Here is a 57671-nt window from a genome sequence, read left to right as displayed (position 1 = left end):
CTCCAGCCCCTCCGCGGTGCGCTCCAGCGCCCGCAGGTCGTCGACGACGAGGTCCATGCCGGTGAAGCCGGCGGCACGCAGCGCGTCCACGCGCTCGGCGAGCGGCACCGGGCTCGTCTGGTCCTCGCGGTCGGGCGCGGTGTCGCCGGCGCTGGTCCAGCAGGTCGCCAGCAGCTGCACGGCGGCGCCGGACGCGGCGGTCAGCGGCGCGGGGTCGGCGTGCGTCGTCAGGGACAGGTCGAGGGTCTCCTCAGCACTCATGTCGATGCGTCTACCCATCCGCGCGCGGGCTGCAGCCCACCCTCCGGGGCGGTCCCGGGCCGTCGTCCTGCCCGGGACGTGCCCTCACCCATGCCGCACCCCCGCCTGTCCAACCCGCCACCGGAGGGGTGAGGCGTGTGCGTGCTGGTCCGTACCAGGGCACAGTGGGGGTCACGCACGCAACCGTGGGACCCACCCGGGAGACCGGCCTCAGCCCCCTGGCACGCGCCACCCCCGGCCCGAGCAACACTCCCCAACTCCCTCGTGGAGGCGAGCACCATGATCCACACGACCGATCCGCACCTGGGCCCCCCAGCCCACGACGACCACGACCGTCCCGTCCGCCCGTCCGACCAGAGAACCGCCACTCTGCTCGCGGACTGGCACGGGCTGACCATGGTCCCCGACGAGCACACCCGTCGGGTCCGTGAGGAAGTGGTCCGGCTGAACATGCCGATGGCCCGATCCCTGGCCTCGCGCTACCGCCACAAGGGCGTCGCGACGGACGACCTCGAGCAGGTCGCCTATCTCGCGCTGGTCCACGCCGTGGACCGCTACGACGTGCGCGGCGGGCACCCGTTCCCGGCCTTCGCCGTCCCCACCATCCGCGGCGAGCTACGGCGCTACTTCCGCGACAACGGCTGGACGATCCGTCCGCCCCGCTCCGTCCAGCAGGCCCACGGCAGACTGGTGCGCTCGGGCCGCAGCTGGGACAGGGTGACCAGCAACCAGGTCGACACGGCCGCCCACGACCTCGACACCACCTCCGCCACCGTCACCGACGCGATGACGGCGGGCAGCGCCTACCACGCCGACTCCCTCGACCGGCGCTTCGAGGGCGAGGACGGCGAGGGCGGGCAGCGTGACCTGGGAACCGGCGTCGACGAGACCGCCGACCTGGTGGACCGGCTCACGCTCGAGGACGAGATCGCCCGTCTGAGCCACAGCGACCAGGACCTGCTGGTGATGCGATTCGTCGAGGACCGCACCCAGAGCCAGATCGGGGACGCCCTGGGGGTCTCCCAGGTCCAGGTCTCGCGCCGCCTCGCCCACGTGCTCGGCGTGCTGCGTTCCCGTCTGGGCGAGTTCCACGAGCCGGCGACGGTCGCCTCGAGGACCCCCGGCGCCGCCTGAGCCGCTCCACCCGACCCACGGCGTCGCCCGGCCCACCGTCCACGGACGGCCGGCCTGACGACTCATCCCCCCACCCCCGTGGAGAGGCCGGGTCGCCCGCCCCCTCCCTCAGGGCGGGCGGCCCGACTGCGCCCGCCGGCCGTCCCTCGGGGTCGCTCAGGCCCGCCAGGACTCCAGCAGGGCGTCCACGTGCTCGGCCATGTCGAGCGAGCGGTCGTAGAGCCACATCTGCTGGAGGCCGTCGAGCGCGCCGACGAGCAGCGCACCGGCGACGTCGGTGTCCAGGTCGGCGCGCAGGTCACCGGCCGCCTGGGCGCTGCGCAGCATGGCCGCCATCTCCCGGCGCACCAGCACGTAGCGTCCGGTGGCGTACTCGTGCGCCGCGTGGTCGGGCCGGATGGCCTCGCCCAGCACGGTCACGTACAGCTCGATCAGCCCCGCCACGTCCACGTTGTGGGCGAGCATCGAGCGCAGCGCGTCCTGCACCCGGTCGAGCGGGACGGCCTCGCCGGCCGCCGCCTCGGCGACCAGCACGCTGCCGTCTCCGCGGTCGCGGGCCTCCAGGACGGCGGCGAAGAGCTCGTCCTTGGAACCGAAGTGGTGCATGAGGCCGGTGGGGCTGATCCCGGCGGCCGCCGCGATCTCGCGCACCGTGGCGCCACCCGTCCCGACGCGGCCGACGACCTCGAGGGCCACCTGGAGGATCTCCTCCCGCTTGGCCGCGCCCTTGGCGTACTGGCCGCGCGGGGCACCGGTGCTCGTCATGCCCCGCACCCTAGGACCTTCCGCGCAGAAACAGAACGCTGTACTGTTTTCGGCGTGGCGGCGGTCACCCCGACGGCCATGCCGCCCATCCCCACATCGAAGGAGACGTCATGGGTCCGACCGACAGCCCGTACACCGACCTCGAGGCCATCGCCGGCCTCACGCTCGAGGAGAAGGCCTCGCTCGGCTCGGGCCAGTCCTTCTGGCGTACCAAGGCCGTCGGCGAGATCCCCGGCGTCCTCGTCACCGACGGCCCGCACGGCCTGCGCAAGCAGGAGGAGAAGGGCGACCACCTCGGCATGGGCGGCTCCGTGCCTGCCACCTGCTTCCCGCCCGCCGCGGGCCTGGGCCAGACGTGGGACCTCGACCTCGTCCACCGCGTCGGCGAGGCCCTGGGCACCGAGTGCCAGGCCGAGGGCGTGGCCGTGCTGCTGGGCCCCGGCGTCAACATCAAGCGCTCGCCGCTGGGTGGCCGCAACTTCGAGTACTACTCCGAGGACCCGCTGGTCGCCGGCGCCATGGGCGCGGCATGGATCAACGGCGTGCAGAGCCAGGGCGTCGGCACCTCGCTCAAGCACTACGCGTTGAACAACCAGGAGGACGACCGGATGCGGTCCTCCTCCGACGTCGACGCCCGCCCCCTGCGCGAGGTCTACCTCCGCGCATTCGAGCGCGCGGTGCGCGACAGCCGGCCGTGGACCGTCATGTGCTCCTACAACCGGGTCAACGGCGTGCTGGTCTCCCAGAACGCGTTCCTCCTGGCCGAGGTCCTCGTGGGTGAGTGGGACTACGAGGGCCTGGTCGTCTCCGACTGGGGCGCCGTGGCCGACCGCGTCGAGGCCGTCCGCGCGGGCCTCGACCTGCAGATGCCCGCCGACGGCGGTCTCTCGGATGCCGAGGTCGTGGACGCGGTCAAGAACGGCGTCCTCGACGAGGCGTCCGTCGACCGCGCGGCCGCCCGCGTCGCCGGCCTGGCCGCACGCGCCACCGCCGCCGCCAGGCCCGGGACCACCTTCGACGCCGACGCCCACCACGCGCTGGCCCGCGAGGCCGCGGCCCGTTCGATCGTCCTGCTGCGCAACGAGCCGGTCGGTGACGCCCCCCTGCTCCCGCTCACCGGCACCGGGTCGGTCGCCGTCATCGGTGAGCAGGCCCGCACCCCGCGCTACCAGGGCGGCGGCAGCTCGCACGTGAACCCGACGAGGCTCGACGTCCCGCTCGAGGAGCTCACTGGTGCGCTGGACGGCCAAGGGGTGGGCAGCGTCACCTTCGCGCCCGGCTACACCGCCTCGATGGTGCCCGACCAGGCGCTGGTGGACGAGGCCGTCGCAGCGGCCGCCGCGGCGCAGACGTGCGTGCTGTTCATCGGCCTGACCGACGGCATCGAGTCCGAGGGCTACGACCGCACGGACCTCCAGCTGCCCGCGGACCAGCTCGCGCTGCTGGAGGCCGTCGCGGCCGCGCAGCCGCGCACCGTCGTCGTGCTCACGCACGGCTCGGTGGTCGACGTGGCTCCGCTGTTCGCCGCGGTGCCCGCGGTCGTCGACGGCGCCCTGCTCGGCCAGGGCGGCGGCAAGGCCGTCGCCGACGTCCTGACCGGCGTGCTCAACCCCTCGGGCCGTCTCACCGAGACCGTCCCGCTGCGCCTCGCGGACACCCCGGCCTTCCTCAACTTCCCCGGCGAGCACTCCCACGTGCGCTACGGCGAGGGTCTGTTCGTCGGCTACAAGTGGTACGACGCCCGCGACATGGAGGTCGCCCTGCCATTCGGCTTCGGTCTCTCCTACACGACCTTCGCCCACTCCGGCCTCGCGCTGGCCGCGGGCGAGGGTGGCGTCACTGCGACCGTCACGGTGACCAACACCGGTCAGCGCGCCGGCCGCGAGGTCGTCCAGGCCTACGTCGGCCTGCCCGGCTCCGCCTACCAGCGCGCCGTGCGCGTCCTCGGCGGCTTCGCCTCCGTCGACCTCGAGCCCGGCGAGAGCCGCGAGGTCACCGTGAGCATCGAGCACCGCGACCTCGAGGTGTGGGACGAGCGGGTCTCCCGCTTCGTCCTCGAGCCCGGCACCTACGCCGTGTGGACCGGTTCCTCCAGCCGCGACCTGCACACCTTCGCCGAGGTCGAGGTGGCCGGCGAGACCGTCCGCCTCCCGCTGGACCTGGAGTCCACGCTCAAGGAGGTGCTCGCCGACCCCTACGCCGGCCCCCGCGTCGCCGACGCCCTGCCGTTCGCGAGGTCGATGGAGGAGTCGGGCAACGACGACGACAGCCTCGGGGGCGACATGGCCGAGATGATGGGAGCCATCCCCGTCGGCCGCCTGCTCGGCTTCCAGCCCAGTGACGACCCGGCCGCCACCAAGGCCGCCCTCGTCGACCTCCTCGAGGCGGCCAACGCCCAGCACTGATCCCTCTCCCCGCCCCCAGCCCCGCCCTCAGCCCCACCCTCACCCCGCCGAGTCGGCAGCAAGTTGCTGCCGACTCGGCGGTGAGTCGGCAGCAACGTTCACCGCACCGGTGGACGAGGGATGTCGGGGGCGTCCGCCATGATGGGCGCGATGTCAGCCGCGATCTCCGAGTGGACGCTCGACCGCGTCCAGCGCGCGGCCCCGGACGCCTCGTCCTGGGCGGCCGCGCGGAAGCTGGCGCTGCCGCCGGGGCAGGGCCCGTGGTCGGGGTGCGGGGCGACGGAGACGCTGCTGTGGGGCCAGTGCCAGGGGTCGGGGCGGACGCCGTACCAGGTGAGCGTCGACCTGACCGGCCCCGCCTACCGGTGCTCGTGCCCCAGCCGCAAGCACCCGTGCAAGCACTCCCTCGCGCTGCTGTCGCTGTGGGTGCGCGGCTCCCTGGACGCCGGCAGCGCCGGCGAGCCCGAGGACACCGCGCGGGCGTGGGCCGAGAAGCGTGCGCAGGCGGCGGCCACGGCGGCGGCCACCGAGCCCGCGAAGCCCGTGGACACCGATGCCCAGGCCAAGCGCCGCGCCGAGCGGCTCGCACTGATGGACGACGGCATGGAGGACCTGGCCCGCTGGCTCACCGACCTGGCCCGCGCCGGCACCGCCGACGCCCGCGCCCGCTCCACGTCCTGGTGGGAGGAGACCGCGGCCCGGCTCGTCGACGCCCAGGTGCCCGGCCTGGCCGAGCGCGTGCGCGACCTCAGCGCCGAGGTGCTCGCCCGCCCGGACTGGCCCGATCACCTGCTGGCGGAGGTGGGGCTGTGGTGGACCACCGTCCACGCCTGGCGCCGGCGCGACGACCTGCCGCTGCCGCAACGGGCCGACCTGCGCGCCTACCTCGGGTGGGCGGTCCCCTCGGCCGAGGTCCGCGCCGCCGACTCCCTCGAGGACGAGTGGCTCGTCCTCGGCGCCCACCGCACCGACCGCGGTCGTGTGCAGGAGCAGCGCACCTGGCTCCAGGGCCTGCGCACCGGCGAGGTCGTGCGGCTGCTCGACTTCGCCGCCGGGGGCACCGCCCTCCCCACCGCCCGGCTCACCGGCTCGGTGCTCGGTGCCGCCGTCGCCCGCTACGACGGCACCCATCCGCGCCGGGCGCTGCTGGCCACCGAGCCGGTGCTGCTGCGTGCGACGGACCCCCTCCCTCCCGGCGGGACGCTGGCTGCGGGCCAGGCGAGCCTCGCCGACGCGTGGCGACGCAGCCCGTGGGTCTCCCGCGTGCCCGTGGTGCTGGAGGACGCGCGCATCGGTGAGCACGCCGTCACCGACGCGGTCGGCGCGTCGGTGCCGCTGCTCGACGGCGAGGACCCGTGGGTGCTCGCCGCGCTCACCGGCGGCCGCCCCACCCGGGTCTTCGGCGAGCTGGAGGCCGGCGGCTTCCGCGCCCTCGCGGTCTCCCCGCTGGGTGGTCGAGCAGCGACGAGCACCGGCGAGGAGCGGACCGCACCCGGTGGTCGAGCAGCGACGAGCGCCGGCGAGGAGCGCACGTCGAGACCACCCACCGCACCCGACGGCCAGCACCTCCGCGCGTGGTGGGAGGCCGTGACCTCGACGGCGCTGGTGGGCACGGCTCGCCGACCGCTGCCCGCGGGGCTCACCTCGCCGGTGGCGACGAGGTCGGAGGCGGACCCCGCGACGGCGCTCCTCGACGCCGCCGCCACGGGCACGGCCCTGCTGCGGGCGAGCGCGGTGGCCCCGCAGGCGACCGAGGAGCAGGCGGCGGCCCCCGACGACACGCTCGCCCCGGCGCCCGCGCGGGCCGCCCAGCTGCTGACCCTGCTGCTGACCCAGCCCCCGGTGGGCGGTCGGCTCTCGGGCCACGCGCTCCGGCGGTGGCTGGAGGCCGCGGCGAGCGCCGGCGTGCGCGCTCCGCACGACGCGCTCGTGCCACTGCTGACGACGGCGACGAAGCGGCGCGAGCTGCGGGCCGGCGTCCGAGGTGTGCTGGACGCCCGCGGCACGTGGCTGGCGTCGCGTCGGCAGGAGTGGACGTGGGCGCTGGCACCCACCGAGGACGGTCCGGTCAGCGTCGACCCGGCGGCCTGGGCGCTGCTCGGCTCGAGCCACCGCGCAGTGCTCGTCCGCAGGCTCCGCGCCGACGACCCGGACGCCGCGCGTGCCCTGGTGGAGTCCACGTGGCGCACCGACTCGGCGGCGGTCCGGGCCGAGCTGCTCACCGCCCTGGAGGTCGGCCTCGGCGAGGCCGACGCCGCGTTCCTCGAGGCCGCGCTCGACGACCGCGCCGCCGGGGTGCGCGAGCAGGCGCTGGCACTGCTCGACGCGCTGCCGGGCTCGCCGCGGGCGCAGCGGCTGGCCGACGTCCTGGCCCCGCTCGTGCGCCCGCAGGGCATGCTGCGTCGCTCGCTCGAGGTCGGGCTCCCGGACGACGACGCGGCAGCGCCCCGCGACGGGCTCGGTCCTGCGCCTCGCGGACGGTCCCGGCGCGGCTGGTGGCTGGAGCGGCTGGCCGCCGGCGCACCGCTGGCCACCTGGACCGACACCGGCGTCTCCGCGGAGGTCGCGGCCCGCAGCCTCGTCGGCACCGACGCGTGGCCGGGCGTGCGCCGGGCGGTCGCGCTGCGCCGCGACGTCGTGTGGGCGCGAGCGGTGCTGGCCGCCCAGGCGAGCGGCCCCGACTGGGACCCCCGGGTGGCGGCCGTCCTGCCCGACGCCGAGCGCGGGCCCGCGGTGCTCTCCCGCGTGGGGCAGGCGACGTCGGTGCCGGAGCTGACCGCCGCCGTCCGCCTGCTCCCCGTGGCCGACGGCCACCCCACCTGGGACGAGGCCACCTCGCTCACGGTCCTCGCGCGCCTGGAGCGCCTGAAGCGGCCGCCCCACGTGCTCGACGACCTGGTCGACGAGCTGGCCGCGCACCTGCACCCCACCACCGCCGACCACGTGCGCCGCCTGGCAGCCTCGGACGGCCAGACCCACCCGCTGCACCGCCTCGCCACCCTGCTCGACCTCGTCCCCGCCCTCACGGAGGCCTTCGCATGACGCCCACCCCATCGCCCGCCTCCCCCACGACGAGCGAGGCCGACGAGCAGGTGCTCCGCCCGCACGCCGAGCAGCAGTTCGCCGACGAGCTGGCGGCACTGGCCGCGGCCGACGACCGGCCGCGGCCGCCGCGGTGGAACCTCTCGCCGTGGGCGGTCACGACCTACCTCCTCGGCGGCACCCTGGACGACGGCACGGTGATCACCCCGAAGTACGTGGGGCGGCGTCGGCTGATGGAGGTGGCGGTCGCGTCCCTGGCCACCGACCGCGCCCTGCTGCTCCTGGGCGTGCCCGGCACGGCCAAGACCTGGGTCAGCGAGCACCTGGCGGCCGCGATCAGCGGCGACTCGACCCTGCTCGTGCAGGGCACGGCGGGCACGCCCGAGGAGTCGCTGCGCTACGGCTGGAACTACGCGCGGCTGCTGGCCGAGGGCCCGAGCCGTGCGGCGCTGGTGCCGAGCCCGGTGATGCGGGCGATGGAGTCCGGCTCGGTGGCGCGCATCGAGGAGCTGACCCGCATCCCCGCCGACGTGCAGGACGCCCTCATCTCGCTGCTCTCGGAGAAGACCATGCCCGTCCCCGAGCTCGACACCGAGACGCAGGCGCGGCCCGGCTTCAACGTCATCGCCACGGCGAACAACCGCGACAAGGGCGTCAACGACCTCTCCTCCGCGCTCCAGCGCCGCTTCACCACGGTGGTGCTGCCCCTGCCGGACAGCCTCGAGGAGGAGGTCGAGATCGTCCGCAGCCGCGTGGCTTCCCTGTCGTCCTCGCTCGCGCTGCCCGAGGACGTCGCGCCGCTGGCCGAGGTCGCGCGGGTGGTCCAGGTGTTCCGCGAGCTGCGCTCGGGGTCGACCGACGACCAGCGCACCGCGCTGAAGTCGCCCTCGGCCACGCTCTCGACGGCCGAGGCGATCAGTGTCGTCGTCAACGGCGCGACGCTCTCGGCGCACTTCGGCGACGGGCGGGTCAACGCCGAGGACGTCGCCGCCTCGCTGGTCGGCGCGGTGGTGAAGGACCCGGTGGCCGACCGCGTGGTCTGGCAGGAGTACCTGGAGACCGTCGTCCGCGACCGGCACGAGTGGGCGGACCTCTACCGGGCGTGCCGTGACCTCGGCTGACGCCGCCACGGGCACCGAGCCCCCGCTGTTCCGGCACGCCGGCGTGCACGTGCTCGGGGTGCGCCACCACGGGCCGGGCTCGGCCCGGTCGGTGCTGCGCGCGCTGACCGAGCTGGAGCCCGACGCCGTCGTGATCGAGGGCGCGCCCGAGCTGGACGCGCTGGTGCCGCACGCCGCCGACGCCGGCCTCGTGCCGCCGGTGGCCGGGCTGGTCTACGTGGCGGACGAGCCGCGTCGGGCGTCCTTCTACCCGCTGGCCGAGTTCTCGCCGGAGTGGGTCGCGCTGCGCTGGGCTGCCGAGCGGGGCGTGCCCGTGCGGTTCGCGGACCTGCCCGCCGCGCACGCGTTCGCGCTGGCGTCGGCTGCTGCTGCCCAACCCGACGAGCCCGACACCGAGGAGGAGGGGCCGGACACCGGGGAGCAACCGCCCCGCGCGTCCCGGCTCGACCCGCTCGCGACCCTGGCCCGCGCGGCCGGCTACGAGGACGCCGAGCGCTGGTGGGAGGACGCGGTGGAGCACCGTCGCGGCGGCCAGGACTCGGTGCTGCCGGCGTTCGTCGCGGTCTCGCAGGCGATGGCCGAGGTCCGGGCGATCGAGGAGTCCCGAGAGGGCTTCACCGACGTGGAGAACGACCGCCGTGAGGCGTCCATGCGCCGCGTGCTGCGGGCGGTCGCGGCCGAGCACGAGGTGGTCGCGGTGGTCTGCGGCGCCTACCACGCGCCGCGGCTGGAGGAGTCGGCGTGGCCGCCGAAGAGCCACGACACGAGGACGCTGACGAAGCTGCCCAAGGTGAAGGTGACGGCGACCTGGGCGCCGTGGTCGGCAGGACGGCTCGCGACCGAGTCCGGCTACGGCGCGGGCGTGACCAGCCCCGGCTGGTACCAGCACCTCTTCGCGGCCTGGCGCGACGGCACCGACGTGGTCTCCGGCTGGCTGGCGCGCGTGGCCCGCGAGCTGCGGACCGAGGGCATCGACGCCCCACCGGCCTCCGTGGTGGAGACCGTGCGCGCGGCCGAGGCCCTGGCCGCCCTGCGCGACCGGCCGTCGGTGGGGCTCTCCGAGCTCACCGACGCCACGACCGCCGTGCTCTGCGGCGGCTCGGAGCTGCCGATGCGGCTGATCCACGACCGGCTCGTCGTCGGCTCGGCGCTGGGCAGCGTCCCCGAGCACCTGCCCCGCACCCCGCTCGCGCAGGACCTCGCCAAGCAGCAGCGCTCGTGCCGGCTGAAGGTGACCCCGGAGCCGCAGACGGTCTCGCTCGACCTGCGTCGCGACGCCGGCCGCGCCCGCTCGCTGCTGCTGCACCGGCTGCGGCTGCTCGGCGTCGGGTGGGGCACCGAGCTGCCGGGTTGGGGCGCGGGCACGTTCCGCGAGGAGTGGGAGCTGGCGTGGGAGCCCGAGCTCGAGGTCGCCGTGGTCGAGGCCGGCCTGCACGGGACGACGGTGCTCGACGCGGCCTCCGGCAAGGTGGCCGAGGAGGCCAGACGGGCCGGTGACCTCGCCACGCTCGGCGGGCTCGTGGAGCAGTGCCTGCTCGCGGAGCTGCCCGACGCGGTCGGGCCGGTGGTCGACGCGCTGGCCGAGCGCACCGCCCAGCACGCCGACGCCCTCGCCCTGCTGCGGGCCGTGGAGCCCCTGGCGCGGACGCGGCGCTACGGCGACGTCCGAGGCTCCGACACCCACCGCGTGGCCGAGGTGCTGCGCACCATTGCGCTGCGCGGCAGCGTCGGCCTGCGCCCGGCCTGCGTGACGCTGGACGACGACGCGGCCGAGGCCATGCGCGCGGCCGTGGACGCCGCCCACCGCGGGCTCGCCCTGCTCGAGAGAGACCCGCTCGCCGGCGACCTCGGCCCCGCCTGGACGCAGGCGCTCGGTGCCGTCGCCGGCGACGACCGGGTGCACGGGTCGGTGGCCGGGCGGGCCTGTCGGCTGCTGCTCGACGGTGGTCACCTGGACGCCGACGAGGCGGCCGCCCGCATGGGTCGCCGACTCTCGCGCGGCGCCGACGCGGCCGCGGGTGCGGCCTGGCTCGACGGGTTCCTGGACGGCGACGCCCTGCTGCTCCTGCACGACGCGACGCTGCTCGGGCTGGTCGATCAGTGGGTGGCCGGCGTGCCCGAGGAGACCTTCGAGGACCTGCTGCCGCTGCTGCGGCGCACGTTCTCGCGCTACACCCCGCCCGAGCGGGCCCAGATCGGCACGCGGCTGCGGCGGGGGCCGAAGCCCGCGCCCTCGTCCTCGGAGGAGCGGCTCGACCTGGCGGTCGGGATGCCCGCCGCGCTCACCGTGGCCGAGATGCTGGGGCTGCCGCTGCGCGCTCCCACCCCCGCTGACGTGGCCGATGACCGGGAGGTCTCGGCATGAGCGACCCCGTGGGCCGTGACCGGCTGACCCGCTGGCGCCTCGTGCTCGGCAAGGGCGCGGGGCTGGACCCGCCGCCCGGCGGCGACGGCACGGGCGAGGGCTCGGGCAGCGGCCAGGGCATCGGCCCGGGCGAGGGTCCGGGTGAGGGCCCCGGGCCGGACGACGGCGACGACGGCGCTCCCCGGCTCTCCGCCGACGACCGGCGGCGGGACGAGGCGCTCTCGCAGCTCTACGACGCACCCCGCTCCGGCGGGCTGGGCGCCTCGGCGCCGCGGGTGGCGCGGTGGCTCGGCGACGTCCGCACGTACTTCCCGACCTCCGTGGTGCAGGTGCTGCAGCACGACGCGATGGACCGTCTCGGCCTGCACCAGCTGCTGCTGGAGCCGGAGATGATGGAGGCGGTCCAGCCGGACGTGCACCTGGTCTCGACCCTGGTCGGGCTGAACGGGGTCATCCCGCCGCACAGCCGCGAGACCGCGCGGGCGGTGGTGCGGACGGTGACGGCCGAGCTGGAGGAGCGGCTGCGGCAGAAGACGGTCCAGGCGGTGACCGGTGCGCTCGACCGCGCGGCCCGCAGCCGCCGTCCCAAGCCCGCCGACATCAACTGGCCCGCCACGGTGACGGCGAACCTCAAGCACTGGCTGCCCGAGCACCGCACCGTGGTGCCGGAGCGGCTGGTCGGCCACGCGCGCCGGGCCCGCAGCCTGGAGCGGCACGTGATCCTCTGCCTCGACCAGTCGGGCTCGATGGCCGAGTCGGTCGTCTACTCCTCGGTCTTCGGCGCGGTGCTCGCCTCGCTGCGCTCGCTGAGCACCAGCATCGTCGCGTTCGACACCGCGGTGGTGGACCTCTCCGACCTCGCCGAGGACCCCGTCGACGTGCTGTTCGGCGTGCAGCTGGGCGGCGGCACCGACATCAACAAGGCGCTGGCCTACTGCCAGTCGCTGGTGCGGGCCCCCGAGGACACGGTGCTCGTGCTGGTCAGCGACCTGCTGGAGGGCGGGATCGCGGACGACATGGTGCGGCGTGCCCGCGACCTCGTCGCCGCCGGCGTCACCGTGGTCGCCCTGCTGGCGCTGTCGGACTCCGGTGCGCCGGCCCACGACGCCGACCACGCGGCCGCGCTGGCCGAGGTCGGCGTCCCCGCCTTCGCCTGCACGCCCGACCTCTTCCCCGACCTGATGGCGGCTGCCATCGAGCGCCGCGACCTCACCGCGTTCGCGGCCACCCACGACCTGCCCACCGCGGCGCCGGGTCGGCAGTAGCTTTCATCTGCTTCGCCCGGATGGAGCCCGCCCCGTGACAGTTGCTGCCGACTCGGCGGGGGGTGCGGGTGGGTGAGGTCGGGCACGTGTGTGGGCAGGATGGCGCCATGACGTACCAGCCCTCTCCCGACCGCTACGCCTCGATGCCCTACCGCCGCACGGGCCGCTCGGGCCTCAAGCTGCCGGCGGTCAGCCTCGGCCTGTGGCACAACTTCGGCGACGACGTCGCCTTCGACCGCCAGGCCGCGACGCTGCAGGCCGCGTTCGACGCCGGCGTCACGCACTTCGACCTCGCGAACAACTACGGCCCGCCCTACGGCAGCGCCGAGACGAACTTCGGCCGGCACCTGAGCACCACGTTCGCCGGGCTGCGCGACGAGCTGGTGATCTCCTCGAAGGCCGGCTGGGACATGTGGCCCGGCCCGTACGGGGACGTCGGCGGCAGCCGGAAGTACCTGGTCAGCAGCCTCGACCAGTCCCTGGAGCGGATGGGCCTGGACTACGTCGACGTCTTCTACCACCACCGCCCCGACCCGGAGACGCCGCTGGAGGAGACGATGGGGGCGCTGGACCACGTCGTCCGCTCGGGCCGTGCGCTCTACGTCGGCATCTCCTCCTACTCGGCGGCCAGCACGGCCGAGGCCGCAGCCATCCTGCAGGACCTCGGGACGCCGCTGCTGATCCACCAGCCCTCGTACTCGATGCTCAACCGCTGGATCGAGGGCCCGGGCCTGCTCGACACCCTCGGCGAGGTCGGCGCCGGCTGCATCGCCTTCTCCCCGCTCGCGCAGGGCATGCTCACCGACAAGTACCTGGACGGCGTCCCGGAGGGCTCGCGCGCCAGCCAGGGCAAGTCGCTCGACCCGGCCCTGCTCACCGACGAGGCGATCACCCACGTCCGCGCGCTCAACGACATGGCCGCCGACCGCGGGCAGACGCTGGCACAGATGGCGCTGGCCTGGGCGCTGCGCGACGACCGGGTCACCTCCGTGCTGGTCGGTGCCTCGAGCCCCGAGCAGGTGCGGGCGAACGTCGCCGCGACCGAGAACCTGGCCTTCACCGAGGAGGAGCTCTCACGGATCGACCACCACGCCGTGGAGTCCGGGATCGACCTGTGGGCGGGAGCGCGGCGGTCCGTGGACTGACCCTCGCGGGCCCTGCTGCCGGCGGGTGGCAGATCACCCTCTGACCTGCGCGGACGTGGTCGCCGACACACGTAGTCGACATCACGTCCGCGACGGTGGGACCGAGGGGCCCGCCGCGTCCTAACCTCGTGGTGACCCCCGTGGGCAGCGGCGGGGGCCGGGCCTGCGGAGGTCTCTCCGCCGGCACCTGGTGCTGCGTCACGGAGGAGTAGCCCATGACCGTCCTGGTCGCCGTCACCGACAGCCCCGAGGGGCAGGCAGCACTCGCGGCCGGCCTCGCCGAGGCCCGCCAGCTGGACGCGGACGTCGTCGTGATGAACCTCGGGCTGGAGCCCCTCGGCGCCGACCTGGTGCCGAGCGAGGGCCGGGCGACCGTGGTGAACCGGGCCGGACGCGGCGACCGCGACCCCGTGCACGCGGTGCTGGACGAGATCGGCGACCGTGGCGTCAGCCGTCTCGTCATCGGCCTCAAGCGCCGCACCGCCGTGGGCAAGGCGCTGCTCGGCAGTGTCAGCCAGCGGCTCCTGCTGGAGTCGCCGGTGCCGGTGCTCGCGGTCAAGATGCGCGAGCAGGACCCGCTGCGCGGCTGACCCCTCCTCACCGCGCACGCACAGGTCGCGCGGCTACCCTTCGCCCGTGGCTCGCGTGCTGCTGGTGGAGGACGACCCGACGATCCGGGAGGCGCTCAGCCGAGGGCTGCGCACTCACGGCCACGTCGTGACCGCGGTGGGCACGGGCGCCGAGGCGGTGCGCCTGCTCGGCGAGGACCGCCCAGACGTCACCGTGCTCGACCTGGGCCTGCCCGACATCGACGGCGCCCACGTGCTCGAGCTCAGCCGGATGCTGCAGGGCGCACCGGTCGTCATCGCCAGCGCCCGCGACGAGGACGCCGAGGTCGTGCGCCTGCTCAACGCCGGCGCCGACGACTACCTGGTCAAGCCCTTCTCCGCCGCCCAGCTGGACGCCCGGGTGCGGGCCGTCCTGCGCCGCTCCGGCGCCGGGCAGGCCGACGACGGCGACCCGGCCCTGGTCGTCGGTGGTCTGCGGCTCGACCCGGTCGGCCGCACCGTCACCCTCGACGGGTCCGAGGTGGACCTGACCCGCAAGGAGTTCGACCTGCTGGCCGACCTCATGGCGCACCCGGGCGAGGTGCGCTCCAAGCCGCAGCTGCTGGCGGAGGTGTGGCAGCAGCCGTGGGGCGGGGCCGACCGCACCGTCGACGTCCACCTCTCCTGGCTGCGCCGCAAGCTCGGCGAGGACGCCGCCCACCCCCGCTACCTGGTGAGCGTGCGCGGCGTCGGGATCAAGCTGGTGGAGCCGGGCCCGGCATGAGCCTCCGCGCCCGCATCATCCTGCTCGTCGTCGGCACCACGCTGGTGGTGCTGACGCTGGCCGGCGTCCCGCTGGCCCTCGTGCTGCAGGGCAGCGCGCAGTCCGCGGCCGAGGCCCGGGCCACGGACGCCGCCGACGGCGTCGCCGGGTACCTCACCTCCGGCAGCGTCGACGTCGACCGACTGGCCGACTACCTCGACCGGGTCAACGCCGGCAGCGACTACCCCGTGACCGTGCGGCTGGCCGACGACACCCTCGTCGGCGCCGACCTGGACGACGACGTGGCGCTCGCCCTCGGCCCGGACTGGGACGGCGACGGGGACGGTGACGACAAGCGGGACTCGTCCTCGTCGACTCCGTCGGCCTCCTCCTCGGCCTCCACCCCGGCCTCCACCCCGGGCTCGGACCGGGACGACGAGCGGGACTCCGCGTCCGCGAGGCCCGACGGCGACGGGGACGCCGACAGCAGCCCCGGCGTCGAGTCGACCAGCATCGTCTCCACCGACGAGGTGACCGCGGTGGAGCTGATCTGCCGCACGGACGGGGCGGGCGAGCTGCGCGTGGTCGCGGTGGTCGACGACGACCACCTGTCGACGGTGCTGCGGTGGCGCTACCTGGTCGGCAGCGCCGTCGCACTGGCCCTGGTGCTGCTGGCGTGGCTGGCCGCCGAGGTCACCTCGCGCCGCCTCGTCCGACCCCTGCAGCGCACGGCGGCCACGGCCGTCGCCCTCTCCGGCGGCGACCTGGCGGCGCGCGCCCCGGTCTCCGGGCCGCCGGAGGTCGCCCACGTGGCCGTCGAGCTGAACGCGCTGGCCGCCCGCATCGACGAGCTGCTCACCGCCGAGCGCGAGCAGGCGGCCGACCTCTCCCACCGCCTCCGCACCCCGGTGATGGCGGTCCGGCTGGGCGTGGAGACCCTGCCGGCCTCGCCGGAGCGCGCCGAGCTGGAGTCGGCGGTCGACGCGCTCGAGCGGTCGCTGACCCGGATCATCCGGGCCGCGCGTCGCGGCAACACCGAGGGCCTGCACCCCAGCGTCGACGCGGTCGCCGTGGCGCGCGAGCGGGTCGAGTTCTGGGCGCCGCTGGCCGAGGACCAGGGCCGAGCCCTCACCCTCGACCTCCCCGACGCCGCCTTCGAGGTCCGCAGCACCCCCGACGACCTCGGCTCGGCCCTCGACGCCCTGCTCGAGAACGTCCTCGCACACACCCCCGAGGGCACCGCGTTCGCCGTCCGGGTCGCGGCGCAGGGTTCGGCCACCACGATCGAGGTGACGGACGACGGCTCCGGCATCGCCCCCGACGCGCTGCGTCGCGGCCTGAGCGACCGCGGCTCCAGCGGCCTCGGCCTCGACATCGCGCGCGGTGCCGCCGAGGCCTCCGGCGGCTGGCTGGAGCTCATCGACCCCGGCCCCGACGGACGCGCCCGCGGCGTGCGACTGACCTTCGGCCCCGCCCGCCCCTGACCCCGCCGGCCGGCGGTGGTCGAGCAGCGAGGAGCCCTGGCGACGAGCGCACGTCGAGACCACTGACCGGAACGTGGCACGTTCGGACGGCTCCAGGGCCCGCTGGAGCGTCCGAACGTGTCACGACCTCCCGGCGACGAGCGCTCGCCTGGTGGTCGAGCACCACCCGCATCGAACCCCGCCCCTGACCTGCACCGACAGCCACCCCACAGGATCGACAGCGGACCCACAGGAATGCTTGACCCGGACTTGACGCGGCGCTGAGGAACCCCTGTCGTGACCCGGCAGAACCTTGCTCCATGAGCAACCACCACCCCCAGCGCACCGCCGGCGTCGGCCGCCGTCTACGCACCCGCAGCCGCGTCTGGCTGGCGGCCGCGGTCGTCGGCGGCATCGGTGCCGTCGGCGGCTACACCCTCGCCGCCGAGGCGGCGACCACGACCACCGCGACCACGGACACGTCCGGCAGCACCTCGGACTCCGGCTCGAGCACCGACAGGGGCACGGACTCCGGCTCGACCTCGACCGACTCCGGCTCGTCCTCCACCGACAGCGGCTCCTCCAGCAGCAGCGGCTCGGGAAGCTCGAGCGACTCGGGCTCCTCCAGCTCCGACAGCTCCGGCTCGAGCTCCTCGTCCGGCTCCGGCATCTCCGGCAGCACCGGCCAGTCCGGGCCCGACGCAGGGACGCACTCGTCATGAGCGCCCACCCCACGACACGGTGGAGCGACTGGTCGTGCAGCGTGGTCGTGACGTGCGCCGACGAGCGCGACCTGCCGGCCGTGACCGCCACGGTCCGCACCCTCATGGCCGACGTCGACCGGGCGGTCAGCCGCTTCCGCGACGACTCCGACCTGGCCCGCGTCAACGCCGCCGCGGGCCGCCTCGTGCCGGTGCGACCGTTGACGCTCGCGCTGGTCGAGGTAGGGGTGGCCGCGGCCCGGGCCACGGACGGCGCGGTCGACCCGACGCTCGCCGCGGACCTGGTCGCGCTCGGCTACGACGCCGACATCGCGGTCGTCCGCGGGAGGCCCACCGGCACCGCCCACCAGGGCCAGGGAGGAGAGCGGGTCATCGGCTGGCACGGGCTGCGCAGCGACCCGGCCCTCCGGCTGCTCGGCGTCCCCGCCGGCACCGGCCTCGACCTCGGTTCCACGGCGAAGGCCTGGACGGTGGATGAGGCGGTCCGCCGCGGAGCCCGCCGGGCGCACGCCCCGTTCCTGGTCAGCATCGGCGGCGACGTGGCCGCCCACGGCTCCCCGGACGGCGGCTGGACGATCTCGGTCGAGGAGACCGAGGACACCGGCGGCGGCTTCGTGACGCTGCACGACGGCGGGCTGGCGACGTCCTCGACCGCGGGACGGCGCTGGGCCGGCGTCCACCACCTGATCGACCCCCGCACGGGCCGGAGCGCCACCGGCGCCTTCCGCACCGCCACCGTGTGGGCCAGCACCTGCCTGGCCGCCAACACCCGCAGCACCTGGCTGCTCGTCGACACCGAGGCCGCGCTCGCCGCCGCCCCGCTGCCCACCCGGCTCGTGGACAGCCGCGGCCACGTCCACACCCGCGACGGTTGGCCCGACGAGCCCCGGCACACGCCGGCCGGCGAGGCGACACAGACCGAGACGGAGGTGGCGGCATGACCGCCTGGTACCTGATCCGCTCCTTCGGGATGCTCGCCTGGGTGGCGTTCAGCCTCACCGTCGCCCTCGGGGCCACGGCAGCAGTGGGCGGACGCTCGGCGGCGGCCGTCGACCGACGCACCGTGCGCCAGCTGCTGCACCGCGGCACGGCCGTCGTCGGACTGGTCGCGCTCGTCGTCCACCTGGTGCTCGTCGTGCTCGACTCCTACGTCGACGTGAACCTGGCCGGCGCGCTGGTCCCGTTCACCGCCGGCTGGGAGGCGCTCGCGGTGGGGCTGGGCACGCTGGGCGCGTACGCGATCCTGCTCGCGGCACTCGTGGGCTGGGCCCGCCGCTGGTTCGTCGACCACGCGGCCGAGCGGACCTGGCGGTGGCTGCACGGGGCCGCCTACGTCGGCTGGGGCCTGAGCCTGGTGCACGCGATCCTCGCCGGCACCGACTCGTCCTCCTCCTGGGCCATCGCCACCTACGTCGCCGGGTCCGCGCTCGTCGCCCTCGCACTCGTCGTCCGCGTGGTCGGACGCGCCCGCCGCACCGTCGTCCGCCGCGCGGACGGCACCTTCGACCCCTACCGTCCGGCCACGCTGCCGGCCGGCTCCCGCCAGCTCGAGGAGGTCTCCCGATGACCGTCACCGCCCCCGCCACCACCGCGGGCCACGCCCCGACCCCGCCGCTGCTCACCCTGGGCACGCCCCGGCTGCTCGCCGCCACCACGCCCGAGGTCCCGCCGCGCGACCGCGCCTGGCTGGTGCATGCCGCCACCGACGTCCGGCTCCTCGGACGAGGCGGGGCAGCGTTCCCGGTGGCCCGCAAGCTCGCCGCGGTGCCGCTCGGCGGCCGGGTGCTGGTCAACGGCGGCGAGGGCGAGCCCGCGTCCTTCAAGGACCGCGCCCTGATGCGGCACCAGCCCGACCTCGTGGTCGCGGGCATCCGGCTCGTGGCCGGGGCGCTGGGCTCCTCCGCGGCGCCGGTCGTCGCCGTCGAGGACGAGCCCTCCGCGCACGCGCTGGCGGCGGCCGCCCACCGTGCGGGCGCCCGGCTGGACGTGCGACTCACCCACCACGGTTTCGTCGGCGGTGAGGTCGGCGCCCTGGTCAACGGGCTCTCGGGCCGCGCGCCCCGCCCGAACGGCCGCCGGGTGCTGCCGCACGACCGCGGACTCGACGACGCGCCCACCTACGCCAGCAACGTGGAGACCTTCGCCCAGCTCGCCCTGCTCTCCGCGATGGGTCCGGCCGGCTACGCGAGCGTCGGCCCCGCCCACGAGCCGGGCACCAGTCTGGTCACGGTGCTCGGGGACGCCCCGGCCGCCGGTGTCGTCGAGGTGCCCCACGGCGTCGCGCTGCGCGACCTGCTCGGTACCGACACCCGCCCCGTCCTGGTCGGCGGGTACCACGGCGCCTGGACCGTGCCCACCGGCGCCGTCGTCGGCCGCGCCGACATGCGGGAGCGCGGACTCGGCTGGGGCGCCGGCGTCCTCGCCGTCCTGCCCGAGGACACCTGCCCGGTCGCCGAGGTCGCTCGCGTCACCGACTGGCTGGCCCGCGCGTCCGCCGGCCAGTGCGGCCCCTGCGTCTTCGGCCTGCGCGCCATCGCCGACGACCTCCTCGCCCTCGCCCGCGGCGAGGCCGTCGACCACGAGCGGCTCCGCACCCGCCTCGGCGTCACCCGTGGCCGGGGCGCGTGCCACCACCCCACCGGCGCGGTCGGGTTCGTCGCCTCGGCCCTGGGGGTCTTCGCGGACGACGTCAGCGCCCACGTGCACGGGAGCGGCTGCGGCCGCCCCGACCGCGGCGCCCTGCCGACGGGCGGTGCCCGATGAGCCGCCTCGCCGTCGACTGGACCCGCTGCGACGGGCACGGCCTCTGCGCCCGGCTGCTGGCCGAGCACGTCAGCCGGGACGAGTTCGGCTTCCCCGTCGTCGCGGACGCCGAGATTTCGGACGCCGACGAGGGCCAGGCCCGGCTCGCGGTCAGCGCCTGCCCGGCGCTCGCGCTGCGCCTGGAGCAGCCTGCTCGCACCTGACCCACCCACCGCTGATCGAGGTGACAGCTAGTGCCGGCTCGGCGGGTCCGGCTCCCACCGCTGGCCGTACCGAACCAGCGGCTGCATCGACGCCAGCAGCTCCCGGCCCTGCGCACTCAGGTGGTAGCCGACCGAGACCGGCGTGGTGGGAGTGACGACCCGCTCGACGAGACCGTGCTCCTCCAGCTCGCGCAGCCGCACCGACAGCAGCCGCGGCGAGATCCCGTCGACCATCCGCTGCACCTCGCCGAAGCGGGTGGCGCCGCGGCCGAGGGCGAGCATGACGCCGCTGGTCCAGCGGCGGCCGACGAACTCCAGCACCTCGCGGGCACGCCGGCACTGGTCGTCGTCGATCCGGTGGTCGAGCAGAGGGCGAGTGGCTGCGGCGTCCGACGTGGTCACTTACCCAGGGTAACCCTGTTACCCCCACCTTGCCGGGCGAGGACGCCGCCAGCACGCTGGGAGCGTGCCTGACTACGGACGAGACCTGCGCTTCGGCTCCTTCATCACCCCGGTCAACCACCCGCCGCACAAGGCGGCCGACCTGGCGGTGCGCAGCGAGGAGGCCGGGCTCGACCTGGTGACCTTCCAGGACCACCCGTACCAGGCCTCGTTCCACGACACCTGGACGCTGCTCACCTGGGTCGCCTCGCGCACCGAGCGGGTCACGGTCGCCGGCAACGTCCTCAACATGCCCCTGCGCCGGCCCGCCGTGCTGGCGCGGGCCGCGGCCAGCCTCGACCTCCTCTCCGGCGGACGGCTCGCGATGGGCCTCGGCGCCGGCGGGTTCTGGGACGCCATCGAGGGTATGGGCGGCGGACGCCTCTCCGCCGGCGAGTCCGTCGAGGCGCTCGAGGAGGCCATGGCGGTGCTGCGCGGCATCTGGGACGACGGCGAGCCCGGCCCGTTCCGCAGCACCGGACGCTTCCACCCCGTGCCGCAGGCCCAGCGCGGGCCGGCCCCGGCGCACCGCATCCCGCTCTGGGTCGGCGCCTACAAGCCGCGGATGCTGCGCCTCGTGGGCCGCACCGCGGACGGGTGGCTGCCGTCGCTGTCGTACCTGAAGCCGGGCGACCTGAGGCGCGGCAACGCGATCATCGACGAGGCGGCCACGAAGGCTGGGCGGGCGCCCGGCGACGTCCAGCGCGTGCTCAACGTCGGCCCCGACCTCGGCGTCGACGACCTCGTCGACCTCGCCACCACCGAGGGCATCGACACGTTCGTCTTCATGGGCGACGAGGGCCACGTCCTCGACCACGTCGCGAAGGTCCTCGCACCCGCCGTGCGCGAGCGCGTCGCGGAGGCGAGGGAGCGGGCGGGGACGTCGGCACGGCCGGCGCGGCGTCGTCCTGCCCTGGCCCCGGACCTGCCCGACCACCTCGCCGAGCGTGCCCTGGAGAAGGGCGACCCGGGCTGGTCGCGCTACACCGCGGGCTACCTGCGCGGCGGGGCGCCGGCGCTGGTGCTGCGGCCCCGCGACGTGGCGGAGGTGTCCGACGCCGTGCGGGTGGCCGCCGAGGTGGCGCCGGCCGGCGGCGATGTCCCGCTGGGGGTGCTCTCGGCCGGCCACGGCCTGTCCGGGCGCTCTCTCAACCGCGGTGGCCTGGTGCTCGACGTCAGCGCGCTGGACGAGGTGACCCCGCTGGGCGACGACCTCGTCCGCGTCGGGCCGGGCGCCACGTGGGTGCAGGTCTCGCAGGTGCTGAGCCCGCTCGGCCTGGCGATCTCCTCGGGCGACTACGGCGGCGTGGGGGTCGGCGGGCTCGCGACTGCCGGCGGCGTCGGCTGGTTCGCGCGCTCCCACGGGCTCACGATCGACCACCTCGTCGAGGCGACCGTGGTGCTGGCCGACGGCCGGGTCGTCACGTGCAGCGAGGAGGTCGAGCCCGACCTGTTCTGGGCCGTCCGCGGCGCCGGAGCCAACATGGGCGTGGCGGTGTCGTTCACGTTCCGCGCGGCCCGCGTGGGCCGGGTCGGGTTCGCCCAGCTGATGTTCGCCCACGACTCGCTGGCCGACCTGCTCACCGCGTGGGGCACCACGATGGAGGCCGCCGACCGGCGGATCACCGGCGAGCTGGTCCTGGGCCCGCGGCAGGGTCCGGCGTGGACCGCCAGCGCGATGCTCGTCGTCGACGCCGAGGACCCCGAGGAGATCGTCGACCTGCTCCAGCCCTTCGCGGGCGTCGGCCGGCTCACCGACCAGAACATCGCGCTCGCCACCTACGACCAGGTGATGGGACTGTTCTCCAGCGACGCCAAGCAGGCCGGACGCGGGGAGCCGGTCTCCCACTCAGGGTTGGCCACGCACCTCTCGCCCGACCTCACCGCACGGATCGAGAGCCTGCTCGCCGCCGGCGTCTCGCACTGGTTCCAGATCCGCGCGGTCGGTGGGGCCGTCGCGGACGTGGCCCCCGACGCGACCGCCTGGGCCCACCGCGACGCCGCCTTCCAGCTCAACGCCTTCGGCAGCGGCGACGGGTTCGAGCAGCACTGGGACGCGCTGCGTCCGCACCTGGCCGGCCTCTACCTCTCCTTCGAGACCGACACCGATGCCCGCGCGCTCCAGGCCGCGTTCCCGCCCGCCCACCTGGCGCGGCTGCGCGACCTCAAGCGGCGCTACGACCCGAGCGGCCTCTTCCGGGACAACTTCGCGATCTCCCCCGCCTGAGTCCGCCCACCCACACCGCCGAGTCGGCAGAGTGTCAGGCGCCCTCCACCAACCAGCGCGGGTCGGCGAGGTACCGCGCACAGACGTCGACGGTGCCGGGCGTCATCTCGGCGTGCAGGTCGGGCGGGAGGGCGTCCTCGCGGTGGGTGACGACCCAGCCCAGCAGCGTGAGCCGGCGCAGCACCGACATCGCGGCCGCCACGTCGAGGTCGGCGGCGGTCAGCGGGGCGACGGACCGGTACCCCGCGAGCCAGCCCGCCGCCATCGCGGGCGCCTCGGGGCGGTGCTCGTAGAAGGAGAGCGCGGCCCCGAAGTCGTGCATCCAGAAGCCGAAGCCGCAGTCGTCGAGGTCGATCACGACGAGGGCGTCGGCGCCGGGGGCCGCGGTGGTGTCGACCATGAGGTTGGACGGCCGCAGGTCACCGTGCACCAGGCCCCACCAGCGGGCGTCGCGGGGCAGCGCGCCGACGACGTCCAGCGCGGCCGCCTCGGCCTTCTCGAGCACGGCGCGCCCGCCGTCGTCCAGCGTGGCCGCCCGCCACGAGCCCCAGCGGGCGTCGGGGCCGACGAGGTCGGGCAGGTCCCAGGAGAAGCGCCGGAACCGCTCGGGCCGGTCCCAGTCCCGGGCATGGGCGTGCAGCTCGGCCACGACCGCCCCGATGGCGGGGAACCACGGCACCGGGTCGGCGACGTCCTCGAGCATCGACCCGGGCACGAACGCGAACGCGACGGCCGTCCAGCGGGTCCCGGCGTCGTCGACGAGCACCTGCGCCAGGCCGCCGTCGTCGCCGCGCACGGGGGCCGGCGTGGCGACCGTGGTCTCGCGGGCGATCGCCTCGGCCCACCACAGCTCGGAGCGGACCTCGTCGAGGTGACCCAGGTAGCCGGGGCGCTGGAGGCGGACCACCATCCGCGGCTCGCCGGCCACGCGCACGGCGAAGGTGGCGTTCTCCGAGACGGCGAGGAGGCGGACGTCGAGGTCGAGCGCGCCCGGCAGCCAGGTCCGGCCGACCTCGGCCGTGAGCCAGGCCGGCGCGGCAGCACCGCGGCCGAGGGTCTCGAAGACGGCCAGGGGGTCGAGCGGCACTCCGGGCTCCTGTCGCGGCGGTGTCACCATGGTCCCGGGCAGCGTAGGCGTCCCGGCGGTGCCGCACCCGGCAGTACAGGGTGGCGCGGACCTGCGGAAACACACCGTTCACGCAGGAGCGGCAAACGGTAACCGGACCGTCGCGCAGACCCGTCCCGGCCCCGGACGGGGTCCGGGATGATGGGGTCCGGCGGGGGCCAGGTCCTCCGCCCCATCCCCGACCCAGGACAGGACCCCCAGCGGTGACCGACCGCTCCAGCATCCTCGACGCCAACGCCTTCGACGCCTCCGCGCTCGAGCGGCTCGACCCCGAGAGCCGCGTGCTCGCCCAGCGGCGCGCCGCCGTGCTCGGCTCGGGGTACCGGCTCTTCTACCGGACGCCGGTGCAGGTGGTCCGCGGCGAGGGCTGCCACCTGTGGGACGCCGAGGGCCGCCGCTACCTCGACCTCTACAACAACGTGCCGAGCGTGGGGCACGCGCACCCGGCGGTGACGGCGGCCGTGACCGCGCAGATGGGGCAGCTCAACACCCACACCCGGTACCTGCACGAGGGCGTCGTCTCCTACGCCGAGCGGCTGCTCGGCACGATGCCCGACGCCCTGGAGCGTCTCGTCTTCCTGTGCACCGGCTCCGAGGCCAACGACCTCGCGATCCGCGTCGCCCGCGCCGCCACCGGCAAGCGGGGCCTGGTGATCAGCAGCGAGGCCTACCACGGCAACACCGCGCTGGTCAGCGGGTTCTCTCCCGCCCTCGGCCCCGGTCAGGTCCTGGACGAGGCGGTGCAGCTGGTGCCGCCGCCGGACCCGGCCGCGGTGGCGGCGACCGGCCAGCGCGACGTCGGCGCCTGGTTCTCCGACCACGTGCGCCGCGCAGTGATGCGGCTCCAGGACGCGGGCCACGGGGTGGCCGGCCTGCTGGTGGACACGGTCTTCTCCTCCGACGGTGTCTTCCCCGGCGTCCGCGGGTCGTTGGACGCGGCGGCGCGCACCGTGCGCCGCAACGGCGGCCTGGTGATCGCCGACGAGGTGCAGCCGGGGTTCGCCCGCACCGGCGAGGCGTTCTGGGGCTTCGAGCGGCTGGGCCTGGTGCCCGACCTGGTCACCCTGGGCAAGCCGATGGGCAACGGCATCCCGATCTCCGCCCTGGCGGCCGGGGCCGACGTGCTCGACGCCTTCGCCGGCAGCCAGCCGTACTTCAACACCTTCGGCGGCAACCCGGTCTCGGTGGCCGCGGCGAGCGCGGTGCTCGACGTGATCTGCGGCGAGGGGCTGCAGGAGCGGGCGCGCGTGGTCGGCGAGGACCTGCGCGGTGGACTCCGCGACCTGGGTCGGCACCACCCCTGCCTCGGCACGGTGCGCGGCGTCGGGCAGTACACCGGCATCGACGTGCTCGACCCCGCCACGGGGCTGCCGGACGGCGGCCGCGCGCTCGACCTGGTCGAGGCTGCGCGGGAGCGGGGCGTCCTGCTGTCCGTGGCCGGGCCGCACGGTCACGTGCTGAAGATCCGCCCGCCGCTCGTCCTCGAGCACGCGGACGTGGAGCACGCGCTGCACGTCCTCGACGACGCCCTGCGCTCGCTCGCCTGATCCCGGGCGGTCACCCGCGCCTGGTCAGCCCCGCACGCCGCTGATCACCGCGGCCACGGCACCCAGCACGGAGACCGCGATGCCGACCGCCCGGATCTGGCCGGGCGAGGCGACCTTGACCAGCCACTGGGAGGCGACGAGGCCGACGACCACCGCGGGGAGCACCTGCGCGACCCCGACGGCGACGTCCCGGTCGAGCTCGCCGGCCACGGCCAGCGCCACGAGGGAGAGGGCCGACCCGGCGAGGAAGAACGCCGAGAGGGTGCCGCGAGCCTGCGCGTGCTCGCCCGCACGCCAGACCATGGCCATGGGTGGGCCGCCGATGCCCGTCGTCGTGCCGAACAGGCCGGAGGTCGCGCCGGCGACCACGACGTTGCGGCGGTTCGGCTCGGGCCGCCAGCCCAGTGCCGCCAGGGCCATGGCGGCGATGACCACGACGCCGACCAGGATGCTCACCCACCGCTCGGCGAGCACGGCGACGACGACGGCCCCCACCGCGGTGCCCACCACGCGGCCGCCGAAGGCCGCCCCGACGCCTCGCAGGTGGATGGCTCGGCGCTCGCGGACGCTGATCGCGATCGTCAGCAGGAGCGCGACGGCGATGACGAGGCCGGGCAGCACCGAGGGGTCCACCACCGCGACCACCGGCGCGGCCACGGTGCCCATCCCGAAGCCGACGGCGCCCTGCAGGCACGTGCCCACCGCCATCGCCAGCAGCACCAGGCCGAGTCCCCACACTCCTGCATCCATGTTGCGCGTTCCCTGCTCTCGTTCCGACATCGCCTGCGCGTTACGCGCAGCAAGTCTGCGCCATGCGCACTTCTCGCACGAAGAGTGTGACGTGCATTGCGTGACCCGCGCCATACAGCCTACTGTTGTTGCACTGAACACGCAGACGCGTCGCGCACTGCGCGCACATCGACTCCTCTCGTCGCCCGCACCGGCGTCGACGCAGGAGCCCGGAAGCGAGGACGACCCATGACCCAGCAGGAGACCCGCCCCGAGGCGACGACCTCCGCGCCGCCGCCGCAGCACCCGATCCCCCGGGGCCGCGGCCTGGTGACCACCGTCGGGCCCGGCCTCGTCCTGGCGATGACCTTCCTCGGCACCGGCGACCTGGTCTCGTCCTCGGTCTCCGGCGCCCAGTACGGGTACGCCCTGGTCTGGACGCTGATCCTGTCGCTCTTCGCGCGCATCTTCATCATCTCCGCGCTGGCGAAGTACACGCTGATGAACCGCTACGGCGACACCCAGATCCTCGAGGGGTTCAAGCGGATCGCGCCCTGGCTGCCCGGCGCGATGGCCGTCGTGGTGCTGGTCGCGGGCTTCGTCACCCAGGCCACCTTCCTCAAGGCGGCCGCGATCGGGCTCTACAACCTCACCGGCGGCAGCTGGGGCGGGGACTGGGGCGTCTTCATCTGCTCGGTGCTCATCGTGGGCGGCACCCTGTACGTGATCACCCGGCGCGCGCCGCTGACGATCCTCGAGTACGTCGCCCGGTTCGCCTCCCTGCTGATGATCGGCGCGTACGTCTACGCGCTCATCCGGATCGGCCACTTCGACATCGGCGGCTTCCTCCAGGGCCTGGCCTTCCAGATCCCCGAGGACGACAACACCTCGGGCGGCGCCTTCGCACCCATCGTCATCGCCGCCGCCACCATCGGCACGATCGCGGGCAACATGCCGAACCTGCTCTACAGCGGGTTCATGAAGGACAAGGGCTGGACGGGGCCGCGCTACCGCCGCATCCAGCAGCTCGACCTGATCGCCGGCATGGCCCCGCTGCTCATCATCAACCTGCTGTTCTGGATCGTCGCCGCCGAGCACGCCCGCGACGTCGGCGGCCTGACCATCAGCAACGAGCAGGACCTCGCCGGCATCCTCGGCGCGATCATCGGCCCGATCGGCCCCTACATCCTGTGGCTGGTCCTCTTCTCCGCCGCGGCCACCTCGTTCCCGCCGGAGTCCCGCGGCTTCGCCCAGCTCGCGATGAACGGCATCCACCTCTCCTTCAAGAAGGCCTCGCACTGGCTGGGCCGCGACGAGGAGGACCCGTGGTTCAAGCGGGTGCAGATCGGACTCTTCACCGTCCTGCCGCTCGTCGCCTCGCTGCCGTTCGCACCGAACCTCGTGACGCTCTCGGTCGCGGGCACCGCGCTCTCGACGCTGCTCGCGCTGCCCGCCATCGTCATCGCCCTGCTGCTGCTCACCAGCCGCCGCAAGCACATGCTCGACTACGCGGTGAACAAGCCCTGGGCCACGATCATCCTCGGCGTCCTGGGCGTCATCGCGGTCGGCGTCGGCATCCAGATCGCCATCAACCTGCCCACCATGGTCGCCAACGCCTTCGGCGGCTGAGCCGGCCCCGCCCGTCACGGCCCCCGCCCCGCACCGGGGCGGGGGCCGTCGCCGCTCCACACCTCCCGCTCACCACCCGCACACCGCACCTCCTGGAGATCCCATGAAGCTCGACGGCGCACCCGTCCTGCCCGCGCTCGCGCACGACGGCGTGGTCCGGGCCGACCAGGCCCGCGACCAGCTCGTGGCCCTGCTGCCGACCCCCGTCCCGTCCAACCACGCGCCTTGCCTGCTCCCGCTGCCCGGGGGCGACCTCCTGGCCGTGTGGTTCGGCGGGTCCGACGAGGGCAACCCCGACATCTGCCTGTGGTCCTCGCGGCTCGAGCACGGGTCGGGCACGTGGACGCCGGCGGAGCAGCTCACCGACGACCCCGACCGCTCCGACCAGAACCCGGCGCTGTTCGCGGCCCCCGACGGGGCGGTGTGGCTGCTCTACCCCTCGCAGCTGGCACGCCGCCCCGACCGCGAGGAGACCTTCAACCTCCAGCACACCGCCGAGGTCCGCCGGATGGTCTCGCGCGACGGCGGGCGCACCTGGTCCGCGCCGGAGGTGTTCCTCGACCGGCCCGGCACGTTCCTGCGGCAGCCGCCCCAGGTCCTGGCCTCGGGCCGCTGGGTCCTGCCGACGTGGGTCAGCACGGACGACGGCAACAAGAACGGCTCGGACGTGACCGTCGTCCACCTCTCCGACGACGAGGGCGAGACCTGGCGCGCCGTCGAGGTGCCGGACAGTGCCGGGTGCGTCCACGCCAACGTCGTCGAGCTCGCCCCCGACCGGCTCGTGGCCCTGTTCCGCAGCCGGTACGCCGACCACGTCTACCTGGCCACCAGCGAGGACGGCGGCGAGACCTGGTCGCGTCCCTCCCCCACCGAGCTGCCCAACAACAACTCCTCGATCACCGCGCTGCGCCTGCCCAGCGGCCGGCTCGGCGTCGTCTGCAACGACCTGGGCTTCAACAGCGGCCGCACGCAGGTGTTCTGGCCGTTCGAGCGCCCGTCCGTCACGCTGGCGGCCTCGGACGACGCCGGCCGCACCTTCGCCTGGCGCCGCGTGGTCGAGGTCGGGGACGGCTTCACGGGCCGGGCCAACCTGCGCGCCAACCGGCGTCACGAGTACCCGGGCCTGGCCGTGGACGCCGACGGGCACCTGCACGTCACCTACGCCCACGAGTCGCGGCGCTGCATCAAGCACGTCGTGGTGACCGAGGCCTGGCTGGACGGCCAGGCGCAGGTGCTCGACGGGGACTGCAAGCTCTGGAGCTGACCGTCAGTCGCGACCGGCACGACCAACGGCCCGGCACCCCGCGAGGGGTACCGGGCCGTTCGTCGTCCGCCGGGGAGTGGAGGTGCTCAGCCCTCCGCGCGGGCCGCAGCGAGGTGCTGGGCGGCGACCTGCTCCAGGTGCACCAGGTCGGAGGCGACCGTGGCGAAGGTGAACCCCTGCTCGAGGCGGCGCGCGGCGCTCGCCCCGTCGGGGTTGTGGATGCCCGCGGCCACGCCGGCCCCCTTGGCGGCCGCGGCGACGCGCTCGAGCGCGGCCTCGAAGACCTCGTCCACGCTACTGTCCTTCGGCGAGGACCCACCGACCGCGATGCGCAGGTCGGAGGGGCCCACGTAGACACCGTCCAGGCCCGGCACCGAGCAGATCTCCTCGACGTTCTCGAGGCCCTGCGGAGTCTCGATCATCGCCAGCACGAGCACGGCCTCGTCGGCCTCGGCCGGGGTGGGCCCCACGCGCAGCTGGGAGCGCATCGGGCCGTAGGAGCGGCGTCCGTGCGGCGGGTAGCGGCAGGCCTCGACGGCGCGGGCCGCGTCCTCCGCGGTGTCGACGAGCGGCACGATGACCCCGGTCGCCCCCGCGTCCAGGGCTCGCCCGATGCCGGCCGCCTCGTTGCTCGCCGCGCGCACCCAGGCCTGCGAGGTGGCGCCGGCGTCGATGGCGAGGAAGCCGTTGCGCAGGCCCTCGTAGCCCATGAGGCCGTGCTGGGCGTCGAGGCAGACGTAGTCGTAGCCGACGCGGGCCAGACGCTCGGTGGCCACCGGGTCGTCGAGCACGACCCAGTAGCCGACGGCGCGCTCACGGGCGCGGATGCTGCGGGCGAAGTCGATGGGGTTCACGGACGTCCTCTCGGGTCGGGTCTCAGCGGTGGTAGGCGGGCATGGGGCCGCGCAGGCCGGCGCCGACCGCGTCGCAGGCCTCGACGACGTCGGCCGGCAGCGGCCCGCGAGCCAGCACCGCCAGGTTGCTGGCCAGGTGCTCGGTGCGGGAGCCGCCCAGCAGCAGCGAGTCGGTGGCCGGGCGCCCCGCGAGCCAGCGCAGGGACAGCTCGACCAGGCTCACGCCGGCCTCGTCGGCGATCCGGCCGAGCTCCGCGACGGCGGAGAAGAGCCGCTCGTCCCAGTACCGGGCCTTGTACATCTCGGCCAGCACGGAGTCGCCGAACCGACCGTCGGTGGCCTGCTCGTCGAAGCGGTGGCGCCCGGTCAGCAGGCCGCCGCCCAGCGGGTTGTAGACCATGGTGGCGACCCCGCTGGTCGCGGCCATCTCGGCATACTCCTCCTCGATGCGGCGGGCCAGCAGGTTGTAGAGCTGCTGGGCCACGACCGGACGCGGGGCGCCGACCTCGTCCGCCACCTGCTGGAGCCGGACGATCTGCCAGGCGGAGTAGTTGGAGACGCCGAGGGCGCCGATCTTGCCGGCGGACACCAGGTCGCGCACGGTCTCCAGGGTCTCGGCCACGGGCGTCGCGCGGTCGGGCTGGTGCAGGTAGAACAGGTCGATCCGCTCGACCCCGAGCCGCGAGAGCGAGCCCTCCACGCTGGCCGTGAGCCCGGCCCGGGAGAGCGGGGCGTGCTCGCCGGCGTCCGGGTGCGGCATGCCGGCCTTGGTGGCCAGGACGACGTCGCCCCGGCGGGTCGCCAGGAGCGGGGCCAGCAGCGACTCGGTGGTGCCGCGGGCGTACCCGTTGGCGGTGTCGACGGTGGTGATGCCGGCCTCCAGGGCCGCGTCCAGCATGGCTCCGGCACCGGCGGCGTCGACGGTGTCGCCGAACGTCATGGTGCCCAGCACGGCGCCCGAGACGGGCAGGTCGCTGCCCGGCAGGGCGAAGCCGGTGAGGCCGCCCGTGGCGGCGCCCTCGGAGGTGCGGTCGAGCTGGGTGGTCATGCGGGTCCTCTCTGCGCGTGGTGCGGGCCCACCCGCGCACGGTGCGCCCGCACCTCTGCGCGGGCACCGGGGGTGGCCCGGCTCACGTTCATCCTGCACGTGTTGCGCGTTTCGCGCAAGACTATGGCGCATTCTGCGCATCTCTTGCTAGCGTACTGCGCACTACCCGCAGCACCGTCGACCCGGAGGAGGACCCATGGCCGAGCAGTCGCCCGCGCCGACGACCGGCGCCGTGGTCTGCGTGGCCGACGACCTCAGCGGCGCGGCCGAGGCGGGCTGGTCCCTGAGCGCCGGAGGGGCCGCTGACGTGCTCCTGGGCCACGGAGCGGACGCCTTCGCCCCGTCCTCCACCGGCGTCACCGTGCTCGACCTCGACTCCCGCACCCGGCCGCGCGAGGAGGCCCGCGCGCTGCTCGACGCGGCGCTGGCCGCGGCCCTGGACGCGCCACGGGACTCGGACCCCGTCCTCAAGGTCGACTCCCTGCTGCGCGGCCACCTCGGCCTGCTCGCGGACGCAGTCGCCGCACACGGTCGGACGCTGCTGCTCTGCCCCGCGCTCCCGGCGGCCCGCCGCTCGTTCCGCGCGGGGAGCGTGCTCAGCGCGGGCGAGCACGGGGCGCTCGAGGCATCCGACGCCGACCTGGCCACGCGCCTGGGGCGGCCCGTCACGATCGTCGGCCTCGACGACGTACGGGCCGGGGCCATGCACCTCGCCGCGCTCCTGCGCTCCGTCCTGCGCGCGCCCTCGGACCGGGCGGGCGACCCGGCTCGCACCGACACCGTGCTCGCGGTCGACGCCGAGACCGAGGCCGACCTCGACGTCGTCGCCGCGGCCTGCTCCGCGCTCGCGGCGCTCGTCCCGGCCGGCTCCGCCGGTCTCCTGGGAGCGATCGGCCGCCGCCGGGCGTCCGCCGCGCAGGGAAGTGCCGCGAGGCCGCGCACGCCCGCAGCGGACGGCTCGACCGGCCCCGTCCTCACCGTCGTCGGCTCCGCCGAGCCCGGCGCCCGCGCACAGGTCGCGCGGCTGGCCGCGCACGGTGCGCAGGTGCTGGCGCTCGACCCCGCGCACGCCCCCACCGGCACCGAGGAGCGCGAGGAGCTGGCGATCGAGCACGCGGCCGCCGTCCGCGCCGCCCTGGCCACCACGCCCACCGTGCTGACCTTCGCCCCGAGCCCCCTCGACCGCGACCGCTCGGGCGCGATGGTCGCCCTGCTGGCCCGCACCGTCGCGCTCGCGCTGGCGGACGACGAGGGCCGGACGTCGCTGGTCCTCACCGGCGGGGAGACCGCCCGCCGTGTGCTCGACGGGCTCGGCATCACCCGGCTCGCCCTCGTCGACCAGGTGCACCCCGGCGCGATCGCGTCGCACGCCCTCACCCGCACGAGCGCCGACCCGGGCGACACCGCCACCCACCCGCGCCGCGTCGTGACCCGCCCGGGCAGCCACGGCGGCCCGGACAGCCTGCTGCTCGCGGCCCGCCACCTCGGCGCGGGCCTGCACCCGCAGCCCACCGACCACACCCGCACCCGACCGCTCACCAGCGACCCGGACCCGGCCACGGCCGAGGTCCAGAGCCCTCCAGGAGGAACCGCCATGACCGTCACCGACACCAGCACCCCGACCTCCCCGCAGGCCGCCGGCTCCCCCGTCATCGCCGTCACCATGGGTGACGGCGCCGGGGTCGGGCCCGAGGTCGTCGTCGGCGCCCTCGTCGCCCCCGAGCTGCGCGCCGCCTGCCGCCCCGTCGTCATCGGCGACGCGGCGCGCCTGCGCCTGGCCGCCGGGATCATGGGCGTGGACGTCGAGCTCCACGTCATCGAGGACCTGGACGAGGCCGTGTGGGCCGACGGGACGATCGAGGTCATCGACCTCGATCTGCTGCCCGCGGACCTGCCGTGGGGCGAGGTCTCCCCCGTCGCCGGCGACGCCGCCTACCACTACATCCGGGTCGCCGCCGAGCTCGCGGTGGCCGGCCGCGTCCACGCCATCTGCACCGCGCCGCTGAACAAGGCGGCCCTGCACGCCGGCGGTCACGTCTACCCGGGCCACACCGAGCTGCTGGCCGACCTGACCGGCACGGAGGAGGTCTCGATGATGCTGTCGACGCCCAAGGTGAAGGTCGTGCACGTGACCACCCACATCGGCCTCATCGACGCCGTGGCGAAGATCGAGCCGGGCCTCGTCGAGCGCACCGTGCGCCGCGGACACGCCGCCCTGGTCGGCTCGGGCGTGAGCGACCCGGTGATCGGCGTCTGCGGCATCAACCCGCACGCCGGCGAGAACGGCCTGTTCGGCTACGGCGAGGAGGACGAGAAGATCGCCCCCGCCATCAGCGTGCTGCAGGAGGCGGGGATCGACGCCCGCGGCCCGCTGCCGGCCGACACCGCGTTCTTCCTGGCCGGCCGCGGCGACTACGACCTCATCGTCGCGATGTACCACGACCAGGGCCACGGCCCCGTCAAGGTGCTGGGCATCGAGGCCGGCGTCAACATCACCGTCGGGCTGCCCGTCATCCGCACCTCGGTCGACCACGGCACCGCGTTCGACATCGCGGGCACCGGGAAGGCCGAGATCGGTAGCATGATCGAGGCCATGCGCCAGGCGACCGAGCTCGCCACCGTCGCCGGCTGACCAGCAGCAACAGCAACCGGGAGGACCCGCGTGCCGCGAGAGGCCGACCAGCGTCGTGAGGCCATCCTCGAGCTGGCCCACACCACGGGCCTGGCCAGCGTCGAGGAGCTGAGCCTGCGCTTCGACGTGACCCCCTCGACGATCCGTCGGGACCTCGCCCGCCTCCAGCAGGCGGGCAGCCTCGCCCGCACCTACGGCGGGGCCATGGCGATCAACGGTCGCCCCGAGTCCAGCCTGCGCGAGCGCTTCGGCGAGGCCTACGAGGCCAAGCGGGGGCTCGCCCGGTGGGCCGCACAGCAGGTCGTGGCGGGCGAGAGCCTCCTCCTGGACGCCGGCACGAGCACCGGCGCCCTGGCGCACGAGCTGCGCCGCAAGGGGCCGCTGCGCGTCTCCACGGTGGGCCTCACGGCGCTCCAGGAGCTGGCCGGGCTCGAGGACGTCGAGGTCGAGTGCCTCGGCGGCACCCTGCGCCCGGTCAGCCTCGGGTTCGTCGGCCCCGTCACCGAGGCCGCCCTGGAGCGCCGGACGTTCGACCGCACGTTCCTGGGCGCCGACGGCGTCACCGCCGAGGACGGCATCTGCGAGGCCGACGAGCGCCAGACCCGCCTCAAGGAGCTGATGATGCGTCGCTCGGCGCACGTCTACGTGCTCGCCCACGCCGCCAAGCTCGGGCGGCGCCCCTTCCACGCGTGGGCTCCCCTGCCCGACGCGTGCACGCTCGTCACCGACGAGTCCGCGACCGAGGCCGACGTAGCCGCCTTCACGCGTCGCGGCATCGAGGTCGTCGTCGTCGACAGCGCGGGCCAGCGCCGCTCCTGACGTCCCCCAGCACGGGGCTCGGGCTCGGGGTCGAGCTCAGGCTCGACGGGCGTCCCCCGGGGTAAATCTTCGTCTCCCCGGCCGCGCACGTCGGCGCAGGTCAGACGCGGACCCGCCAGGGTCAGCGTCCCCGTCGCTGCCCGACACATGTCACACGTGATCTCTAGCACGTGCTAGCCTCCGTGACGTACGCCATGAATGGCACGTGCCACAAGCGTCGGTCCCCAGCCCTCCGCGGCGCGTGCCAGGACCCGGAAACCTCCCCATGCCAGGAGCTGATCGTCTCGTGAGCACCGACACCACCACGCCCCATGCCCCGCCGAGCAGCGGCCACGACCACGGCCGGCGGGTCGGCCTGGTGGCCGTCGTCGCCACGTTCGGCGGCCTGCTGTTCGGCTACGACACCGGCGTCATCAACGGCGCCCTGGGCCCGCTGAAGGAGGACCTCTCCCTCACCGCGTTCACCGAGGGCCTGGTCGTCTCGATCCTCGTGTTCGGTGCCGCGTTCGGCGCCCTGGTCGGTGGTCGGATGGCCGACCGCTGGGGCCGTCGGCACAACATCCTGGTGCTCTCGGTCGTCTTCGCGATCGGCACCATCGGCTGCGTCCTGTCGCCGACGTGGCCCGTCCTGGCGCTCTTCCGCTTCATCCTGGGCCTCGCCGTCGGCGGCGCCTCGGCCACCGTGCCGGTCTACCTCTCCGAGGTCTCGCCGGCCGAGCGTCGCGGCAGCCTGGTGACCCGCAACGAGTTCATGATCGTCAGCGGCCAGTTCGCCGCGTTCATCATCAACGCGATCATCTACAACATCTGGGGCGACTACGACGCCATCTGGCGCTTCATGCTCCTGGTCGCGGTGCTGCCCGCGTTCGTCCTGTTCTTCGGGATGCTGCGGATGCCCGAGAGCCCCCGCTGGCTGATGTCCCAGGGCCGTGAGGACGAGGCGCTCGCCGTCCTCATGACGCTGCGCTCCCCCGAGCGCGCCCAGGCCGAGATCGACGAGGTCAAGCAGCTCGCGCTCGAGGAGGAGGAGTCGCACACCGGCGGCCTCACCGATCTCGCCACCCCGTGGGTGCGCCGCCTCGTCATCGTGGGCATCGGCGTCGGCGTCGTCATGCAGCTGACCGGCATCAACTCGGTCATGTACTACGGCAGCCAGCTGCTGGAGCAGGCCGGCTTCTCCTCCTCGGCCGCGATCATCGCCAACACCGCCAACGGCGCCGTGGCCGTCCTGGGTATCACCATCGGCATCATGGTGATCAACCGCTTCAGCCGACGCGGCATGCTGCTCTTCGGCGTCGTGTGCACCACCGCCATGCACGTGCTGATCGGCGCGGCGGCATTCCTGTTCCCGGACAACGGCGCCAAGCCCTACGTGATCTTCGTGCTCGTGGTGCTGTTCGTCTTCGTCGTGCAGGCGACCATCGGCCCGATCGGCTGGCTGCTGCTCTCCGAGATCTTCCCGCTGAAGATCCGCAGCTTCGCGATGGGCACCGCCGTCTTCTGCCTCTGGATGGCCAACGCGGTCGTGGCCCTCGGCTTCCCGCCCGTGGTGGCCGCGATGGGCATCGCTGCCACGTTCTTCGTCTTCGCGGCCATCGGCCTCGGGTCCATCTGGTTCACCGCCGCGATGGTCCCCGAGACCCAGGGCAAGTCGCTGGAGGAGTTCGAGGACGAGTTCCGGGCCGCGCACTCCTGACGCACTCCCCCAGGGCCCCGCTCGACCGGCTGGTCGGCGGGGCCCTCGTGCGTTCCGGATGGGAGGTGCGCCAGCAACCGAATCGGTCGGCGGAACGGTTGCCAGCTCACCGCCGGTCGGCCCGCGGCGCGATGGGCGGTGCGGCAGCAACCGAACCGGCCAGCGGAACGGTTGCCAGCTCACCGCCGGTCGGGGGCGGGCGCGGGTAGCCGGTCGGGTGCGGGGGTCTCGTGGCTCGTCGCCAGCGCTCCTCGCACCTCGACCACCGGAGAGCACACACGAAGAAGGGGCCGCCCCGACCACCTGTCGGGACGGCCCCTTCGCCACGTAGATGGGGTCAGGCCATAGGCGACCCCCACAGCTTCTCGAGGGCGGAGGCGATGTCGGCCTCCATGCGGGCGCAGTCGTCGACGGCGCCGGCCATCCACCAGAAGCCGTGGAGGGCCTCGGGGTAGTGCAGGTGCTCGACGGGCACGCCGTCGGCGGCGAGGCGCTGGGCGTAGAAGACGCCCTCGTCACGCAGGACGTCGGCACCGGCCGTGACCATGATCGCCGGCGGCAGGCCCGCCAGCGACGCCGCCTCGGCGGGCGCGACGAACGGGTTCTTCAGGTCGTCCTCGGAGGCGACGTACTGGTACCAGGACCACGACATGTCCGCCGTGGAGAGACCGAAGCCGTCCGCGAACTCCTCCGCCGAGGCGGTGTCGAGCCGCCAGTCGGTGGCCGGGTAGACGAGCACCTGCACCGCCGGGGCGGGCAGCGGCTCGTCGAAGCCGGGCAGTCCGCCGTCGCGGGTGACCAGCGAGACCGTCGCCGAGAGGTTGCCGCCGGCGGAGTCGCCGACGACGCCGATGCGCGAGGAGTCCAGGTTCAGCTCGGCCGCGTGCTCGTGGGTCCAGGCGTAGCCGGCCACGCAGTCCTGCAGCGGCGCCGGGAAGCGGTGCTCTGGCGCCTTGGCGTAGTTCACCGCGACGACGACGCAGCCGGTGGCCGCGGCCAGCGACTTGTGGGGCAGATCGATCACCTCGACGTTGCCGACGATCCAGCAGCCGCCGTGGAAGGCCACCAGCGCCGGGAACGGCCCCTCGCCCGTGGGCACGTGCACGCGGACGGGGATGTCGCCGTGGGGTCCGGGGATGAACCGGTCGGTCGTCGTGACGCCCTCTGCCGGCGTCCCCATGTAGGGCAGCCACGTGTACTGCGCGGCCCGCGACTCGGCCGGCGTGGCCTCGCGCATGGGGCGCCCGGGGGTCTTCGCGCGCTCGGCGAGGACGGCGAGCGACTGCTCGCCCGGCGCCCCGCCGAACCCGTCGAAGGGGCCGCGGTGGTCGACGGCGCTCACTGGTAGAAGTTCCGCGGCCAGCCGTGCTCGCCGAGGGCGTCGAGGAGCTCGGTCGGGAAGGGCTCGCCGTCGGAGTAGACGACGTTCATGTCCACCTCGCGCGGGGTGAGCATGCCCGGGATCACCGTGGAGACCTCGGGGCTGGCCAGCACGTAGCGCATGGCGGCCTCGGCCAGCGTCGAGTAGTACGGCGCGACGAGCTTCTTCAGCTCGTCGGTGCGCCGCAGCGTCTCGGCGAAGCGCTCGCCGCGGAACAGCCAGGCGGGCACCGAGTCCTCGGGCCAGGTGTCGTAGGTGCCCTCGTGCCAGTGACCGATGAGCGAGCCGGAGTCGAACGGCACGCGGGCGATGAAGCCCGAGCCGCTGCGGGCGCCGGCCGGGAAGAGCGCCTCACGCGGACGCTGCTCGAACATGTTGTGCACGACCTGGAGGGAGTCGACGAGGCCGTACTCGGCCAGGGCGACACCGTCCTCGGGGCGGTAGTCGCGGATGGAGACGCCGATCTTGTCGATCTTGCCCTCCTGCCGCAGCGCGTTGAGGGTCTCCAGCCAGTCGAGCTGGGTGATGCCCTGCGGGAACCAGCCGTGCAGCTGGAACAGGTCGATCCGCTCGGTGCCGAGCCGCTTCAGCGACTTCTCCACGTTCTCGCGGACGTACCACTCGGGGTAGCGGCCGGTCATCTGCGGGTCACCCTCGGACGGCGACGGCCACTGGATCGGACGCACCTTGGTGGCGACGTAGATCTTGTCGCCGTCCCACTGCTCGAGGGCCCGGCCGATGACCTCCTCGCTGTGCCCCTCGCCGTAGTACTCGGCGGTGTCGACGAAGTTCACGCCCTGGCTGAAGGCGTGGTGCAGGGTGGCGATGGAGGCGTCGTCGTCGACGTCGCCCCACTGGCCGCCCAGCTGCCAGCCGCCGAAGGCGATCTCGCTGACCTTCCAGCCGGTCCGGCCGAAGTCTCGGTACTGCATGCGGTGGTGTCTCCTCGCTGCTGGTCGTGCGGGTGGAAGGAAGGCTCAGAGGTCGAGCACGAGCTTGTCGGTGCAGGAGCGGGAGACGCAGATCATCATGCAGTCGCCACGCTTCTGCGCCCGCTCGCCGAGCACCGAGTCGCGGTGGTCGGGGGTGCCCTCGAGCACGGGGGTCTCGCAGGTGCCGCAGGTGCCCTCGCGGCACGAGGAGAGCACCTGGACGCCGGCCTCCTCGACGGCCTCCAGGACCGTCGTGTCGTCGTCGACCGTGAGGGTCACCCCGGTCTGGGCGAGCTCGACCTCGAAGGGGCCGGGCCGCTTCGGGGCGGTCATGGTCTTGGCGGCGAACCGCTCCAGGTGCAGCGCGCCCTCGGGCCAGTGGGCGCTGGCCGCCTCGACGGCGTCCAGCAGCGGCGCCGGGCCGCAGACGTAGATCGCCGTGTCGTCCTTGGCCTCGCCGAGCAGCTCGGCCAGCGGCAGGTGACCGTCGGTGTCCTGCGGGACCAGCCGCACCTTGTCGCCGTGCACGGCCAGCTCGTCGAGGAACGCCATGGACGCCTTGGTCCGGCCGCCGTAGACGAGCTGCCACTCGGCACCCGCGGCCTCGGCCGCGGCGATCATCGGCAGGATCGGGGTGATGCCGATGCCGCCCGCCATGAACAGGTACTTGGGCGAGGGCTCGAGCTCGAAGTTGTTGCGCGGCCCGCGGACGGTGAGCTCCTCGCCGACGGCGAGCTGGTCGTGGACGAACAGCGAGCCGCCGCGTCCGCCTGCCTCACGGAGGATGCCCAGGCGGTACTTCGTGCGGTCGTGCACGTCGCCGCACAGCGAGTACTGGCGCATGACCGAGCGGTCGGGCACGAGGTCGACGTGGGCGCCGGCGGTCCACTCCGGCAGCGGCAGGCCGTCGGCGGGCTCGAGGGTGAGGGCGACGACGCCCTCCGAGACGAGATCCTTGGCGGCCACGACGACGCGGGTCTCGACGAGCGTGCCCTGGGGGGTCAGCGTCATCTTCGAGGCGTGGTGGTCGATGGCGCCGGTGAGCTTCTCGTCGGGGCCGGTGACGACCTCCATGGGCAGGTAGGAGAAGCCGCGGACCATCTGCTTGATCCAGCGCTCCGGGGAGCCGACGACGCGGTACTCGGTGCCGTCCAGCATCGTCTCGAGCAGCACGCGGGCCGCCATCCGGGCGATCGGGGCGCCCATGCAGGAGTGGATGCCCTCGCCGAACGCGAGGATCTTGTTGTCCTGGGTGAACTCACGCTCGATGTCGAAGACGTCGGGGGAGTCGAAGACCCGCTCGTCGCGGTTGCCGGAGGCCAGCAGCAGCATGACGCGGGCGTCGCGCGGGATGGTGACGCCGGCGACCTCGACCTCGGCGACCGTCTGGCGCGAGAGGTTCTGGCCGGGGCTGTCGAAGCGCAGCACCTCCTCGACGAAGCCGGGGATCTTGCCCGGGTTCTCGGCCAGCTCGGCCTGCAGCGACGGGTAGCGGTCGAGCATCGCCAGGCAGTTCGAGAGCAGCGCGGCCGGGGCGTCGGTCGCGGCGGAGAGGACGAGGTGGGAGAGGCCGACGGTCTCGATGTCGGCGACCGTGCCGTCCTGCACGGCCAGCAGGATCTGGCTGATCGCGTCCGGGGTGTCGGGGTCGGCGCCGGCGGCGATGGCCTCGCGACGGGCCTGCACGACCTCGGCGATCCGCTCCTCGGACTCGGCGTTGGCCACGGCGGCGTCGCCGGGCACGCCCAGCTTGCCGACGGTGCGCTCCATGGCACGCAGCAGGTGGCCGGTGAAGAAGGGGGCGTCGGACGTCGGCACGCCGACCAGCCGCAGGGCCACGTCGAAGGCGAGCGGCAGGGCGATGGACTCGATGACGTCGCCGGAGCCCGAGCGCTTGAAGTCGTCCACGAGGCGGCGCGCGGTCTCGCGCATGCCGGCCTCCATGGCCATGATCTCGCGGCCGCCGAAGCAGCGGCGGATGGCGTCGCGCAGCACGGTGTGGTGCGGCGGGTCCTGGCAGACCAGCATGCCGACGCCGTAGGTGTCGTGGGTGCCGTCGATGTCGTTGCCGAACTTGTTGACCAGGCGCTCGTGGTCGCGCAGGCACTGCTGCACGTCGGCGTAGCGGGAGATCACCCACAGGTCGCGGCGCTCGTTGTAGTAGACGGGCGCCTCGTCCCGCAGCTGCTGGTACGTCCCGTACGGGTGGTCGTACGAGGTGAAGCTCAGCGGGTCGTAGTAGACCGCCGCACCCGCCCGGCGGCCTGCCTGGGTGTCGGGCTTCTCCGTCGTGACCGTCATCGTCCTGCCTCCATCACCTGTGATCGGCGTCATGAATGGCACGTGCCACTCTGCGTGATGGCAAGTGAAGCAGGCCACACGGCTTTCGTCCAGAGGGCCCCGCAGATCGGGTGCCCACCGGCACGGACGGACGGGCCCTCGGTCCTCGACGCCGTGCGCGAACGTCCCGTCTCACCCCGGAGGGGTTGACCTCGACAAAGGTCGAGGTCCTAGCGTCGTCCTTGCACGGACCAGGTGGCCGCCGAGGCAGCCACCCGCGCCGCTCGCGTCAATGGGGACGCGGGCACCACACGGCGCACGCCGCTCAGCGGACGGGCCCGGTCACGACGTCGGGGAAATGGTGAGAACGTCGAGACCGGGCCTCGCTGCGTCCCGGGGCCTACGCTGCGCCCATGGACTTCGCCGACGCCGTCTGGGCCGCCGTGGACCGGATGCTCGCCCGCGAGGACGCAGCAGCGCCCCTCACCGACGCCGCGATCGCCGAGGCGATGGGGCAGCCGCTGCCCGTCGTCCGAGCCGTGCTGGACGCCGGCGACGAGACCCGCCCGCGCGTCGAGAAGCAGCCGAAGCCGAAGCAGCCCTGGACGGTGCACCCGCGCTGACGGCAGCAGGCCGGGCGGGGCCAGGCGGGGCCGGGCGGGGCCGCTCAGGCCAGCGGGCCTAGCACGCCCTCCGCGGCCTCGAGCACCGCGCCCGAGCGCACGAGGACGACGGCGGCCTCGATCTCCGGGGAGAGCCACCGGTCCTCCCCCGGGCCGCCGACGCCGCCCGCACGCAACGCGTCGATCACGGCGACGCTGGCCGGGCTGGGCTGTCCGGCCGCTGCCCGCAGCTCCAGGGCCCGGGCGGCGGTGAGCAGCTCGGTCGCGACGACGCGGGCGAGGCCGTCGACCGCCCGGCGCAGCTTGCGGGCCGCGCCCCAGCCCATGGAGACGTGGTCCTCCTGCATCGCTGAGGACGGGATGGAGTCCACCGAGGCCGGGGCGGCGAGCCGCTTGAGCTCGGAGACGATCGAAGCCTGCGTGTACTGCGCGATCATCAGGCCCGAGTCGACCCCCGGGTCCTCCGCCAGGAACGGCGGCAGCCCGTGGTTGCGGGCGGTGTCGAGGAAGCGGTCGGAGCGGCGCTCGCTCATCGAGGCGACGTCGGCCGCGGCGATCGCGAGGAAGTCCAGGACGTAGGCGACCGGCGCGCCGTGGAAGTTGCCGTTGGACTCCACCCGCAGCTCGCCGTCGAGCTCGACCACGACCGGGTTGTCCACGGCCGAGGCCAGCTCGCGCGCGGCCACCGTGGCCGCGTGGTCGAGCGTGTCGCGGGCCGCGCCGTGCACCTGGGGCGCGCAGCGCAGCGAGTAGGCGTCCTGCACGCGGGTGCAGTCCTCGCCGCGGTGGGAGGCGACGACGCCGGAGTCGGCGAGCACCGCCCGCAGGTTGGCCGCCGAGGCGGCCTGCCCGGGGTGCGGCCGGATCGCCTGGAGCTCGGCGGCGAAGACCCGGTCGGTGCCGAGCAGCCCCTCGACGCTCATCGCCGCCGCCACGTCCGCCGTGCGCAGGAGAAGGCGCAGGTCGTGGAGGGCGAGCAGGAGCATGCCGAGCATCCCGTCGGTGCCGTTGATCAGCGCGAGCCCCTCCTTCTCGGCGAGCTCGACCGGGGCCAGCCCGGCCTCGGCCAGGGCCTGCGCCGCGGGCATCAGCCGCCCGCCGGCGTCCCGCACCTCGCCCTCGCCGATGAGGGCGAGCGCCACGTGGGAGAGGGGCGCGAGGTCGCCGGAGCAGCCCAGCGACCCGTGCTCCCGGACGACGGGGGTGATGCCGTGCTCGAGCAGGCCGGCGAGCAGCAGGGCGGTCTCGCGGCGGACGCCGGTGCGGCCGGTGGCCAGGGTGGACAGGCGCAGCAGCATCAGCCCGCGCGTCACCTCGCGCTCGACCTCGGGGCCGGAGCCGGCCGCGTGCGAGCGGACCAGCGAGCGCTGGAGCCGGGCCCGCTGCTCGCGGGGGATGTGGGTGGTGGCCAGGGCGCCGAACCCGGTGGAGACGCCGTAGGCGGGCCGCTCGGCGTCCGCCAGCCGCTCGATCACGGCGCGGGAGGCGTCGACGGCCTCCAGGGACTCCTGCGAGAGGCGGACGCCGGCCCCGTGCCGTGCCACCGCCACGAGCTGCTCGGGGGTCACCGGGCCCGTGCCGACCTCGACCTGCGGCGGCCTGGAGGCGTCGGTGGCGTCGGTGGTGTCGCGCGGCGACGGGGCGGAGGAGCCGGTGGAGGTGATGGAGGTCTGCACGCCTCCATTGCACGCCCGGCCGGGACCGGCCACCACGGCCCGCACCCGGCATGTGTCTCGGATGCGAGACGTGCTGTGAGGGTACGTCAGCGGCGTCGGGCCTCTGCCCTCATCACTCCGCCGAGGACGAGCAGGCCGTGGGCCAGCGGCAGGCCGGCGACGAGGACGAGGAGGGCGCGGTGCTGGGCGCCGGTCGCCTGCCCGGGGTCCAGCACGAAGACCGCGGCGGCCAGGAGGAGCAGGGCGCCGCCGACCATCAGCAGGACGGCGAGGGCACGGGTGGGCACGGCCGAGGTGGGGGAACCGTGACGGTGGGGGGAGGTCACGAGACCGACCCTGGCAGAGATCTCTTTACCTTGGAGGGCTTTCGCGGAAGGTCCCGGCAGACGGTCGTGCTGGCACCACACCCGCGCGGGCGTTCTCCGCGTCACGCGGTGGGGGCGACCTCCGCACCGGGGTCGACACCGCCGGCGCACGGCAGGGTGAACGCGAAGGACTTCGCCCAGCCCGCCTCGTCCTCGATGTGGATCTCGCCGCCGTGCCGCTCCACGATGCGCCGGCAGATGGCGAGGCCCACGCCGGTGCCGGGCGCCACCCGGGCGCCCTCGGTGCCGCGGCGGAAGATCTCGAAGACCGTCTCGCGCTCCTCCTCGGCGATGGGCACGCCGCGGTCGGCGAGGCGCACCTCGACCATCTCCTCGTGGGTGCTGGTGCGCAGCGCGAGGTCCACGGCGTCGTCGCCGGGGGTGTACTTCACCGCGTTCTCCACGAGGTTGCCCACCAGTCGCCGGACGAGCTGCTCGTCGGCGTGGACGCCGGTGACGTCGTCCGCACCGGCCAGGTCGAGGTGCACGGCGCGGCCGGTCTGGTCGGAGACGGTGGTGGCGTGCGCGGAGACCATCGCCACCACGTCCAGGTCGGTGCTCTCCGGGTCGACGGTGCCGACCTGCTGGAGGTCGAGCAGGTCGTCGACGAGCGCCATGCCCCGGGCGACGGCGGTGCGGATGCGCTCCTCGACCTTGGCGCGGGTCTCCTCCGAGCTCGTCAGCTCCAGCATCTGGGAGCCGAGCTGGATGGCGCTGAGCGGGCCGCGCAGGTCGTGGACGGTGGCGGAGGTGAAGTCCCGCAGGTCGCGGTTGGCGATGCGGAGCTCTTCGTCGGCGGCCGCGAGCTGCTCGAGGGCGAGCTGGGCCTCGGCACGGGCGACCTCCGCCTCGTGCCGGTCGCGCTCGGCCTCGGCGCGGCGCACGTCCGCCTGCCGCAGCTGCGCGCCGGCGGCCCAGACCATGGCCCCGCTGAACAGGGCGACGGCCGTGACCAGGCAGGCCACCACGAAGCCCGGCCCCGCGCCCTCGCGCATCGCCCGCACGCCCAGCCAGCCGGTGGCCAGCGGCACGAGGACGACGGCAGGCAGCAGCGTGCGGACCAGCCGCCCGCCCGTCGTCCGCGAGCGGGCGAGCCGCACCAGGCCGACGTTGCCGGTGGCCATGACGAGGGCCAGGCCGAGCGTGGTGATGCCGAGCGCGGTGTGCAGCGCGAGGGTCTGGAAGTAGCCGACGCCGTAGAGGTCGGAGGGGCCGAACGCGTAGCCCGAGAGGCCCATGAGGCCGATGGCCACACCGGCGACCGCGGTGCCGTGGGCCACCTCCGGCCGTCGCAGGACGAGGCAGAGCAGCGACACCGTGAGGGTCAGGTGACCGACGGCGGTGATGCCCGACATGCGGCCACCGTTCTGGCTCATGTCCGCCAGGAACGTGAAGGGGTAGTCGACCTGCTGGGTCTCGGTGACCAGGCCGGTGCCGGCGATCACCAGCACGAGGGCGACCGCGACCAGCGCGACCATGCTCGCCGCGCGACGGCTGGGCAGCACGCGGGACTGCATCACGGCCGTGCCCAGGCCCAGGAGCACGAAGTCGGCCGCGGTCGAGGGCTGCATCGCGACCAGGCCCGGCAGCACACGGGTGAGGACCGGGGAGTCCACCGCCCAGCCGATCAGCGCGACGACGCCGAGCAGCGCGGTGAGCAGCGCCAGCACCACGGCCGGGCGGGCCAGCGGACCGAGCCGCTCGGGCTCGAGCACCGTGGCGCTCGCATCACCCGTCATGGGGCCAAGCCTGGACCATCGGGACGACCTGCGCGAGCACCTGGCGGACCGGCCTGTCGTCAGGGCGTGCCGGTGCCGCAGTGCCTCGCGACGATGCGGGACAGGGACTCCAGGCCCTTGGCCTCGACGTCCGGCCCGGTGCGCGGCAGCGACGACCACACGCAGACCGGCACCTCGGGGTGGGTGAAGGACAGGTGGTCGCGCACCTCGCGGCCGTCGATGCCGGGCATCCACAGGTCGGCGATGATCAGGTCGGGCACCTCGTCCGGAGTGACGCTCAGGAGTGCGTCGCGCCCCGTCTCGGCCTCCACGACGCGCAGGCCGAGGGCCTCGAGGCGCAGGCGCACGAGGGCGCGGAAGTCGCTGTCGTCGTCGACGACCAGCACGGTGGGTGACACGGGCTCTCCTGCTCCTGACCTGGGGCGCGAGGCGCCGGTCCGGCGGTGCCGGCGGCTCGAGATCATCGTCGGCAGCGGGCACGTGCCCCACCAAGGGTCTGCACAGGACCTTCACGCCAGCGTGAGGACCTGCACGCCACCCCCACCGACCGACCCTGTCGGTGGGCCTCCCGGGCCTCTCAGGCCTGCCCGTCCAGCTCCTCGCGCCAGGAGTGCACGGGCTCGAACCCGAGCATCGCTCGCGCCTTCTCGATCGAGTAGAAGGTCTCCCGCTCCCCCAGCTCACCGCGCACCTCGACGCCGGCGTAGAAACGCTCGACCACCTCGGCGGAGCTGATGGCGACCGAGGTGTCGGCGTTGGCGACGTTGAAGACCTCGTGCCCCAGGCCGTCGACCTCGAGGCACCGCTCGACCATCCGACCCAGGTCCCGCACGTCGATGTAGGCGAACAGGTTGCGCCGCCGCAGGGCCGGGTCCTCGACGAAGGCCGGGAACATCTCGGCGTACTCGTGCGGCTCGATCACGTTGTTGATCCGCAGACCGTAGACGTCCGCGCCACTGCGGGCCTGGAAGGAGCGCGCCGTCACCTCGCCGGCGACCTTCGAGGTCGCGTAGGCGTCCTCCGGCACCGTCGGGTGCTCCTCGTCGACCGGCACGTAGAGCGGCGTGCGCTCGCCCTGGGCGAAGCAGATGCCGTAGGTGGTCTCCGACGAGGCGTAGACGATCTTGCCGATGCCCAGCCGCGTGGCCGCCTCCAGCACGTGGAAGGTGGAGAGCACGTTGGTGGCGTAGGTGGAGGCGTCGTCGGTGAGCAGGATGCGGGGCACCGCCGCCAGGTGGACGACGGCGTCGTACCGCGGCGCCTCGGGCAGGTCGAGCTCGGCGAACGTGGCCAGCCCGGCCATGGCCGAGTACGTGGCACCGGCGTCGGTGAGGTCGACCCGCAGGTCTGCGACGTCGGGGTGGCCGAGCGGCACGAGGTCGGCGTTGGTGACCTGGTGGCCGAGCGAGGCCAGGTACGGGGCCACGTGGCGGCCGGCCTTGCCGCTGCCGCCGGTGAGGAAGATGCGCATCGGTCCTGTCTACCCGGCCCCGTGCCGCGAGGCACCCCCCGCACGAGGCGGAGCCGGTAGACGCGGCGGGGGGGGCCGCCCCCCCCCCCCCCGCCCCCCCCCGGGGCCCCCCCCGCCGGTCGCGGACGGCCTCGGGTCAGACGACGAGGCCGAGCAGCAGCACGAAGACGAGCCCGGAGACGGAGAGGACGGTCTCCATCAGCGACCAGGTCTTGAAGGTCTGGCCGATGTCGAGCCCGAAGTACTCCTTGACCAGCCAGAAGCCGGCGTCGTTGACGTGGCTGAGGAACACCGAGCCGGCACCGACGGCGAGGACGACGAGCGAGACCTCGGCCGTGGGCAGGTCGGCGACGAGGCCGAGCATGAGCGCGGAGGCCGTGATGGTGGCGACGGTGGCGGAGCCGGTGGCCAGGCGGATCAGCACCGCCAGGACCCAGGCCAGCAGCAGCACGGAGATCCCGGCGCCGGCGGCCCAGTCGGCCAGCAGCGTCCCGATGCCGGTGTCCACGAGGACCTGCTTGAACGCACCACCGGCGGCGACGATGAGGATGATCCCGGCGATGCCGGGCAGCGAGGACTCGATCGAGGCCGAGACCTCACGCACCGACATGCCAGCGCCGCGACCGAGCAGCAGCATCCCCAGGAGCGTGGCGAGCAGCAGGGCGACCACGGGCGTCCCGAGGACGTCGAAGGTCTGGCGCAGCGGTGCCGTGTCGTCGTCCACGGCGATGTCGACGACCGCCTTGCCCATCATCAGCACCACCGGCAGCAGGACGGTGAGCATCGTGGTGCCGAAGGCGGGGCGCGAGCCCTCGCGGTCGGCGGCGTCGAATCGCTCGGGCGCGGGGACGACGACCCAGCGACCGGCCAGCGTGCCGAACAGAGGACCGGCGACGACGATCGTCGGGACGGCCACGATCACGCCGAGGATGAGCGTGGTGCCGAGGTCGGCACCGAGGTTGCCGATGGCGGTCAGCGGGCCGGGGTGGGGCGGGACGAGTCCGTGCATCGCGGAGAGGCCGGCCAGGGTCGGGATGCCGATGGTGATGAGCGACTGCCCGGAGCGGCGCGCCACCAGGTAGATGACGGGCATCAGCAGCACGAGGCCGATCTCGAAGAACATCGGGAGGCCGATGACCGCGCCCACGAGCGCCATCGCCCACGGCAGGGTGCGCGGGGTGGCGAGGCCGACGATGGTGTCGACGATCTGGTCGGCACCGCCGGTGTCGGCCAGCAGCTTCGCGAACATGGCGCCGAGGGCGATGAGGACGCCGACGCCCGCCGCGGTCGAGCCGAACCCGGTCGCGAACGAGGTGAGGACGGGGACGGTGCCCTCGGGCGTCGCGCTCGTGGCGATGAGGGGCTGACCGGCGCCGACGCCCACCGTGATCGCGCCGATGACCAGCGCGAGGAACGGGTGCAGCTTCGCGACGGTGATGAGCAGGACGATCGCGGCGATGGCGACGAGGGCCGCACCGACGAGGCGGCCACCGGAGGTGACGGGCTCGACGAGCGTGATGTCCAGCGGCAGCGGTGCCGCGGCGACGAGGGGGATCAACGGGACTCCAGTGGTGCTTGGTCGACCAGCGCGGCGGCCGCGCGGGCGACGATGGTGTCGACGTCGGTGCTGACGTCGAGGACGATGCCACGCTCGTCGGCCGCGAGCGGCTCGAGCGTGGCGACCTGGGAGGCGAGCAGGGTGGCCGGCATGAAGTGGCCGGGCCGGGTGGCCTGCCGCTCACGGATGACCTCGACGGGGCCGTCGAGGTGCAGCAGCGCGAGGTCCGGGGCGTCTGCACGGAGCCTGTCCCGGTAGACACGCTTGAGGGCCGAGCAGGAGAGGACGCAGCCCTGGCCGTGCTCGGCGAGCCACGAGGCCAGCGCGTCCAGCCACGGCGCGCGGTCGTCGTCGTCCAGCGCCTGGCCGGCCGACATCTTGGCGATGTTGGCGGGCGGGTGGAAGTCGTCGCCGTCGGCGAACGGGACCCCGAGGCGCTGCGCCAGGGCGGCGCCCACGGTGGACTTGCCGGAGCCGGAGATGCCCATGACGACGACGGGTCCGACGCTCGCGTCGGCCGGGCCGCCCTCGGGTGCTGTGGTCGTGGTCACGCCGGAGAGTGTGCGCCTAATCATAGGATCTTTGCAACCTGGATCACTTATTAGTCGGATCATTCGAGATCTGCGCAGGTGGGAGGATGAGCGGCATGGAGTCCCGACCCGCGAGCGGAGCGCTGCACGCGAGCGTCCTGGACGCCGTCGGCGCCGCTGTCGTCAGCGGCGAGCTGGCCGCCGGTTCCGTCCTCACGCTCGAGGGGATCTCCCGCAGCCACGACATCTCGGTCTCGATGGCCCGGGAGGTCGTGCGGGTGCTGCAGCACCTCGGCCTGGTGGAGTCCCGGCGCCGGGTCGGGATCACCGTGCGCCCGTCGTCCGGCTGGAGCGTCTTCGACCCGCGGGTGATCCGCTGGCGCCTGGCCGGCAGCGGACGCGCCGCGCAGCTCGCCTCGCTCTCGGAGCTGCGCCGCGGGTTCGAACCGGTCGCGGCCGCGCTCGCCGCGGAGCGCGCCACGGCGGAGCAGGTCGCCGCCCTCGCCGGCGCCGTCCACGACATGGCCGTGCACGGTCGCGCGCAGCGGCTCGACGACTACCTGGTGGCCGACACCGTCTTCCACCGCACGCTGCTGGAGGCGTCCGGCAACGAGATGCTCGCGGCGCTCGCGGACGTCGTCGGCGAGCTGCTGGCCGGACGCACCGAGCACGACCTCATGCCCTCACGGCCCAACCCCGACGCGGTCCGCCTGCACGAGGACGTCGCCAGGGCGGTGCGCGACGGGGACGCCACCGCGGCCCAGCAGGCGATGACCGCGATCATCACCGAGGCCACGGACGCGCTGGTCGCGCAGCTCTCGGCCGACTGAGGCCTGCCGCCCGGCTAGGCGGGCGGCAGCGGGAGCGTCCGCTCGCTGAGGTAGTGCCGCGCGCTGCCGTCGACCGGGTCGGTGAACGCGAGCTCGGCCGCGAGCAGCTGGAGCGGCTCGGAGAAGTCGTCGATGTCGACGTGCCGGTCGACCGGGTAGAGCGGGTCGTCGACGATCGGGGCGCCGAGGTCGCGCAGGTGCAGCCGCAGCTGGTGCGTGCGGCCCGTGCGGGGGCTGAGCCGGTAGACCGCGAGGTCGCCGCGGCGCTCCTCGAGCTCGACCAGCGTCTCGGCGTTGACCGGTGCGCCGGGCACGACCTGCGCCAGCCCGGTGCGCGGGATCGAGGCGATGTGGTTGCGCACCGTCGTCGGAGTCTCGAGCTCGGGTCGGTAGGGCGCGAGGGCCCGGTAGGTCTTGCGCACCGTGCCGGCGGCGAACATCGACTGGTAGGCGGCCCGGTGCTCGGCGCCCGTCGTGCACAGCACGAGGCCGGAGGTGACCCGGTCGAGCCGATGCATCGTGGTGAGATCGGGCAGGTCGAGCATCTCCCGGGCGCGCACCACGAGGCTCTGGAGCACGTGGTTGCCGCGCGGCACGGTGGAGAGGAACGCGGGCTTGTCGAGCACGACGATCCGCTCGTCGCGGTGCACCACCCGCACCTCGCCGGGCACCACGGGCTCCTCGCGCAGGTCGCGGTGGAAGAAGACGAAGACCTGCGGCCGGTAGCGCTGCTGCTCGTCGATCGGCTCGCCGTCGGACCCCACGAAACGTCCGGCCGCCAGCATCGCCTCGACGTCGACGCGGTCGTTCACCGCGTCCCGGAGCCACGCGCCGATCGTGCGCCACGGGGCCGGACGCTGCGGGTCGGCGTGCGGCGTGACCAGCCAGGCCGCTTGGAGCCCGTGCCGGGGCGGGAGCGGTGAGCGGGGCACCGGCCCAGGGTAGGGACTGGACGGCCACCACCCCCGCTCGGGACAAGCTGCGTGAGGGTCCGGGCGGAGGCGGCGCGGCCGTGAAACGGATGTTTCCACCGGTTCGCGCCCGCTGGTCCACCCCCAGCGGCTCGTCCGTGCGGGTGACCCTGCGCCCCGCCTCGAGCAGTCACCCTGATCCGGCTGTGAGCTGGACGCGGTTGGCTCGTCGTAGCCGCCCGCGGCGCCAGGCCGCCGGCAGCACGAGCGAGGAGCCCCCGATGCACGAGCAGGACGCCGTCCGCCCCCGGCCCCGATGCCTGCCCCGATGCCTGCCCCGACGCCTGCCCCGGGCCGCAGCCGCTGCCGCCGGCCTCGCGCTGACCTCCGCCCTGCTGGTGGCCTGCGGGGACGGCGCCTCCCCGTCGCGGTCCACCGCCTCGTCCGCCGAGGGGGCGGGCGTGCCGTCGGTGACCGTCGAGGGCTCGACGGTGGCGGGGCGCGTCTCCGGTCCGTTCGTCGTGCAGGAGCTCGGCACGTTCGCGGAGCCGTGGTCGCTGGCGTTCCTCCCGGGCACCGACCAGCTGCTGGTGGGTGAGCGCAGCGGGTCGCTGCACCTGCGCGACCAGGAGAGCGGCGAGGTCGTGGAGGTGTCCGGCGTGCCCGAGGTCGTGGACGACGGCCAGGGCGGTCTGGGCGACGTCGTCCCCGGCCCGACGTTCGCCGACGACGCGGTGGTGTACCTCAGCTGGGCGGAGGCCGGGGACGGCGGCGTGGGCGCCGCGGTCGGTCGGGCGACGCTCGCCACCTACCGCGACGGCGCGGCTCTCGAGGACCTCGAGGTCGTGTGGCGCCAGACCCCGAAGGTCTTCGGCACGGGCCACTTCGGCCACCGCCTCGCGTTCTCGCCGGACGGGCAGGAGCTCTACGTGTCCTCCGGTGAGCGCCAGCTCCAGGACCCGGCGCAGGACACCACCAACACGCTCGGCACGATCGTCCGCCTCACCCTCGACGGCGACCCCGCACCCGGCAACCCCCTGGCCGACGAGGGCGGGGTGAGCGCCGAGATCTTCACCTGGGGCCACCGCAACCCGCTCGGGCTGGCGTTCGCGCCCGACGGCCGACTGTGGTCCTCGGAGATGGGCCCGGAGGGCGGCGACGAGCTGAACCTCGTCGAGGCCGGCGGCAACTACGGCTGGCCCGAGGCGTCGAACGGCAGCCAGTACGGCGGCGAGGACATCCCCGACCACACGCCCGGCGACGGGTTCGTCGCACCTGTGGTGTCGTGGGACCCGAGCATCTCGCCAGGCAGCCTGATGGTCTACGGCGGCGAGATGTTCCCCGACTGGCAGGGCGACGCGTTCCTGGGCGCTCTCTCCGGCGAGGCGCTCGTCCGCGTCGACCTCGAAGGGGCGGACGCCGGCGACGTCGACGTGTTCGACCTCGACGGGCAGCGGGTCCGCGCCGTCGCCGAGGCCCCCGACGGCGCCATCTGGCTGCTGGAGGACGAAGGCTCCGGCAGGCTGTTGAGGCTCACACCCGCCTGATGCTGCTCACGCCCAGGAGTCGCGGCCGTCCCCGGTGATGGGGATCGTGGGGCCCAGCAGGACGTCGGGCCGCACCGTGGCCTGGAACAGGCCGCTCAGCCGGGCGAGCGTCTCCCGGCCGCCGCGGGCGCGGCCTGGCTGGTCGACGGCGAGACCCTGCACGTCGATGCCGGCCGCCCGCCCGAGGTCGACCGTGCGCGGGAGGTAGAGTTCCTGGGAGACCACGACCGCGCTGCGCACCTCGAACACCTCCGCGGCCCGGCGCATCGTGGCCCAGGTGTTCGTGCCGGCGTAGTCGGTGAAGACGTCCTGTGGCGGCACGCCTGATTCGAGCACGGCGCGCCGCATGGCCTCGGGCTCGTTGTAGTAGATCTCGCGGTTGTCACCGGAGACGAGGACGGCGTCGACCAGCCCCGCCTCGTACAGCTCGACCGCACCCGCCACGCGCGCGGCCACCACGTCGCCCAGGGTCCCGTCCGGGAGCACCCGGGAGCCGGGCACGATCGCGACCTGGCTGGGCGTGACGTCCTCTGCCTCGGCCGTGACGAGGCCGTCCGTGCGGTGCAGGACCACGGCGTTGGCGGCCGCCACCAGCCCGACCAGCAGCACCGGCACGCCCACCGCGAGACCGAGGAGCGCGCGCCGCACGGCGGCACCACGGGACGAGGCGGGGGGCCGGGCGGGGGACACTGGCACGAGGCTCCTCTGGGACGGGGACCCCTCCATCCTGCCGGGTCGCACCAGGCCGGAGGGGGGTCTGCGACAACCCCGGAAGAGCCCGCCCTGCCGCGCGGTCGCGATCCGACGTCCCCTGGTGGCATGACCTTCAACGAGACCTTCACCCTCAGCAACGACGTCACCATCCCGAAGCTCGGGCTGGGCACCTGGTTGATCGTCGACACCGACGCCGCCGAGGCCGTGCGCCAGGCGCTGGCCGCGGGCTACCGCAACATCGACACCGCCCAGGCCTACGGCAACGAGCGCGGCGTCGGCGAGGGCGTGCGCACCAGCGACGTGGCCCGCGACGAGATCTTCGTGTCCACGAAGCTCGCCGCGGAGATCAAGTCCTACGACGAGGCCGTCGCCGCCATCGACGGCTCCCTGGAGACGATGGGGCTCGACTACGTCGACCTCTTCCTCATCCACAGCCCCCAGCCGTGGGCCGACTACCGCGGCGGCGACTACGCCGAGGGCAACCAGCAGGCCTGGAAGGCGCTCGAGGAGGCCCTGGCCGCCGGCAAGGTCCGCGCGATCGGCGTGTCCAACTTCGAGCAGAAGGACGTCGAGAACATCCTGGCCACCGCCACGGTGAAGCCGCACGTCAACCAGCTGCTCGCCCACATCGGCAACACCCCCGACGCGCTCATCGACTACTGCGAGAGCCAGGGCATCCTCGTCGAGGCCTACTCCCCCATCGCCCACGGCGAGATCCTCGAGCACGCCGAGGTCGGCGAGATCGCCGCGCGCCTGGGCGTCTCCGTGCCACAGCTCTGCATCCGCTACGTCGTCCAGCGCGGCACCGTGGCGCTGCCCAAGACCGCCAACCCCGAGCACATGCGGTCCAACGCCGAGATCGACTTCGAGATCTCCGAGGCGGACATGAAGGTGCTGAGCGACCTCCGCTTCGCCGATTACGGCGAGAACAGCTTCTTCCCCGTCTACAGCGGCAAGTGAGCCAGCCCGACCCGATGGACGATGCCATCCCCGGTCTCGACGTGCTGCTGGCGGCCCTGGACGCCGGCAGCACCGTCACCGGCGACTCGCCCCTGCACGCGGCCATGCACCGCGCCAGCCAGGAGGCGATGAGGGTGACCGCCGAGCTGAACGGCAGCTACCACGAGCCGGACGAGTTGCGGGCGCTGCTCAGCCGGCTCGTCGGCGCGGACGTCCCCGCGTCCGTGACCGTCTTCCCGCCCCTGCACTCCGACTTCGGCCGCAACCTCCACCTCGGCGAGCGGGTGTTCGTGAACTCCGGGTGCCACTTCCAGGACCAGGGCGGCATCCGCATCGGCGACGACTGCCTCATCGGGCACAACGTCGTCGTCGCCACCCTCAACCACGGCCTGGACCCCGCCCGCCGCTTCGACCTCGTGCCGGGCGCCGTGACGATCGGCCGCAACGTGTGGATCGGCGCGAACGCCACGGTCCTGCCGGGCGTCACCATCGGTGAGGACGCCGTCGTGGGGGCCGGGTCCGTGGTCACTCGGGACGTGCCTGCCGGCAGCGTCGTCGTCGGTTCACCGGCCCGGGTCGTGCGCACCCTCTGACGGCCCCCTGCTTCCGGAATGGCAGCGACCGGCACCCCCTCGGGTGCCGGTCGCTGTGTCTTCCGGAGGAGCGGGGCTCAGGCCCCGTACTCCTCGTCGGTGACGTGGTCGAGCCAGGTGACGACCTGACCGTTCTCGTCGGCCTCCTGGATCGCGACGTGCGCCATGAAGCGGGACGCGGTGGCGCCGTGCCAGTGCTCCTCGCCCGGCTCGATGTAGACGACGTCGCCCGGGCGGATCTCCTGCACGCAGCCGCCACGGGTGGCGACGAGGCCGATGCCGTCGGTGACGTAGAGGGTCTGGCCCTTCGGGTGGTGGTGCCAGGCGGTGCGGGCACCGGGCGAGAACCGGACGTGGGAGCAGCCGACGGCCGACTGCTCGTCAGGGTTGCGGACGCCGTCGATCTGGACCGTGCCGGTGAACCAGTCGGCCGGGCCGGGGAAGGTCTGGCCGCCGCTCTGCGTGTACTTCAAGGTGTTCCTCCTGGTGCTGCTCGGCGGACCGGACGGACCGCCACTCCACCAGGACACCTCGCGCGTCGCCCGGCAACCAGGGTGGGCATGTCGGGGGTTCCACCAGGACCCGGCACGCGTGGCAGGACCCCGGGATGCCGACAGCCCCAGCCTGCATCACTGCAGGTCAGAGGCCTTGGAATGGAGTCGTCGCAAACGTGTCACCTTACCGCGAGGACGCACCCGTCGGCCGAGGCCGTCGAGGCGACCACGAACTCGCCCCACGGCTAGCGCCCGGAGCACAACGCGTGGAACCGTACTTGGCCGCGTTTAACCGCAATCACCAGAATCCGGGAGTCGAACGCTGCCCCCAAGATAGTGGCGCCCAGGGCACATACGGGCTCGCGGCGGCCGACACAGTCGGATTCAATCGGGCGCCTTCAGGCACGGCAGAGCGAGCCCGCCTCTGGTGCTCCCGGCGGCCAGCGGACCGCCCTCCAACTATCGACAGCCAGGGCTCAGACCCGGGCCGCGCCGCGAAGGCATTCACCCACCGCGATTCCACCGGCCAGCGCCAGCGCGAACACTGTGATCCACACATTCGGCGCATACCTTGAGGCGCGAGACGGAGCTGCGGGCCGCCGAACTGGCAGGCGGCGCGCCGACCCTTCGGAACTATCAATGCATCAGACCAGACATTGATGGCGGGCCATCTGCGTCGACCCGCACCTTGCCCTATCGTTACCTCGAAGTGGGAGCGATAGGAGAACACAGAGATGAGTAACCGCGGCGCTGTCGGCGCCGTCCCTCACATGGCACGCGAGTTGCGTTGAGATGGCGCTCGATTACACGTGGCTCACTTCAGTGGACGACCTTTATCCGCATCCAGGCCGCGTACGGGTGACAATCGACGAGGCAAGAGCCCTCCTTGTCGACGATCGCCAGTTTGCGAACTCTTCGAGCCGCCCGCGACTCTGGGACGGCTTGGAGGAGTACATTGGGCGTTTCCTCGCTCTCGAGGAGCGGCACGCTTCGTTGCTAGACGGCCGAGAACTACTCAAGTGTCTGTGGCTAGCCGGAAGTTTCGTGAGCGGCAAGGTCGAGCCCAACAACATCGACGTGACCGTTTGCCTTGACGATGAAGCCCGCGTCGCCCTGAAGGGGAAGTCTGGTTCGGGATGGCTCGCCAGAGCCTTTCAGCGACAGGCTTGCAAGCAGCAGTTTGGCGTCTCTCCGCTTGAGTTGCGGTACCGGCGCGTGGTGTCGGTGTTCCACACTAGGGTCACCGACGCGGCAGACAAGGCGTACCTGCAGGACCGCGGGGGCTGGGACGAGTGGTGGCAGAGGTGTCGAGATCCTGGTGCAGCGACAGGGGAGCCAACAGTCGCTACCGTGGAGACTAGGCGTGGCTATCTGGAGGTGGTCCTGTGACGGAGTCACCGACGCCCCGCCAACCTGCTCGTAAAGCGATCCTGAGCCGGCATCGATCGAGCATTGATGCGTGGCTGTCCAACGAAGGCGCTGAGGCGCTTGACGGGGATGCCTTCGAGACCGAAGCGAACCGTGCGCGACTCGCTGGTCTCCGCGAACTCGATCCACAAGCGAGCTTGCACGAGGAATTGCGAGTTCGGCTGGTCGCGTCCACTTTGGCACAAGGTGCGCTGACGTTTGATGTTGGGTCCGCGCTCTTGAAGCCCCTGCAGGAATCGGTTGCCAGCCTGGCTGATGATCAGGTTGAACTAGAACTGACCGGCGTTTCTGTCGGCAGTACAGTTCTGCACGTTCGTCCCCGGCATACCGTGCACTCAGAGTCGGATGAGGACCCCGCCGTCGGCGATCAGCCGATCGATTCTACGTCAACCGAAGCCGCATTGCGCGCCTTTGTAGACCTCGCGGGCGCCGCCGAACGGGAAGAGGATCTCCGCAGATGGCTTAAGGCTGCGGATGCATTTGGACGCTTCAGCAAGGCGCTCGACAAGATCGACGCCCAAGTCGATGTTGCATTCTCCGGCGTGAGTGGTGAAGTGCGAAGTGCATGGTTCGGCAACCGGGGCCGAGATTACGTCCGCAGAATTCTTGAAACGACTCCTCAGCCCCAAACAACCATCATTTCAGGACGAGTTGTCGAACTTCGCGAGAGCGGCATCGTAAAGGTCAAGACGGGAATTCAACGAAACTCGCCAGCCTATGACGTTCGCGTCGATCCGCCGGACCTTATCGACATGCACCTCGAACTTGGCCAGGGCGTCACCTTTGTCGTCCGCATCGTGCAGCAGGTCGATGGACTCGGCCAAGCGCAGTCCGTGGAGGTGCTATTCGTTTCAACAGCGGACGGCTTCTCGACGGCAGACATTCCGCTAGAGGTTGCTACCGACGAAGACGAGTAGAGCTCGACGTCGTCACCCAACTGGCAGAATCTCATCATCTACTTGACCGGCTGCCCAATGCTCGGTCATCTGATTCCGAGGGGGTCCGCTACCGCGGCAAAAACAAGGTCGAAGCAGTACGCCAGAGCACTAGCCTCGGTCCCGATTCTGGCTGCACCGTGTCAATCGAGCCATCACACAACGATGCTCGTCGATGTAGGCGATCAGCACCGCAGTACTCCCCACCTTGCGTCGACCCCCGCCGCGGCGAAAGCGCCGTCGCCGTCCGCAAGGTCTCGTTCAAACGTCGCAGTTCACGGTTCTCCCGATCAAGCTCGGAGATGCCCTGCCCCTCGGCCGCGGTCACTCCGAGACGGTGGAATTCGTCGATGTCGACCTACTGAACCCAGTTGCGCAGGGTCTCGAGGTGATGCCCAAATGCTCGCCAACCCGGCTCATAGCGCCGACCTAGGTGGCTGGGTCACGCCTCAGATCGACCGCCACCCGAGTCACCCGCTCGCGAAGCCCGTCGAGATACTTCCTCGATGCTGCCGTGACTCTCATCCTTCCGAGGACTGAGAGCCTCCATCAGAAACAGGACGCGACACGGCCATAAAGAGAGCGGCTCGTCTGCACCTTTGTCGACGACGCTCGAAAGTGGAGCCGTTCCGGCGGTCGAAAATGGGGCCACCGGTGCGTGGTGTCAGTCTGCCGTCTTCTGCGTGCGAACGCTGGGAAGTGAGTCGATGCCGCGGTTGCGGAGTCG

The 57671-nt window shown here is 73.7% G+C and carries 49 protein-coding genes (1 of these 49 running past the window's edge); 28 read left to right on the top strand and 21 right to left on the bottom strand.

Annotation, left to right across the window (positions count from 1 at the left end):
• Positions 1 to 261 carry the beginning of a sugar phosphate isomerase/epimerase family protein gene (locus M8316_RS12030; protein ID WP_250054878.1) on the bottom strand. The gene continues 684 nt to the left of window position 1, outside the view, so 261 of the gene's 945 nt are visible here — the first part of the coding sequence; its start codon is at positions 259 to 261; its stop codon lies beyond the left edge, outside the window.
• A 279-nt stretch (positions 262 to 540) separates the two neighbouring features.
• Here M8316_RS12030 and M8316_RS12025 point away from each other — a divergent pair, with 279 nt between their 5' ends.
• Positions 541 to 1395, top strand: a complete 855-nt coding sequence (locus M8316_RS12025; RefSeq protein ID WP_250054876.1) for a sigma-70 family RNA polymerase sigma factor — start codon at positions 541 to 543, stop codon at positions 1393 to 1395.
• Between the two features lie 156 nt (positions 1396 to 1551).
• Here M8316_RS12025 and M8316_RS12020 read toward each other — a convergent pair whose 3' ends face one another.
• Positions 1552 to 2160, bottom strand: a complete 609-nt coding sequence (locus M8316_RS12020) for a TetR/AcrR family transcriptional regulator (RefSeq protein ID WP_250054874.1) — start codon at positions 2158 to 2160, stop codon at positions 1552 to 1554.
• Positions 2161 to 2270: 110 nt separating this feature from the next.
• Here M8316_RS12020 and M8316_RS12015 point away from each other — a divergent pair, with 110 nt between their 5' ends.
• From M8316_RS12015 to M8316_RS11975, 9 genes are all read left to right on the top strand, one after another.
• A complete protein-coding gene (locus M8316_RS12015; protein WP_250054872.1) occupies positions 2271 to 4565 on the top strand; it encodes a glycoside hydrolase family 3 C-terminal domain-containing protein in 2295 nt (764 codons plus the stop codon).
• A gap of 150 nt (positions 4566 to 4715) precedes the next feature.
• The gene (locus M8316_RS12010; protein WP_250054870.1) at positions 4716 to 7607 is read left to right on the top strand and encodes an SWIM zinc finger family protein; all 2892 of its coding nucleotides are present in this window, start codon (positions 4716 to 4718) and stop codon (positions 7605 to 7607) included.
• Positions 7604 to 8728 carry an ATP-binding protein gene (locus tag M8316_RS12005; protein ID WP_250054868.1) on the top strand — a complete coding sequence of 375 codons (1125 nt, stop codon included), beginning with the start codon at positions 7604 to 7606 and terminating at the stop codon, positions 8726 to 8728. Before M8316_RS12010 ends, M8316_RS12005 begins: the two co-directional genes overlap by 4 nt.
• Positions 8715 to 11093, top strand: coding sequence for a DUF5682 family protein (locus tag M8316_RS12000; RefSeq protein WP_250054866.1), 2379 nt, complete (start codon positions 8715 to 8717; stop codon positions 11091 to 11093). The genes M8316_RS12005 and M8316_RS12000 overlap by 14 nt, the downstream gene beginning before the upstream one ends.
• Entirely contained in the window at positions 11090 to 12358 is a 1269-nt protein-coding gene (locus M8316_RS11995) for a VWA domain-containing protein (RefSeq protein WP_250054864.1), read from the top strand. The genes M8316_RS12000 and M8316_RS11995 overlap by 4 nt, the downstream gene beginning before the upstream one ends.
• A 107-nt stretch (positions 12359 to 12465) precedes the next feature.
• The gene (gene mgrA / locus M8316_RS11990) at positions 12466 to 13503 is read left to right on the top strand and encodes an L-glyceraldehyde 3-phosphate reductase (protein WP_250054861.1); all 1038 of its coding nucleotides are present in this window, start codon (positions 12466 to 12468) and stop codon (positions 13501 to 13503) included.
• A 215-nt stretch (positions 13504 to 13718) separates the two neighbouring features.
• Entirely contained in the window at positions 13719 to 14093 is a 375-nt protein-coding gene (locus M8316_RS11985; protein WP_250054860.1) for a universal stress protein, read from the top strand.
• A gap of 46 nt (positions 14094 to 14139) precedes the next feature.
• Entirely contained in the window at positions 14140 to 14835 is a 696-nt protein-coding gene (locus M8316_RS11980; protein WP_250054858.1) for a response regulator transcription factor, read from the top strand.
• Positions 14832 to 16298, top strand: coding sequence for a sensor histidine kinase (locus M8316_RS11975; protein ID WP_250054856.1), 1467 nt, complete (start codon positions 14832 to 14834; stop codon positions 16296 to 16298). The genes M8316_RS11980 and M8316_RS11975 overlap by 4 nt, the downstream gene beginning before the upstream one ends.
• A 409-nt stretch (positions 16299 to 16707) precedes the next feature.
• Here M8316_RS11975 and M8316_RS11970 read toward each other — a convergent pair whose 3' ends face one another.
• Complete coding sequence (locus M8316_RS11970) at positions 16708 to 17007, bottom strand: hypothetical protein (RefSeq protein WP_250054855.1); 300 nt, start codon at positions 17005 to 17007, stop codon at positions 16708 to 16710.
• On the opposite strand from M8316_RS11970, the gene M8316_RS11965 reads away from it, so the two are divergent.
• From M8316_RS11965 to M8316_RS11950, 4 genes are read left to right on the top strand one after another with little or no spacing between them, the layout of a single operon-like run.
• Entirely contained in the window at positions 16996 to 17940 is a 945-nt protein-coding gene (locus M8316_RS11965) for an FAD:protein FMN transferase (RefSeq protein WP_250054854.1), read from the top strand. The genes M8316_RS11970 and M8316_RS11965 overlap by 12 nt on opposite strands.
• Positions 17937 to 18566, top strand: a complete 630-nt coding sequence (locus M8316_RS11960; protein WP_250054853.1) for a ferric reductase — start codon at positions 17937 to 17939, stop codon at positions 18564 to 18566. Before M8316_RS11965 ends, M8316_RS11960 begins: the two co-directional genes overlap by 4 nt.
• Positions 18563 to 19762, top strand: coding sequence for an NADH-ubiquinone oxidoreductase-F iron-sulfur binding region domain-containing protein (locus M8316_RS11955; protein WP_250054852.1), 1200 nt, complete (start codon positions 18563 to 18565; stop codon positions 19760 to 19762). The genes M8316_RS11960 and M8316_RS11955 overlap by 4 nt, the downstream gene beginning before the upstream one ends.
• The gene (locus tag M8316_RS11950) at positions 19759 to 19965 is read left to right on the top strand and encodes a ferredoxin (protein ID WP_250054851.1); all 207 of its coding nucleotides are present in this window, start codon (positions 19759 to 19761) and stop codon (positions 19963 to 19965) included. The genes M8316_RS11955 and M8316_RS11950 overlap by 4 nt, the downstream gene beginning before the upstream one ends.
• A 27-nt stretch (positions 19966 to 19992) precedes the next feature.
• Here the strand turns inward: M8316_RS11950 and M8316_RS11945 are convergent, their stop codons facing one another.
• Complete coding sequence (locus M8316_RS11945) at positions 19993 to 20367, bottom strand: winged helix-turn-helix transcriptional regulator (protein WP_250054850.1); 375 nt, start codon at positions 20365 to 20367, stop codon at positions 19993 to 19995.
• Between the two features lie 64 nt (positions 20368 to 20431).
• Here M8316_RS11945 and M8316_RS11940 point away from each other — a divergent pair, with 64 nt between their 5' ends.
• Positions 20432 to 22633 carry an LLM class flavin-dependent oxidoreductase gene (locus M8316_RS11940; protein WP_250054849.1) on the top strand — a complete coding sequence of 734 codons (2202 nt, stop codon included), beginning with the start codon at positions 20432 to 20434 and terminating at the stop codon, positions 22631 to 22633.
• Between the two features lie 34 nt (positions 22634 to 22667).
• Here the strand turns inward: M8316_RS11940 and M8316_RS11935 are convergent, their stop codons facing one another.
• Positions 22668 to 23720, bottom strand: coding sequence for a phosphotransferase enzyme family protein (locus tag M8316_RS11935; protein ID WP_250054847.1), 1053 nt, complete (start codon positions 23718 to 23720; stop codon positions 22668 to 22670).
• 242 nt (positions 23721 to 23962) lie between these two features.
• On the opposite strand from M8316_RS11935, the gene M8316_RS11930 reads away from it, so the two are divergent.
• Positions 23963 to 25306 carry an aspartate aminotransferase family protein gene (locus M8316_RS11930; RefSeq protein WP_250054845.1) on the top strand — a complete coding sequence of 448 codons (1344 nt, stop codon included), beginning with the start codon at positions 23963 to 23965 and terminating at the stop codon, positions 25304 to 25306.
• A 24-nt stretch (positions 25307 to 25330) separates the two neighbouring features.
• On the opposite strand, the gene M8316_RS11925 is transcribed toward M8316_RS11930, so the two are convergent.
• A complete protein-coding gene (locus tag M8316_RS11925; protein WP_250054843.1) occupies positions 25331 to 26056 on the bottom strand; it encodes a sulfite exporter TauE/SafE family protein in 726 nt (241 codons plus the stop codon).
• A gap of 228 nt (positions 26057 to 26284) precedes the next feature.
• Here M8316_RS11925 and M8316_RS11920 point away from each other — a divergent pair, with 228 nt between their 5' ends.
• Together M8316_RS11920 and M8316_RS11915 are read left to right on the top strand one after the other, a co-directional pair.
• Positions 26285 to 27664, top strand: a complete 1380-nt coding sequence (locus M8316_RS11920; protein ID WP_250054842.1) for an Nramp family divalent metal transporter — start codon at positions 26285 to 26287, stop codon at positions 27662 to 27664.
• A gap of 103 nt (positions 27665 to 27767) precedes the next feature.
• On the top strand, positions 27768 to 28928 hold the full coding sequence (locus M8316_RS11915; RefSeq protein WP_250054840.1) for a sialidase family protein: 1161 nt from the start codon (positions 27768 to 27770) through the stop codon (positions 28926 to 28928).
• Between the two features lie 86 nt (positions 28929 to 29014).
• On the opposite strand, the gene M8316_RS11910 is transcribed toward M8316_RS11915, so the two are convergent.
• Entirely contained in the window at positions 29015 to 29782 is a 768-nt protein-coding gene (locus M8316_RS11910; protein WP_250054838.1) for an HpcH/HpaI aldolase family protein, read from the bottom strand.
• A gap of 22 nt (positions 29783 to 29804) precedes the next feature.
• Positions 29805 to 30830, bottom strand: a complete 1026-nt coding sequence (locus M8316_RS11905) for an aldo/keto reductase (RefSeq protein WP_250054836.1) — start codon at positions 30828 to 30830, stop codon at positions 29805 to 29807.
• A gap of 196 nt (positions 30831 to 31026) precedes the next feature.
• Here M8316_RS11905 and pdxA point away from each other — a divergent pair, with 196 nt between their 5' ends.
• The 3 genes from pdxA to M8316_RS11890 all read left to right on the top strand — a co-directional run bounded on the left by pdxA (position 31027) and on the right by M8316_RS11890 (position 35977).
• Positions 31027 to 33462, top strand: coding sequence for a 4-hydroxythreonine-4-phosphate dehydrogenase PdxA (gene pdxA / locus M8316_RS11900; protein WP_250054834.1), 2436 nt, complete (start codon positions 31027 to 31029; stop codon positions 33460 to 33462).
• A gap of 30 nt (positions 33463 to 33492) precedes the next feature.
• Complete coding sequence (locus tag M8316_RS11895) at positions 33493 to 34281, top strand: DeoR/GlpR family DNA-binding transcription regulator (RefSeq protein ID WP_250054832.1); 789 nt, start codon at positions 33493 to 33495, stop codon at positions 34279 to 34281.
• Positions 34282 to 34567: 286 nt separating this feature from the next.
• A complete protein-coding gene (locus M8316_RS11890) occupies positions 34568 to 35977 on the top strand; it encodes a sugar porter family MFS transporter (protein ID WP_250054830.1) in 1410 nt (469 codons plus the stop codon).
• 337 nt (positions 35978 to 36314) lie between these two features.
• Here the strand turns inward: M8316_RS11890 and M8316_RS11885 are convergent, their stop codons facing one another.
• The 3 genes from M8316_RS11885 to M8316_RS11875 are packed head-to-tail and all read right to left on the bottom strand — an operon-like array spanning position 36315 to position 40591.
• Positions 36315 to 37319, bottom strand: a complete 1005-nt coding sequence (locus M8316_RS11885; RefSeq protein WP_250054828.1) for an alpha/beta hydrolase — start codon at positions 37317 to 37319, stop codon at positions 36315 to 36317.
• Positions 37316 to 38290: an aldo/keto reductase gene (locus tag M8316_RS11880; protein ID WP_250054826.1), complete on the bottom strand. Its 975-nt coding sequence runs from the start codon at positions 38288 to 38290 to the stop codon at positions 37316 to 37318. The genes M8316_RS11885 and M8316_RS11880 overlap by 4 nt, the downstream gene beginning before the upstream one ends.
• 45 nt (positions 38291 to 38335) lie before the next feature.
• Positions 38336 to 40591, bottom strand: a complete 2256-nt coding sequence (locus M8316_RS11875) for a cytochrome P450/oxidoreductase (protein ID WP_250054824.1) — start codon at positions 40589 to 40591, stop codon at positions 38336 to 38338.
• A 392-nt stretch (positions 40592 to 40983) separates the two neighbouring features.
• Between M8316_RS11875 and M8316_RS11870 the strand changes: the two genes are divergently transcribed.
• The gene (locus M8316_RS11870) at positions 40984 to 41193 is read left to right on the top strand and encodes a hypothetical protein (RefSeq protein WP_250054822.1); all 210 of its coding nucleotides are present in this window, start codon (positions 40984 to 40986) and stop codon (positions 41191 to 41193) included.
• Between the two features lie 44 nt (positions 41194 to 41237).
• Here the strand turns inward: M8316_RS11870 and hutH are convergent, their stop codons facing one another.
• The 7 genes from hutH to M8316_RS11835 all read right to left on the bottom strand — a co-directional run bounded on the left by hutH (position 41238) and on the right by M8316_RS11835 (position 48553).
• Positions 41238 to 42761 carry a histidine ammonia-lyase gene (hutH, locus tag M8316_RS11865; protein ID WP_250054952.1) on the bottom strand — a complete coding sequence of 508 codons (1524 nt, stop codon included), beginning with the start codon at positions 42759 to 42761 and terminating at the stop codon, positions 41238 to 41240.
• A 194-nt stretch (positions 42762 to 42955) separates the two neighbouring features.
• Positions 42956 to 43195, bottom strand: coding sequence for a hypothetical protein (locus M8316_RS11860; RefSeq protein WP_250054820.1), 240 nt, complete (start codon positions 43193 to 43195; stop codon positions 42956 to 42958).
• A gap of 101 nt (positions 43196 to 43296) precedes the next feature.
• Positions 43297 to 44973 carry a sensor histidine kinase gene (locus M8316_RS11855; RefSeq protein WP_250054818.1) on the bottom strand — a complete coding sequence of 559 codons (1677 nt, stop codon included), beginning with the start codon at positions 44971 to 44973 and terminating at the stop codon, positions 43297 to 43299.
• A 59-nt stretch (positions 44974 to 45032) separates the two neighbouring features.
• Entirely contained in the window at positions 45033 to 45371 is a 339-nt protein-coding gene (locus M8316_RS11850) for a response regulator (RefSeq protein WP_250054816.1), read from the bottom strand.
• A 179-nt stretch (positions 45372 to 45550) separates the two neighbouring features.
• Positions 45551 to 46444, bottom strand: a complete 894-nt coding sequence (locus M8316_RS11845; protein ID WP_250054814.1) for an NAD-dependent epimerase/dehydratase family protein — start codon at positions 46442 to 46444, stop codon at positions 45551 to 45553.
• A 136-nt stretch (positions 46445 to 46580) separates the two neighbouring features.
• The gene (locus M8316_RS11840; protein WP_372490585.1) at positions 46581 to 47999 is read right to left on the bottom strand and encodes a GntP family permease; all 1419 of its coding nucleotides are present in this window, start codon (positions 47997 to 47999) and stop codon (positions 46581 to 46583) included.
• Positions 47999 to 48553, bottom strand: a complete 555-nt coding sequence (locus M8316_RS11835) for a gluconokinase (RefSeq protein WP_443689930.1) — start codon at positions 48551 to 48553, stop codon at positions 47999 to 48001. The genes M8316_RS11840 and M8316_RS11835 overlap by 1 nt, the downstream gene beginning before the upstream one ends.
• A gap of 95 nt (positions 48554 to 48648) precedes the next feature.
• Here M8316_RS11835 and M8316_RS11830 point away from each other — a divergent pair, with 95 nt between their 5' ends.
• A complete protein-coding gene (locus M8316_RS11830) occupies positions 48649 to 49362 on the top strand; it encodes a FadR/GntR family transcriptional regulator (protein ID WP_250054811.1) in 714 nt (237 codons plus the stop codon).
• A gap of 14 nt (positions 49363 to 49376) precedes the next feature.
• Here M8316_RS11830 and M8316_RS11825 read toward each other — a convergent pair whose 3' ends face one another.
• A complete protein-coding gene (locus M8316_RS11825; RefSeq protein WP_250054809.1) occupies positions 49377 to 50294 on the bottom strand; it encodes a pseudouridine synthase in 918 nt (305 codons plus the stop codon).
• A 260-nt stretch (positions 50295 to 50554) separates the two neighbouring features.
• Here M8316_RS11825 and M8316_RS11820 point away from each other — a divergent pair, with 260 nt between their 5' ends.
• Positions 50555 to 51820, top strand: coding sequence for a PQQ-dependent sugar dehydrogenase (locus tag M8316_RS11820; protein WP_250054807.1), 1266 nt, complete (start codon positions 50555 to 50557; stop codon positions 51818 to 51820).
• Positions 51821 to 51826: 6 nt separating this feature from the next.
• On the opposite strand, the gene M8316_RS11815 is transcribed toward M8316_RS11820, so the two are convergent.
• The gene (locus M8316_RS11815) at positions 51827 to 52468 is read right to left on the bottom strand and encodes a SanA/YdcF family protein (protein WP_250054805.1); all 642 of its coding nucleotides are present in this window, start codon (positions 52466 to 52468) and stop codon (positions 51827 to 51829) included.
• A gap of 171 nt (positions 52469 to 52639) precedes the next feature.
• Between M8316_RS11815 and M8316_RS11810 the strand changes: the two genes are divergently transcribed.
• Together M8316_RS11810 and M8316_RS11805 are read left to right on the top strand one after the other, a co-directional pair.
• Positions 52640 to 53494 (top strand): aldo/keto reductase, encoded by an 855-nt coding sequence (locus M8316_RS11810; protein ID WP_250054803.1) that lies wholly within the window; start codon positions 52640 to 52642, stop codon positions 53492 to 53494.
• Positions 53491 to 54087, top strand: coding sequence for a sugar O-acetyltransferase (locus tag M8316_RS11805; RefSeq protein ID WP_250054801.1), 597 nt, complete (start codon positions 53491 to 53493; stop codon positions 54085 to 54087). Before M8316_RS11810 ends, M8316_RS11805 begins: the two co-directional genes overlap by 4 nt.
• 77 nt (positions 54088 to 54164) lie before the next feature.
• On the opposite strand, the gene M8316_RS11800 is transcribed toward M8316_RS11805, so the two are convergent.
• Positions 54165 to 54560 carry a (R)-mandelonitrile lyase gene (locus M8316_RS11800; protein WP_250054799.1) on the bottom strand — a complete coding sequence of 132 codons (396 nt, stop codon included), beginning with the start codon at positions 54558 to 54560 and terminating at the stop codon, positions 54165 to 54167.
• A gap of 813 nt (positions 54561 to 55373) precedes the next feature.
• Here M8316_RS11800 and M8316_RS11795 point away from each other — a divergent pair.
• Positions 55374 to 55970 (top strand): DUF6932 family protein, encoded by a 597-nt coding sequence (locus M8316_RS11795; RefSeq protein WP_250054797.1) that lies wholly within the window; start codon positions 55374 to 55376, stop codon positions 55968 to 55970.
• Positions 55967 to 56926: a hypothetical protein gene (locus M8316_RS11790; protein WP_250054795.1), complete on the top strand. Its 960-nt coding sequence runs from the start codon at positions 55967 to 55969 to the stop codon at positions 56924 to 56926. Before M8316_RS11795 ends, M8316_RS11790 begins: the two co-directional genes overlap by 4 nt.
• Positions 56927 to 57671: the final 745 nt, after the last annotated feature.

This window comes from Nocardioides bruguierae, assembly GCF_023554635.1.
GTDB lineage: Bacteria > Actinomycetota > Actinomycetes > Propionibacteriales > Nocardioidaceae > Nocardioides > Nocardioides bruguierae.
Note: the sequence above shows the minus strand (reverse complement) of the source record. Positions and strands in the feature narration are given on the sequence as shown.

Coding starts and splice junctions, on each gene's coding strand:
- M8316_RS11810 (WP_250054803.1), top strand. CDS start 52,640: ATGACCTTCAACGAGACCTTCACCCTCAGCAACGACGTCACCATCCCG.
- M8316_RS11995 (WP_250054864.1), top strand. CDS start 11,090: ATGAGCGACCCCGTGGGCCGTGACCGGCTGACCCGCTGGCGCCTCGTG.
- M8316_RS11880 (WP_250054826.1), bottom strand. CDS start 38,290: ATGCAGTACCGAGACTTCGGCCGGACCGGCTGGAAGGTCAGCGAGATC.
- M8316_RS12010 (WP_250054870.1), top strand. CDS start 4,716: ATGTCAGCCGCGATCTCCGAGTGGACGCTCGACCGCGTCCAGCGCGCG.
- pdxA (WP_250054834.1), top strand. CDS start 31,027: ATGGCCGAGCAGTCGCCCGCGCCGACGACCGGCGCCGTGGTCTGCGTG.
- M8316_RS11795 (WP_250054797.1), top strand. CDS start 55,374: ATGGCGCTCGATTACACGTGGCTCACTTCAGTGGACGACCTTTATCCG.
- M8316_RS11875 (WP_250054824.1), bottom strand. CDS start 40,591: ATGACGGTCACGACGGAGAAGCCCGACACCCAGGCAGGCCGCCGGGCG.
- M8316_RS12015 (WP_250054872.1), top strand. CDS start 2,271: ATGGGTCCGACCGACAGCCCGTACACCGACCTCGAGGCCATCGCCGGC.
- M8316_RS11950 (WP_250054851.1), top strand. CDS start 19,759: ATGAGCCGCCTCGCCGTCGACTGGACCCGCTGCGACGGGCACGGCCTC.
- M8316_RS11870 (WP_250054822.1), top strand. CDS start 40,984: ATGGACTTCGCCGACGCCGTCTGGGCCGCCGTGGACCGGATGCTCGCC.
- M8316_RS12025 (WP_250054876.1), top strand. CDS start 541: ATGATCCACACGACCGATCCGCACCTGGGCCCCCCAGCCCACGACGAC.
- M8316_RS11925 (WP_250054843.1), bottom strand. CDS start 26,056: ATGGATGCAGGAGTGTGGGGACTCGGCCTGGTGCTGCTGGCGATGGCG.
- M8316_RS11955 (WP_250054852.1), top strand. CDS start 18,563: ATGACCGTCACCGCCCCCGCCACCACCGCGGGCCACGCCCCGACCCCG.
- M8316_RS11820 (WP_250054807.1), top strand. CDS start 50,555: ATGCACGAGCAGGACGCCGTCCGCCCCCGGCCCCGATGCCTGCCCCGA.
- M8316_RS11965 (WP_250054854.1), top strand. CDS start 16,996: ATGAGCGCCCACCCCACGACACGGTGGAGCGACTGGTCGTGCAGCGTG.
- M8316_RS11915 (WP_250054840.1), top strand. CDS start 27,768: ATGAAGCTCGACGGCGCACCCGTCCTGCCCGCGCTCGCGCACGACGGC.
- M8316_RS11960 (WP_250054853.1), top strand. CDS start 17,937: ATGACCGCCTGGTACCTGATCCGCTCCTTCGGGATGCTCGCCTGGGTG.
- M8316_RS12020 (WP_250054874.1), bottom strand. CDS start 2,160: ATGACGAGCACCGGTGCCCCGCGCGGCCAGTACGCCAAGGGCGCGGCC.
- M8316_RS11830 (WP_250054811.1), top strand. CDS start 48,649: ATGGAGTCCCGACCCGCGAGCGGAGCGCTGCACGCGAGCGTCCTGGAC.
- M8316_RS11920 (WP_250054842.1), top strand. CDS start 26,285: ATGACCCAGCAGGAGACCCGCCCCGAGGCGACGACCTCCGCGCCGCCG.
- M8316_RS11985 (WP_250054860.1), top strand. CDS start 13,719: ATGACCGTCCTGGTCGCCGTCACCGACAGCCCCGAGGGGCAGGCAGCA.
- M8316_RS11975 (WP_250054856.1), top strand. CDS start 14,832: ATGAGCCTCCGCGCCCGCATCATCCTGCTCGTCGTCGGCACCACGCTG.
- mgrA (WP_250054861.1), top strand. CDS start 12,466: ATGACGTACCAGCCCTCTCCCGACCGCTACGCCTCGATGCCCTACCGC.
- M8316_RS11855 (WP_250054818.1), bottom strand. CDS start 44,973: ATGACGGGTGATGCGAGCGCCACGGTGCTCGAGCCCGAGCGGCTCGGT.
- M8316_RS12005 (WP_250054868.1), top strand. CDS start 7,604: ATGACGCCCACCCCATCGCCCGCCTCCCCCACGACGAGCGAGGCCGAC.
- M8316_RS11905 (WP_250054836.1), bottom strand. CDS start 30,830: ATGACCACCCAGCTCGACCGCACCTCCGAGGGCGCCGCCACGGGCGGC.
- M8316_RS11845 (WP_250054814.1), bottom strand. CDS start 46,444: ATGCGCATCTTCCTCACCGGCGGCAGCGGCAAGGCCGGCCGCCACGTG.